The 57,671-nt window shown below is 52.6% G+C and carries 49 protein-coding genes, 1 tRNA gene and 3 pseudogenes (2 of these 53 only partly in view); 18 read left to right on the plus strand and 35 right to left on the minus strand.

All coding sequences use genetic code 11. The annotated features are described in order from the left end of the window. The 5 genes in view from ABGB15_RS00560 to ABGB15_RS00580 are tightly spaced (at most 53 nt apart) and all read right to left on the minus strand, a layout consistent with a single transcriptional unit that may run on beyond the window. Positions 1-134, minus strand: the 5' end (the start) of a protein-coding gene (locus tag ABGB15_RS00560; protein WP_152082743.1) for a fimbrial protein. Its footprint begins 385 nt before the window's first position; only the first 134 of its 519 coding nucleotides appear in the window; the start codon lies at positions 132-134; its stop codon lies off the left edge, out of view. After that, positions 125-2,650, minus strand: a complete 2,526-nt coding sequence (locus tag ABGB15_RS00565) for a fimbria/pilus outer membrane usher protein (protein ID WP_215723095.1) — start codon at positions 2,648-2,650, stop codon at positions 125-127. Before ABGB15_RS00565 ends, ABGB15_RS00560 begins: the two co-directional genes overlap by 10 nt. A gap of 20 nt (positions 2,651-2,670) precedes the next feature. After that, on the minus strand, positions 2,671-3,351 hold the full coding sequence (locus ABGB15_RS00570) for a molecular chaperone (RefSeq protein WP_152082741.1): 681 nt from the start codon (positions 3,349-3,351) through the stop codon (positions 2,671-2,673). Positions 3,352-3,404: 53 nt separating this feature from the next. Then, positions 3,405-3,989 (minus strand): fimbrial protein, encoded by a 585-nt coding sequence (locus tag ABGB15_RS00575; RefSeq protein ID WP_152082740.1) that lies wholly within the window; start codon positions 3,987-3,989, stop codon positions 3,405-3,407. Between the two features lie 52 nt (positions 3,990-4,041). Then, entirely contained in the window at positions 4,042-4,644 is a 603-nt protein-coding gene (locus ABGB15_RS00580; protein WP_215723094.1) for a LuxR C-terminal-related transcriptional regulator, read from the minus strand. Between the two features lie 797 nt (positions 4,645-5,441). On the opposite strand from ABGB15_RS00580, the gene ABGB15_RS00585 reads away from it, so the two are divergent. From ABGB15_RS00585 to ABGB15_RS00595, 3 genes are all read left to right on the plus strand, one after another. After that, positions 5,442-6,290 carry a winged helix-turn-helix domain-containing protein gene (locus ABGB15_RS00585; RefSeq protein ID WP_225903510.1) on the plus strand — a complete coding sequence of 283 codons (849 nt, stop codon included), beginning with the start codon at positions 5,442-5,444 and terminating at the stop codon, positions 6,288-6,290. Position 6,291: 1 nt separating this feature from the next. Beyond that, a complete protein-coding gene (locus ABGB15_RS00590) occupies positions 6,292-6,771 on the plus strand; it encodes a hypothetical protein (RefSeq protein WP_215723093.1) in 480 nt (159 codons plus the stop codon). A 241-nt stretch (positions 6,772-7,012) separates the two neighbouring features. Beyond that, a complete protein-coding gene (locus tag ABGB15_RS00595) occupies positions 7,013-7,894 on the plus strand; it encodes a GlxA family transcriptional regulator (protein ID WP_215723117.1) in 882 nt (293 codons plus the stop codon). Here ABGB15_RS00595 and ABGB15_RS00600 read toward each other — a convergent pair. Beyond that, positions 7,891-8,328 (minus strand): hypothetical protein, encoded by a 438-nt coding sequence (locus tag ABGB15_RS00600; protein WP_152082737.1) that lies wholly within the window; start codon positions 8,326-8,328, stop codon positions 7,891-7,893. The genes ABGB15_RS00595 and ABGB15_RS00600 overlap by 4 nt on opposite strands. A 137-nt stretch (positions 8,329-8,465) precedes the next feature. Between ABGB15_RS00600 and ABGB15_RS00605 the strand changes: the two genes are divergently transcribed. Then, complete coding sequence (locus ABGB15_RS00605; protein ID WP_215723092.1) at positions 8,466-9,464, plus strand: class I SAM-dependent methyltransferase; 999 nt, start codon at positions 8,466-8,468, stop codon at positions 9,462-9,464. Between the two features lie 101 nt (positions 9,465-9,565). Here ABGB15_RS00605 and ABGB15_RS00610 read toward each other — a convergent pair. The 3 genes and pseudogenes from ABGB15_RS00610 to ABGB15_RS00620 form a co-directional block, all read right to left on the minus strand. Next, positions 9,566-9,861, minus strand: a pseudogene (locus tag ABGB15_RS00610) (helix-turn-helix domain-containing protein). After that, positions 9,858-10,152 (minus strand): annotated as a pseudogene (locus tag ABGB15_RS00615) (type II toxin-antitoxin system RelE/ParE family toxin). The pseudogenes ABGB15_RS00610 and ABGB15_RS00615 overlap by 4 nt, the downstream one beginning before the upstream one ends. A 185-nt stretch (positions 10,153-10,337) precedes the next feature. After that, positions 10,338-10,640, minus strand: coding sequence for a SymE family type I addiction module toxin (locus ABGB15_RS00620; RefSeq protein WP_152082734.1), 303 nt, complete (start codon positions 10,638-10,640; stop codon positions 10,338-10,340). A 128-nt stretch (positions 10,641-10,768) separates the two neighbouring features. On the opposite strand from ABGB15_RS00620, the gene ABGB15_RS00625 reads away from it, so the two are divergent. Genes ABGB15_RS00625 through ABGB15_RS00640 form a run of 4 tightly spaced genes read left to right on the plus strand, consistent with a single transcriptional unit; the run spans position 10,769 to position 13,417 of the window. After that, a complete protein-coding gene (locus tag ABGB15_RS00625; protein WP_215723091.1) occupies positions 10,769-10,951 on the plus strand; it encodes a YlcI/YnfO family protein in 183 nt (60 codons plus the stop codon). Then, positions 10,948-11,214: a hypothetical protein gene (locus ABGB15_RS00630; protein WP_215723090.1), complete on the plus strand. Its 267-nt coding sequence runs from the start codon at positions 10,948-10,950 to the stop codon at positions 11,212-11,214. Before ABGB15_RS00625 ends, ABGB15_RS00630 begins: the two co-directional genes overlap by 4 nt. A gap of 8 nt (positions 11,215-11,222) precedes the next feature. Further along, a complete protein-coding gene (locus tag ABGB15_RS00635) occupies positions 11,223-12,464 on the plus strand; it encodes a PIN domain-containing protein (protein WP_215723089.1) in 1,242 nt (413 codons plus the stop codon). Continuing rightward, positions 12,461-13,417, plus strand: a complete 957-nt coding sequence (locus ABGB15_RS00640) for a hypothetical protein (RefSeq protein WP_215723088.1) — start codon at positions 12,461-12,463, stop codon at positions 13,415-13,417. The genes ABGB15_RS00635 and ABGB15_RS00640 overlap by 4 nt, the downstream gene beginning before the upstream one ends. 5 nt (positions 13,418-13,422) lie before the next feature. Here ABGB15_RS00640 and ABGB15_RS00645 read toward each other — a convergent pair. Further along, positions 13,423-13,517 (minus strand) — tRNA-Sec (locus tag ABGB15_RS00645). Positions 13,518-13,805: 288 nt separating this feature from the next. Between ABGB15_RS00645 and ABGB15_RS00650 the strand changes: the two genes are divergently transcribed. Then, entirely contained in the window at positions 13,806-15,197 is a 1,392-nt protein-coding gene (locus ABGB15_RS00650; RefSeq protein ID WP_152082731.1) for a glycoside-pentoside-hexuronide family transporter, read from the plus strand. A gap of 12 nt (positions 15,198-15,209) precedes the next feature. Beyond that, positions 15,210-17,528 carry an alpha-xylosidase gene (gene yicI, locus ABGB15_RS00655; RefSeq protein ID WP_215723087.1) on the plus strand — a complete coding sequence of 773 codons (2,319 nt, stop codon included), beginning with the start codon at positions 15,210-15,212 and terminating at the stop codon, positions 17,526-17,528. A 50-nt stretch (positions 17,529-17,578) separates the two neighbouring features. Here the strand turns inward: yicI and ABGB15_RS00660 are convergent, their stop codons facing one another. From ABGB15_RS00660 to gmk, 8 genes are all read right to left on the minus strand, one after another. Next, positions 17,579-23,011, minus strand: a complete 5,433-nt coding sequence (locus tag ABGB15_RS00660; RefSeq protein ID WP_215723086.1) for an Ig-like domain-containing protein — start codon at positions 23,009-23,011, stop codon at positions 17,579-17,581. A 256-nt stretch (positions 23,012-23,267) separates the two neighbouring features. Continuing rightward, the gene (locus ABGB15_RS00665) at positions 23,268-24,962 is read right to left on the minus strand and encodes an AsmA family protein (RefSeq protein ID WP_215723085.1); all 1,695 of its coding nucleotides are present in this window, start codon (positions 24,960-24,962) and stop codon (positions 23,268-23,270) included. A 119-nt stretch (positions 24,963-25,081) separates the two neighbouring features. Further along, positions 25,082-26,473, minus strand: coding sequence for an NCS2 family protein (locus tag ABGB15_RS00670; protein WP_215723084.1), 1,392 nt, complete (start codon positions 26,471-26,473; stop codon positions 25,082-25,084). Between the two features lie 112 nt (positions 26,474-26,585). After that, the gene (gene recG, locus ABGB15_RS00675) at positions 26,586-28,667 is read right to left on the minus strand and encodes an ATP-dependent DNA helicase RecG (protein WP_215723083.1); all 2,082 of its coding nucleotides are present in this window, start codon (positions 28,665-28,667) and stop codon (positions 26,586-26,588) included. Between the two features lie 3 nt (positions 28,668-28,670). Next, on the minus strand, positions 28,671-29,360 hold the full coding sequence (trmH, locus tag ABGB15_RS00680; protein ID WP_152082725.1) for a tRNA (guanosine(18)-2'-O)-methyltransferase TrmH: 690 nt from the start codon (positions 29,358-29,360) through the stop codon (positions 28,671-28,673). A gap of 4 nt (positions 29,361-29,364) precedes the next feature. Further along, positions 29,365-31,479 (minus strand): bifunctional GTP diphosphokinase/guanosine-3',5'-bis pyrophosphate 3'-pyrophosphohydrolase, encoded by a 2,115-nt coding sequence (spoT, locus tag ABGB15_RS00685; RefSeq protein ID WP_152082724.1) that lies wholly within the window; start codon positions 31,477-31,479, stop codon positions 29,365-29,367. A gap of 19 nt (positions 31,480-31,498) precedes the next feature. Next, positions 31,499-31,774 carry a DNA-directed RNA polymerase subunit omega gene (gene rpoZ / locus ABGB15_RS00690; protein WP_000135058.1) on the minus strand — a complete coding sequence of 92 codons (276 nt, stop codon included), beginning with the start codon at positions 31,772-31,774 and terminating at the stop codon, positions 31,499-31,501. Between the two features lie 54 nt (positions 31,775-31,828). Further along, positions 31,829-32,452: a guanylate kinase gene (gene gmk / locus ABGB15_RS00695; protein ID WP_152082723.1), complete on the minus strand. Its 624-nt coding sequence runs from the start codon at positions 32,450-32,452 to the stop codon at positions 31,829-31,831. A 251-nt stretch (positions 32,453-32,703) separates the two neighbouring features. On the opposite strand from gmk, the gene ligB reads away from it, so the two are divergent. Beyond that, entirely contained in the window at positions 32,704-34,374 is a 1,671-nt protein-coding gene (gene ligB, locus ABGB15_RS00700; protein WP_215723082.1) for an NAD-dependent DNA ligase LigB, read from the plus strand. On the opposite strand, the gene ABGB15_RS00705 is transcribed toward ligB, so the two are convergent. From ABGB15_RS00705 to ABGB15_RS00720, 4 genes are all read right to left on the minus strand, one after another. Further along, positions 34,371-36,023: a phosphoethanolamine transferase gene (locus ABGB15_RS00705; RefSeq protein ID WP_215723081.1), complete on the minus strand. Its 1,653-nt coding sequence runs from the start codon at positions 36,021-36,023 to the stop codon at positions 34,371-34,373. The genes ligB and ABGB15_RS00705 overlap by 4 nt on opposite strands. Positions 36,024-36,139: 116 nt before the next feature. Beyond that, the gene (locus ABGB15_RS00710) at positions 36,140-36,757 is read right to left on the minus strand and encodes a trimeric intracellular cation channel family protein (protein WP_152082720.1); all 618 of its coding nucleotides are present in this window, start codon (positions 36,755-36,757) and stop codon (positions 36,140-36,142) included. Between the two features lie 165 nt (positions 36,758-36,922). Continuing rightward, complete coding sequence (locus ABGB15_RS00715) at positions 36,923-38,860, minus strand: acyltransferase family protein (RefSeq protein WP_215723080.1); 1,938 nt, start codon at positions 38,858-38,860, stop codon at positions 36,923-36,925. Positions 38,861-39,034: 174 nt separating this feature from the next. Next, on the minus strand, positions 39,035-39,898 hold the full coding sequence (locus ABGB15_RS00720; RefSeq protein WP_215723074.1) for a YicC/YloC family endoribonuclease: 864 nt from the start codon (positions 39,896-39,898) through the stop codon (positions 39,035-39,037). A 125-nt stretch (positions 39,899-40,023) separates the two neighbouring features. Between ABGB15_RS00720 and rph the strand changes: the two genes are divergently transcribed. Continuing rightward, positions 40,024-40,740 carry a ribonuclease PH gene (rph, locus tag ABGB15_RS00725; RefSeq protein ID WP_013094888.1) on the plus strand — a complete coding sequence of 239 codons (717 nt, stop codon included), beginning with the start codon at positions 40,024-40,026 and terminating at the stop codon, positions 40,738-40,740. A gap of 68 nt (positions 40,741-40,808) precedes the next feature. Next, complete coding sequence (gene pyrE / locus ABGB15_RS00730; RefSeq protein WP_369064092.1) at positions 40,809-41,450, plus strand: orotate phosphoribosyltransferase; 642 nt, start codon at positions 40,809-40,811, stop codon at positions 41,448-41,450. Between the two features lie 71 nt (positions 41,451-41,521). Here pyrE and slmA read toward each other — a convergent pair whose 3' ends face one another. From slmA to coaBC, 3 genes are all read right to left on the minus strand, one after another. Further along, positions 41,522-42,118, minus strand: a complete 597-nt coding sequence (slmA, locus tag ABGB15_RS00735) for a nucleoid occlusion factor SlmA (RefSeq protein ID WP_152082716.1) — start codon at positions 42,116-42,118, stop codon at positions 41,522-41,524. A gap of 120 nt (positions 42,119-42,238) precedes the next feature. Next, positions 42,239-42,697 (minus strand): dUTP diphosphatase, encoded by a 459-nt coding sequence (gene dut, locus ABGB15_RS00740; RefSeq protein WP_015570042.1) that lies wholly within the window; start codon positions 42,695-42,697, stop codon positions 42,239-42,241. Continuing rightward, positions 42,675-43,886: a bifunctional phosphopantothenoylcysteine decarboxylase/phosphopantothenate--cysteine ligase CoaBC gene (coaBC, locus tag ABGB15_RS00745; protein WP_215723116.1), complete on the minus strand. Its 1,212-nt coding sequence runs from the start codon at positions 43,884-43,886 to the stop codon at positions 42,675-42,677. The genes dut and coaBC overlap by 23 nt, the downstream gene beginning before the upstream one ends. 175 nt (positions 43,887-44,061) lie before the next feature. Between coaBC and radC the strand changes: the two genes are divergently transcribed. The 4 genes from radC (at position 44,062) to mutM (ending at position 46,252) form a co-directional block, all read left to right on the plus strand. Then, a complete protein-coding gene (radC, locus tag ABGB15_RS00750) occupies positions 44,062-44,727 on the plus strand; it encodes a DNA repair protein RadC (RefSeq protein WP_215723073.1) in 666 nt (221 codons plus the stop codon). A 216-nt stretch (positions 44,728-44,943) separates the two neighbouring features. Further along, on the plus strand, positions 44,944-45,180 hold the full coding sequence (gene rpmB, locus ABGB15_RS00755; protein ID WP_002436699.1) for a 50S ribosomal protein L28: 237 nt from the start codon (positions 44,944-44,946) through the stop codon (positions 45,178-45,180). Between the two features lie 22 nt (positions 45,181-45,202). Then, positions 45,203-45,370: a 50S ribosomal protein L33 gene (gene rpmG / locus ABGB15_RS00760; protein ID WP_003024094.1), complete on the plus strand. Its 168-nt coding sequence runs from the start codon at positions 45,203-45,205 to the stop codon at positions 45,368-45,370. Positions 45,371-45,442: 72 nt separating this feature from the next. Beyond that, positions 45,443-46,252: a bifunctional DNA-formamidopyrimidine glycosylase/DNA-(apurinic or apyrimidinic site) lyase gene (gene mutM, locus ABGB15_RS00765; RefSeq protein ID WP_152082714.1), complete on the plus strand. Its 810-nt coding sequence runs from the start codon at positions 45,443-45,445 to the stop codon at positions 46,250-46,252. A 2-nt stretch (positions 46,253-46,254) separates the two neighbouring features. On the opposite strand, the gene coaD is transcribed toward mutM, so the two are convergent. The 7 genes and pseudogenes from coaD to ABGB15_RS00800 form a co-directional block, all read right to left on the minus strand. Continuing rightward, on the minus strand, positions 46,255-46,734 hold the full coding sequence (gene coaD, locus ABGB15_RS00770; protein WP_215723072.1) for a pantetheine-phosphate adenylyltransferase: 480 nt from the start codon (positions 46,732-46,734) through the stop codon (positions 46,255-46,257). Positions 46,735-46,737: 3 nt separating this feature from the next. Further along, on the minus strand, positions 46,738-47,508 hold the full coding sequence (locus tag ABGB15_RS00775; RefSeq protein ID WP_215723071.1) for a glycosyltransferase family 2 protein: 771 nt from the start codon (positions 47,506-47,508) through the stop codon (positions 46,738-46,740). Then, positions 47,508-48,782 (minus strand): lipid IV(A) 3-deoxy-D-manno-octulosonic acid transferase, encoded by a 1,275-nt coding sequence (gene waaA, locus ABGB15_RS00780; RefSeq protein WP_215723070.1) that lies wholly within the window; start codon positions 48,780-48,782, stop codon positions 47,508-47,510. Before waaA ends, ABGB15_RS00775 begins: the two co-directional genes overlap by 1 nt. 156 nt (positions 48,783-48,938) lie before the next feature. Next, positions 48,939-50,562: pseudogene (locus ABGB15_RS00785) on the minus strand (sulfatase-like hydrolase/transferase). 18 nt (positions 50,563-50,580) lie between these two features. Continuing rightward, the gene (locus ABGB15_RS00790; RefSeq protein ID WP_215723069.1) at positions 50,581-51,552 is read right to left on the minus strand and encodes a glycosyltransferase family 1 protein; all 972 of its coding nucleotides are present in this window, start codon (positions 51,550-51,552) and stop codon (positions 50,581-50,583) included. A gap of 8 nt (positions 51,553-51,560) precedes the next feature. Continuing rightward, positions 51,561-52,544 carry a glycosyltransferase gene (locus tag ABGB15_RS00795; RefSeq protein WP_215723068.1) on the minus strand — a complete coding sequence of 328 codons (984 nt, stop codon included), beginning with the start codon at positions 52,542-52,544 and terminating at the stop codon, positions 51,561-51,563. A 145-nt stretch (positions 52,545-52,689) separates the two neighbouring features. Continuing rightward, positions 52,690-54,060, minus strand: coding sequence for an O-antigen ligase (locus ABGB15_RS00800; RefSeq protein ID WP_215723067.1), 1,371 nt, complete (start codon positions 54,058-54,060; stop codon positions 52,690-52,692). Between the two features lie 230 nt (positions 54,061-54,290). Between ABGB15_RS00800 and ABGB15_RS00805 the strand changes: the two genes are divergently transcribed. Further along, positions 54,291-55,394 carry a glycosyltransferase family 4 protein gene (locus ABGB15_RS00805; protein ID WP_215723066.1) on the plus strand — a complete coding sequence of 368 codons (1,104 nt, stop codon included), beginning with the start codon at positions 54,291-54,293 and terminating at the stop codon, positions 55,392-55,394. Here the strand turns inward: ABGB15_RS00805 and ABGB15_RS00810 are convergent. The 3 genes in view from ABGB15_RS00810 to rfaC are tightly spaced (each overlapping or abutting the next) and all read right to left on the minus strand, a layout consistent with a single transcriptional unit that may run on beyond the window. Then, complete coding sequence (locus tag ABGB15_RS00810; RefSeq protein WP_215723065.1) at positions 55,373-56,482, minus strand: glycosyltransferase family 4 protein; 1,110 nt, start codon at positions 56,480-56,482, stop codon at positions 55,373-55,375. The two genes, ABGB15_RS00805 and ABGB15_RS00810, sit on opposite strands and share 22 nt — an antisense overlap. Next, positions 56,479-57,582 (minus strand): putative lipopolysaccharide heptosyltransferase III, encoded by a 1,104-nt coding sequence (gene rfaQ / locus ABGB15_RS00815; RefSeq protein ID WP_215723064.1) that lies wholly within the window; start codon positions 57,580-57,582, stop codon positions 56,479-56,481. Before rfaQ ends, ABGB15_RS00810 begins: the two co-directional genes overlap by 4 nt. Beyond that, positions 57,575-57,671, minus strand: partial view of a lipopolysaccharide heptosyltransferase RfaC gene (rfaC, locus tag ABGB15_RS00820; RefSeq protein ID WP_215723063.1) — the 3' portion only. It continues 890 nt past the right edge of the window; the window shows 97 of its 987 coding nt (coding positions 891-987); its start codon lies off the right edge, out of view; it ends in the stop codon at positions 57,575-57,577. The genes rfaQ and rfaC overlap by 8 nt, the downstream gene beginning before the upstream one ends.

Raw genomic sequence — 57,671 nt, forward strand, 5'->3', positions numbered from 1 at the left:
TGCGAATCCGCTGCGACGATGCAGGTATTGCCGATCAAATTCCCGGTCACGGAAACCAGCACGTCGTAACCGCGAACCGGAACGGTAAACACCATCAGCAGGGCGATGCCGATGATACGAAGCGTTACTGGCATACCACCTCCTGGGAATAAAGGCCGGTGCGAGGGTTGTAATCCTGCTTGTTCAGACGGTAATCAATGGTGCAGCTTTGGTTGCTGCCACGTCCCCATACCGCCTGCAGCGTGCCCTGCGGTGCCAGCCCGGACAGATAAAGGCTCCCGCCATCGCCGACGATACCGCTGGCGGCGTCATCGGCCTGCGAGACCAGCGTGCCAAACGGCAGCACGTCATGACGGTGGCGCACGATAAACATCGCTTTTGCTCCCTGACGGGTGGTGAGCGTGGCGCGAACCAGCGCACCGTCCGTTGGCGTTTTATGAACGATGGCGTTTTCCAGCTCCACGTCGTTACCTACGGTGGTGACATCCAGCGCAACCTGATTCACCCGATACGGCGTGGCGTAAGGGATCACCGCGTAGCCCCGGCTGTCGGTTTTGATGCCTTTATGGTTGAGCACGGCGACGTCGCTGGCACCCGGCGCTTTCACCAGAATGTTGGTGTTGCCCAGCGGCTGGCTCAGCGTCAGGCCGTCTTCATGCAGCACCGCGCCGCCGCTCATGCCGTAGCTGAGGTTGCGTGAATCTCTCGTGTAGCTGTAGCCCAGGTTGTAATTACCTCTCTGGCCTTCGTACTGCAGTGCGGTGTCGCCGCCGTAGTGCTGTTGGGCGCTGTAGCGCTGGTTCACGCTATAAAACAAATTCTCCTCACCTGGCATATAGCCGCTGACGCCTGCGCTGGTGGTGTTGCCGGTAGAATTCGCCTGCGTGGTGGTGAACCGGGCGCGGGTCGCCAGTTTCGGGTTGCCAAACGGCACTGAAAGCGACATCGCCAGGATGTTGTCTTTCTGGTTGTCGTACAAACTGGTGCTGCGCTGCAGGCTTACGCCGAGAGACACATTGCGAAACGTGGCGTTCCACGCGAACTGCAGGCTCTGTGTGGTTTTCGGTGTGTTCCAGTAAGTTTGCTGATCCCAGGACAGCGACAGCGAACCGTATTCGCCCATCGGCTGCGATAGCAGCAGCTGATTCTTTGCTTTGCGCGACATATGCAGGTTATAGACGGTGTCGTAGTGGGTGGTCACGGTGCCATCATTTTCCACGACCTGCTTTGGCGATCCGCCCGCCATGCCCTTATAGGTGGTATCGCTCAGGGTATAGAATCCCTGTGTCGAGTAGCGCAGAGAGAAGAAATTCACGCGCGTGCCGATATCGTTCAGCAGCTTGCTGTAACGCAGGCGCACCGAATCGCCAGTGTAGTATTTATCGTCAGCCAGTTGACTCCGTGCGTGGGTCAGGTCGACAGAGTATGCGCCAAAGCGGCCGAGGTTTTGCCCGATGCCCAGGGCCAGACCGGTGTACCGATCGGACAATTGCGCTCCGCCGTAAAAGGTGAGGCCGTATCGCCAGCCGTAGAACAGCTCGCCCTGAGCGAACGAAGGCGCGTCCTGATTGCCTGTTGGACGGTATTTACCGGCTCCGAGGGCATATTTCATCTGTCCGTTACGCACCAGATTAGGCACGCTGGCAAAGGGCAGTGTGTACTGCGTTTGGCTGCCATCGCTTTCCTGAATGGTGACTGCCAGATCGCCACCGGAAGAGGTCGGATAGAGATCTTTCAGCACAAACGCCCCTGGCGGAACGGCGGTCTGATAAATGATGTTGCCGTTCTGGCGAACCGTTACGGTGGCATTGCTGCGGGCGATACCGCGAACTTCCGGGGCGTAACCGCTCAGGCTGGCAGGCAGCATATTGTCATCGGTTTTCAGGGCGATGCCGCGCAGCCCAACGGAATCAAAAACCTGTGCAGAGGTGTACGTTTCCCCTGCATAAAACTGGGCGCGCAGGGCTGAAATGTCCCGCTGCAGCCAGGTTTGCACGTGGGTCAGTTCGTTGGTGTCTTTGGTCCACGTGGTGAAATCACGCAACCGCCACGCGCCCAGATTAACGCCGCTGTTAAGGCTCACGAAAAGCTGCTGTTCGCGCGTGCGTGTCTCGCCCTGAAAGTCATTGTTCGAGCCATTGACCACATAGTTCAGCCACGCGGCAGGGATACCTGACTCCCAGCTTGCCGGGCTGACGTAGCCGCGCGGAAGGTTGCGCATCGCGCTTTGTGGCACCGTGAAGCTGAGGGTCAACGTTTTCTGGTCGAAATCAAAACTGGCTCCCGGAAAGGTCTGCGGTAAAAAGAGACAGCGCTGAGCAGGCGGCAGCGCACCGCCCTTTGCCTGGTGGCTATCGATACCGAGCGCGGCGATCTGCTCCGGCGTGACGCAGGGCTGGGCTTCACCGGCGGTATTTTCATCGACGCGGAATACCACGTTACCTGTGAATGCGTAGGTGTTATTGATGTACACGTTGAGGTTGTACTCACCTGGCGGCAACGCACTTCCCGCGTTGACCCAGGCAAGATCGGCGCTGTTCGCGCTCTCACCGTTGAGGAACGCGGGATTAAAGTGCAGCTCACTTTCGGCAGCCATGGCTTGCCGAATGACCAGGGATATCACCATGGCGCACAGGATGTTTATTTTCACGCACTCACGCCTTTATGCTTTTATTTTGGGGACAACGACGAGCGGGTGACTGGCGTCCATGCACCGTAATCGTTAATGGTCTGGTAGCTCATGTCACTCGCATGGCTGAATGTTTCTGCCAGCGTCACGCTTGCTTTTGGTGGCACCATCACTGGCTGAACCGGCATACCGTCGATTTTTACGTTAATGGTGGTGAGGTAGTACGGTGTCGGATTGGTGAGCGTGACTTTACCTGCGCGGTACTCACCGCTGAGGTGTTTCCAGGCATCACCAGCGCCTTCCCCGAGTCCCTCCGGGCGATAAAAGACCTTGATGCGGTTCGCTGAGGCAAACTGCAGTGAATTGCCGGAACCGTTTTTCATCTGCTGCGGGATGGCTTTAACCGTCATCCAGTAGAGTGTTTCGCGGTCCTGTGGCAGGGCTTTGCCGTTAAACATGATCTTCACCACGCTCTCGCTGGCCGGTTTTAAGACGTACAGCGGCGGCGTAATGACGAAGTCGTTGGTGCGTTCCCCTTTTTCACTTTCCATCCAGGACTGGATCAGGAATGTGGCATCGGGATGGGTGTTTCTGACCTGCAGCATGGATTGCGTGGTGGAACTGGAGTAAACCATTCGCGTTGCGCCCAATCCCACGCCGCCTGCGTAAACGACGGATGAACATAACGAGGCCGCCAGACAGATCCCTGTTGTTGCGCGCATAGTGCTTCTCCTGAAAGCTGAGTCAGGCCCGGCCGACAGACCGGGCCTGAAAATTACGAATAGGTGACGGTATAAGTCGCAACTGCGCTGGCATCACCCGCAGTGGCATTGCCTTCCGGGGAGTAATATTTCGCGCTGAAGTTCAGGGTGTTGGAGCCGCTGCGCAGCGGGATCGCGGCGGCAGGTTCACCCAGTTTCACGACGTTGCCTTGCTCGTCGTAAAGGCGGATCGCGACGTGCTGTGCTGACGTGGCGCTGCCGTTAGAGCCTACTGCCAGGCTGTTGGCGTCCGAGTTATCTGGCGTACCGGTAAAGGTCACAGCCACGGTTGTTGCAGCGATCGGGTTCTCTTCCGTAGAGCCGGAGGTGTCTGCGATTTCGCAATCTTCCAGGGTAATCGCGAACGCTTTCGCGGTGCTGGCCTCGCTTCCCGCAGCGGCTAGCGTAGCGGTACGAACTTCGCCCATATCGACATCAATGTTGGCACTGCCGGCACTGATGGCACAGGCAGACGTGACGACGCTTCCGTGAAAATTCACCGTACCGCCGCTGGTGCTCGCCGCCAGTGCGGAGCCAGCTGGCAGCAGGGCTGCAATGCTTAACGCCAGCAGGGTGTTGTGTTTTACGCGTGCTTTCATTTTCTTAATTCCTTATTTTTTTATTACGAGATTTGCTCTGAAAGCGGCAGGTCTAACTGGTTAAAAAGACCAGCAAATCTGTCTTATTCCTGAGCCCAAGTTTTCTTATCGCTGAGCTTTTTAATGCGCTAACCCGGCGATAAGACAGCTTTTCTAGTTCTGCGATGTAACGTATATCCAGTCCGTTCCTGATCTCCTTTAATACCCTCCATTCTCCCGGCGTCAGCGATAACGCTGCGGGTTTCTTTTTAGGCCGATGTCGGCTATCGACCATTTTTAATAACTTCGCTCGCCACTGATATATGGGGTCCTGCAAGGAGATATAGGCGTCAATATCTCCCCTGACCCACAGCAGAGAATTGGCCGGAGCGGAGTACATACAAATAATCACTTCAGGATAATTCGCTTTGATGTTTTTTATATATTTCAGGCAGTCATATCCCGTGTGGTATTTCTCAGCGCCAGATACCAGTAAAATATCAATGCGGTTAGATAACAACGCCGTATCCAGTTGCTGATAGTCGCCCACGGAAATTTTTATTTGCGAATCCGGGTTAACGCTCCTTAATAAGGTTGTAATACCATGGCGTGCATAATGATCGCCGCCCATCAATGCAATATTTATAGGTTGTGTTGTTTCGGAGTTACTCGCCATGTTATTCCCTCGATTTATAATAGTATCAGGCGGATCATTACTGTTGATGTCAGCCCGTTTTCTCGAAGCAATCACGCATTGCATGGTGTAGGCCTACTATACGCTGGCCAATAAAGAGGTAATCTGAATTAATCTTAATTTGTATTAATCGCTGTTATCGACACCGGTGACGACGTTATCCTCTTATTGGATTGCTCCCGCTTCGTTGTCTGCAAATAATCATACCTGCAATTTTTAATGAAAATTTAGCTTTGATAAATGTTTTGTAAGGAGAGTGTCTGCTGGTGTCAATCGGAGGGGCAAGATACTGACGATGGATAACAATTTCCGAGTGTTATCATCGATTTATACTGATGATAAGGTGTGCGCATTTTATACAGAGTGGCGGCGTAAATATTGATATTGCTGGAGATTCACAAAAGTTAAGTCTTAACCGTTCTGAATATTTCAGACATCCATGTCCATTGCGTTCAATTTGAGCTTTTGTCTGGTTTTGTCAATGTCAAGAGGTGGGTTAACCCTCTTTTCAGGTTTATATCATTAATCAGGAGTAGGGGCGGTTCAGATGTTTCAGAATGATAAAAGGGAGCTTCACAAAAGATGAGAAATGCGTTGTTTAGTTTATAAAGTAGTGCTCCAGGCCGCATTATGCCAGGGTTTCAGGATGTCTTTCACTTCAGTGAAGCTGCAGGAATGTGAGATAAAATAAGATTTTTCGCCAATTGCTGAGATATACAGCATAAACTTTATCAGTCACATTAATCCTTGCGAGCGGTTATCACGCAAATACTCCATCCATGTTCAGACATGGCGGCTTCAGGATTAACAGGAGAATTCATACTGACCCTATGCATAAGCATTATATTATTAACAACATTGTTGAATTTCACCCTGCGGCAAGCACGTTACGCGATCTCAACAATCCCGACCGCGTCGTGGTGTTAAATTCACCCGCAGGTCGTTGCCTGTTGTTATTAATCGAGAGAGCGGGATCGATTGTGACACAGCAAGAGTTTCTTGATGTTGTCTGGCAAAGCCGCGGCATGCTTGTCTCTTCGAATACCTATTATCAGAACATCTCTATTCTGCGCAAAGGGCTCAAAAAGATTGGTTTTGACGTTGACCCTATTGTGACCATTCCCCGCATTGGATTGACGCTGGCAAGCGATACACAAATAACGATTAAAGGTGCTTGCGCGCGCCCGTCTGAAACAGTGGACGAGCCGCTCGTGGAGACGCAGCCAATAACCGAGCCTTTACCGCCACCTGAACAGGTAGCGGAACCCACAATATCACCTGTGAGGCATTCGCGCTGGCTGGGCGGTATGCTGTTTGTTTTCTTCATACTGGCGGGGGTGGGGATGATTGGCCACAGCAACGCCCGTGAAAACCGTTTTGTCGATGATTATCGTTTTGCGGCATCGGTGGGAAGCTGCCGTGTCTACCTGGCAAACGATATTCAGACCCAAAACGAACGCGCGAAGGCGCTGGCGTATGTGGACCAATTTAAGGCTGAGTGCGCAAATTATCCCTGGATTTATATCAGCTGGTACGCCCGCCTTCCGCGTGCGTCTGTTATTCGCTGTGACAGAGCAATGAAAGAACCGAACCGCTGTATCTCTGATTATTTCATTGAGGATCGCTAGCATGAGCCGTTATCGTCAGATGCTGTATATTCTCGCGACGTGCCTGGTCACTGGCGGGGCGCTGATGGGTTACTACCTGTGGCACCGATACTATGTTCAGCCGTTTTCCTGCCAGGCAAACCTGGTGCAGCACCATCCGTCAGAGACGTTATCGCTCTGGCTGAATTACACGTTTGATGGAAAAAGTGGCACGCTGAGCATGAATGGCAGCACTCTGAGCGGTTCAAATAAAACAATCGACCGGAAAATATCCTTCCAGATTGAGCGGAAGGACAATTTCTATTTATTGACCTCTGAAAAAAACATGAAATTTCCGGACGATAATGTGGAAGATAGCTGGCTGGCAAAATATGAACCGCAATTTTATGTTTATCCAGAGAAAAGTATTTATATACGTATAAATAAACAACAGAATGGTAACTATCTCTTCACGTTAGGCACATTGCCAACATATGTGTGTCGCAGTTCAAAAAAAGAATGACCCGGCCAAAAAAACGTTATAAAGACTTCAAATTTCATTTATGCTTGATTTAAGGTTTGAGAATTACCTTAGAAATATAAAAAGCAACCAGCGTGTTGCAATAATGTAATTGTTATTTAACTTTGGCAAGTTGATGAAAACTGTATTTGAACCTTCCGGTCACGGTTTACCTGCGCCGGAAATGCGGCTGCATATTGGGTTGCTTTTATGGCCCCACTATTCACTGCTGGCGGTATCCGGATTGATGGAAGCGCTGCGCTATGCAGCGAAAGCACAAAAGAAAATTTCATTCAAAATCAGGTTGATAAGCGAATTCCCTGATATCCCGATCGCCAGCAATGCGGGTATCAGTATCAGACCCGATTCCGCTCACGCTCCCCCTGATTCCTTTAACTATATTGCTGTCATTGGCGGCGGTTTGCAGTATCTGAATCGCGGCTACCAGGGAGACAGAGAGTATCTGGCGCACGCCCATCACGCCAGAGTTCCGCTGATTGGGATAGGCACCGGCAGTTTTGTGCTCGCCCAGGAAGGCTTACTGAATGAGCGACGTGCTTCGATTCATCCCTTCCACCTGGAGACGTTTCGACAGGCTTTTCCTCAGGTATACGCTGAGCAAGGCTATGATTTTATTGATGAAGGTGATGTGCTGACCTGTCCGGGTGGTATTTCGACCATCACGCTGGCAACCGAGTTGATTCGTTTACATGCCGGCAGTGATACCGCCAGTACCGCCTGCCAGCGTTTGTCTCTTGTTCCCCATGAACTCGCCACCCCCCGTCCGGCCAATATTGCGCTGATCCCCGACTCGCGTTTGCGTCGCGCAGTGATGCTCATTGAACAGTTCCTCACCCGCCCGCTGACGACCGCCGGGCTGGCCAGCGAAGTGGCACTGAGCGAGCGGCAGCTTAACCGTCTTTTCCATGCTGAATTTGGTAAAACCACCCGTGAGTTTATCCGCAGTGCCAGGCTACGCTATGCCTGTTGGTTATTAAAAAATTCCCAACAAAGCGTTACGGATATTGCCCTGCGGATGGGTTTTAGCGACTGTGCGCACTTTATTCGTCATTTTCAGACGGAATACGGCTGCACGCCAGGCGTCTGGCGCACGTCGCAGAGTTAAGTACACATGTAGTTAAACGGTCCCGAGGGGCATGGACGGAGCACGGCGTTAAGGGTATCGGTTTTGAAGGTGTACATGCCGCCGAAGAACGGATCGACAATCAACCAGCCCGGCACGCCCAGGAAGATAACATTGCCCAGTGTGTACCAGTGGCTAAAGCGCGTCTCCAGCGGCATTATCAATGAGTAATACCCGTCCTGTTTCACCGTGAGCGTGTACTCGCGCTTGCCGAAATAACTCCCGTCCGCTTTCTTCAGCGTGACGGTTTTTGGCGTGTTACCTGTTGTGATGATCCTGCCGCTCTGGTCCGCGATGATAAAGAATGCGTTAGCGGGTTGGCTGTTGATCGTGATTGTCTCTTCATTATTGCCAACGATAGCGGCACAGCCGCTCAGCAGCAGCGGCAGTAACAGCAGGAAGGTGAGTTTTTTCATTCATATCGCTCCGGTCTCTTACCAGACCAAAGCGACACCCTGCGGGTGAAAATTAAGCGCGTTATCTCGTGCTTTCTTCTTAGGGTAAAAAACGGTCGGGTAAGTAGACTTCCGTTAATGGCCAAAGGGGGAACGAGATGAACTGGCAACCGTATCGCGGTACTGCACCTGAAAACATGACCATTTATAGCGCGGCGTTTCCCGATGTCAGCGACCAGTGGCCGATGAAAGATGAGGTGACCCGTGAGATCAACGCGATTGATCAGGCCCTGAAAGCGGACCCGGATCTGGAGCCGCCTCTCCGTGAATACGAAGAGGGAGGACTGCCGGTTTTGATCCCTCAACATCACTTTTCAGAACAGGCTTTTCGCCACCGTCCCGCACTGGCCGCCTGGCGCGCCCGGCTTGTACCAGGCGCGCTGGCGCTCTTTGTGGTGCAAAACCCGCTCGAAGAACGGCTCCCTGAAGGCACAAAAATGGACAGCGAAAGCCGCCAGTGGTTTATCCATGCCAACGACGCCATCGGTGTACGTTCCCGCGCGAAGGTGCTCAGTATGTTGGTTGAAAAATACATCCACAACGACAGCGAAAACAACTGGGTGAGCCTGGCGAGCGGGGCGGCGATCCCCGTGCTGGAGGCGCTGCGTAACGCAACGCTTGACGGGCAGAAGGTGTTTTTATCGCTGGTAGATAAAGATCCTGTTGCGCTGGATTGGGCCGAAACCATGGCGGCTCAGGAGGGGCTTACCGTGGGTGAACAACTGACGTTGCTCAGGCGTGATTTGGTCCATACCCTGGTGCGCAATGAAGATTTATTACTCGAACTGGGTGAGCATCAGGCCGAGCTGGTGGACGCGCTGGGGATTTTCGAATATTTCAACGACACCGATGCGGTGATTTTCCTGCAACGCGCCCTGAAGCTGGTGAAGCCCGGAGGAGCGGTGGTTGTGTCCAATATGTTGACCAGCAGCCCGCAAATAGACTTTGTTTTGCGTTGTATTGGCTGGGAACCTATCTTCCCGCGCACTTTGCAGCAACTGCAGGATATCCACATCGCGGCGGGCGTACCGGTGGAGAATGTCACCGTGGTAGTGCCGAAAGATGGGGTGTATGCGGTGATGGAGGTGAGAGCGTAGTTCGGTTTGACCGGGTGCCGGAAACGGTAGCCGTTTCCGTTGCTGGGTATGAGATTGCATGGTTAATCACGGGTCTCGCAATATAATACTTTTCAATCTTTCTAGATATGAAATGCCACACGTTTTCCGGTGGGAAGTTCAACATCAATGCTGAGTTTTCCTCCCATGGCTTCAATATAACGCTTGAGCGTGGCAATTTTCAGTTCATTACCCCGTTGCTCCAGTTGAGTGATGGCTGGCTAATACCCATTGCCTGAGCCACATATTTTTGCGATAGCCTCAACTCTTCACGCATCATTTGAAGCCCGGTTTCCAGAATCATTTCATCGCCCATTTCCTTGATGCGCTTCTGGCTTTCCGGTGTGCGGGATGCAATCACTTCATTTAAGGTTTTCACTTTGTTGCCTCCAGAGTTGCCAGATGAAGAGAAAATTCGCCATCAGCGATACGGATAAGTCGTTCATAAAAAGTGTTGCCGTGACTTTTGCCTCCTGCGCACAGCACAATGGCCTGACGTACAGGATCAAAGGCGAAGAACGCTCGAACTAAATACGTAACTCCTTCATATTCTTATACCGTGAACCTTTAACGGTATCCGCATACGGGCGAGGAAGACGAGGTCCATAGTTTTGCAGATTCAACAGGTCTGCCAACACTTTTCCTGTAATCCCTCTTCCTGTTCATGCAACTATTGCTCGAACACCTTACTGAACAGTGCCGTCCACATACTCTCGTCCATGATAAGCTGTAGCTTATAAATGCAATGGCTGCCATGGGCAGCCAGCTCTTTGGGGAACGGAGTATGACAAAAATGGGATATTAATTTGATAGCGCAATTAAGAAACTGCGAGGCGCTTTCCGGCATTTTACCATTCAGGCTGGAGAGGAAAGGAGCAGCGACAGCGTACCCTCGATTTCGGTTAGCTTTGCCTTCGCTTGTTTATAATCGTCCAGCAACCTTTGTTCGTGCTCGTTATACGCCACCAGAACGATGCACCCTTTCATGACCTTTACCGTGACCTGATGCCCGGTATCAAACCCCGCCGCACGCAGCCATTTGCCGGAAAGGATGATTTTCGGCGTAGATTTGTCGAAAACATTCGGGCGGTATCCCACAATTAACGAACGCTCGGTTCCGGATTGGTCGGTGTCTGGGGTAGAATGCGAATCAGCCATAATCAACTCCTTGATAGTTGGTGAGGTTAGACGCCCTTTAGTGCTCCAACACTGCTGGGCGTTGTCAGAATTCCAAATCCATGTGGTAGGTACCACATGCGGATAAACTAACCGAAGTGGTACCTACCATGCAAGAGAAAAAGAAACCAAATTTTGACCGCACCAAAAGCACGATGAAGAACATCCGTTTCGAGGATGAGCTTTTAGAACAGATTGAGAAAGCAGCGGGGAAAGGGAATTTTAGTAAGTGGGTGAAAGAGGCATGCAAAATGCACTTGTTAAGAAATAAAAATCTCGGAGGTTGTAAATGACAACATATGTAGTGATGTATGATCTGATAAAACATAAAGATTATAATAGGTTAATAGAGCAAATAAAAAAATATCCACAATGGGCTCGCCCTTTAGAGTCGGTATGGCTAATTGTTTGCGATGAAACCTCAGCGGAAATTAGAGATCATCTTATGAAATACATGGATTCAGATGATAAGTTGTTAGTCGTCAAATCAGGTAATTATGGAGCGTGGAAAGGTATAACTACAACGGTTAGTGATTGGATGAAAAATCATCTTTGAGGTGTGGTATGAGAAAGTTATTTAAAGGTTTCTACACACCAAATACATCTGAAGCAAGAGATATTTGGGATGATGCATGTACAATTTTTGTTTTTGATACAAACGTCCTTCTTAACTTCTATAGTTATGAAGAGGAAACTAGGAATGAATTATTTGAGTTGTTAAATGTTATTAAAGATAGATTATGGTTACCACATCAAGTAGCTTTAGAATATCAGATGAGACGTCTTGAAATTATTGCAAGAGAAAGAGATACATTTCATAAAATTGATAGATTTTTTGAAAGGATTAATGAGGATATTTCGGTTAAGATTATTGATGATTTAAAAATAAAAAGTCGGTTACCGGTATTAGCAAAGGAGTTGGATTCTTTTTCAAAAAAAATAAATTCTTTGATCATGAAATTTCGTAGTGAAGTTTTGGAGCGTCAACAAGAACTCAAACCTGATGTTATTTCCCATGATTCTATACGGGAAAAATTTGATTCTCTATTCCAAAGCAATATTGGAAACCCTTATAACAATGAGGAACTATTAAGTATATATTCTGAAGGCTTAGTTCGTTATCAGGATAAAATCCCACCTGGTTTCAAAGACAGACCTAAAGATGAGTTAGAAGAATACATTTATTCTGGGTGCTCGTACAAGAAAGAATTTGGTGATCTGATTATATGGAAGCAAATCCTAAGTATGGCAAAAAAACCAGAGGTCAAAAATGTTGTATTTATAACGGATGAGAAAAAAGAAGATTGGTGGTACCAAATTAGAAAAAAAATGGTTGGTCCATTACAAGCGCTCCAGACAGAAATATATAATGAAACTGCTATTGAACATTTTAAAATGTATGATACATCTTCATTTTTACAAGCGGCAAAAGAATATGTTAATGCTGATATTAAAGAGTCTTCTTTAGAAGATATCTCAAGTGTAATCAAAGTTAATCGTGAGGAGATTATCTATGATTATAGAAAAAATGAGTTAAAGAATGGCATGCATAGGTCAGATGTATCGGAAGCTGAAAATATTTTTTCAAGTTTCCTTAATCTTTATAAGAGCGAATTAAATACAGCGAAAAATGAAAAGGAAACGATAGATCTTGATATCTTGAAACAAGTCAATGCTGTTAAAGATGTTGGCGTTTTAGACAGCATTGATGACGTAGGGGGCACAGTGATAGGAGGAAAAAATATTGGTGTAGTAGATGAAAAAAATGATAAGCCCTCTGATGTATCTAGGGAAGATGAGCAATGATTAAAAAGTTGAAATTAATTTCGCCTTTGTTAATTAAATATTCATTATTCATAATGCCATTTGCTTTAGTTTGTTTTTTCTATATTACATTTTTTGTATATATAATATCACAAGTAAAGGAAGACAATGTTTTAAGTGAGTTAGGAAGTTTTGGTGACACCTTTGGGGTGATCAACGCTTTTTTCTCAGGTCTAGGTTTTGCTGGGTTAATAATTACACTTGTAATGCAACAGAAACAAATATCAAGGCAAAATAAAGAATATCTTAAGCAGGATGACTATACTAAAAATCAAGAGTACATTAGTATTTTATTTAAATTGTTAGATATGTACAAAAATGTTTTGAATGAGATTGTCATAAATTATGAACAAGAGAGCTTTATAGGTCGAGATGCTCTAAAAAAATCATTGTTTATTTTGTTGTCGAAAGTTAAGCAAGAAAAAGTAAATGAAATTCCTGCCGAGATAAGGAGGAGAATGAAATCGAAATCTTTAACTGAAGATGATATTGAAGTTTTAAATTTTATTTTTTATAAAAACTTAAAGCTTCTGAATTACTCTTTTAAACGACAAGGCAGGTTTGTTTCTACATTGCATTCGTTGCTACATCATCTTTATTTTAATAAACCGAATTCGTTTGATAATGAAGAGTTAGTTAGACTAGTGGCTTCTCAATTAACATATATAGAATATAACTATTTGTTTTACATATTAATATCAGATGAATCACAGCACCAACTTAGAAATTTAGTTGTAAAGTTAGGTTATGTAAAATATATAGCCCAAAGCCATATCCATGAAGTCCATAAAATAATGTGCAAAGAGATTTGGCGGATCGATATTGATAAAGAAAAAAAGGTTGTCGACTTTCCGATGGATAAAAATCTCATAAAGAAAATAGAAACTAATAAGGAAAAAATAATGGAGAGATTGAATATGTTACTTAATGCTTGAATTTTTGGCGGAAGATCACAGGAGTCGAACCTGCCCAGGACCGCTGGCGGCCCCAACTGGATTTGAAGTCCAGCCACCTCACCGGAGATGACGATCTTCCGCGCCTGCATTGCTACATGGAGGCGGGGCGCATTATAGCTACTTTCAGGCATTTACCACATCCCCCGACACACTTTTTTCACCTCTCTTTTGACCTGCACACCCCTGTTTCGGTTAATTCTTAAGAAAATCCTCAGGTTAGCCTTTCGTGCTCCCAACATTTACCGCGATCACAAAAAACAAGAAACGTAATCTGCTAACCAGAAAACGCAATACCCGCCTTTGAAACAATGGTTTAAAACCACTGTAACCGGTCTCAGCGCCCCCTACAGCGTGAAGGATAAAAAAGATGAGCGAAGTATTGTCAGTAAAAGAGAAGATTGGCTACGGCATGGGTGATGCCGCCAGCCATATCATTTTTGATAACGTAATGTTGTACATGATGTTTTTCTATACCGATATTTTCGGCATTCCCGCCGGGTTTGTCGGCACCATGTTCCTGCTGGCGCGCGCGCTGGATGCGATCTCCGACCCATGCATGGGCTTGATTGCCGACCGTACCCGCAGCCGCTGGGGTAAGTTCCGTCCGTGGATTTTGTTTGGCGCTATCCCGTTCGGCATCGTCTGTGTGCTGGCGTACACCACGCCAGATCTTAGCCTCAACGGGAAAATGCTTTACGCCGCTATAACTTACACCCTGCTGACCCTGCTCTATACCGTGGTCAACATCCCTTACTGCGCGCTCGGCGGCGTGATCACCAACGACCCGACGCAGCGTATCTCCCTCCAGTCCTGGCGCTTTGTGCTGGCGACAGCGGGCGGCATGCTCTCCACGGTGCTGATGATGCCGCTGGTGAACCTGATCGGCGGTGACGACAAAGCCTTCGGCTTCCAGGGCGGGATCGCCGTGCTGTCGGTGGTCGCATTCCTGATGCTGGCGTTCTGCTTCTTCACCACCAAAGAGCGCATCCAGGTGCCGCCGAGCACCACCTCCATGCGTGAAGACCTGCGCGACATCTGGCACAACGACCAGTGGCGCATCGTCGGTGTGCTCACCATCCTTAACATCCTCGCCGTCTGCGTGCGCGGCGGCGCGATGATGTACTACTGCACCTGGATCATGGGCTCGCCGGAAGTGTTTGTCGCGTTCCTCACCACCTACTGCGTCGGCAACCTGATTGGCTCCGCGCTGGCGAAACCGCTCACCGACTGGAAATGCAAAGTCAGCATCTTCTGGTGGACCAACGCCGCGCTGGCGGTGGTTAGCGTGGCGATGTTCTTCGTGCCGATGCATGCCACCGTACTGATGTTCGCCTTTATCTTCGTCATCGGCGTGCTGCACCAGTTAGTGACGCCCATTCAGTGGGTAATGATGTCCGATACGGTCGACTACGGCGAATGGACCAACGGCAAACGCCTTACCGGCATCAGCTTTGCGGGCACGCTGTTCGTGCTGAAACTCGGCCTGGCGCTGGGCGGAGCGTTGATTGGCTGGATGCTGGCAGGCGGCGGTTATGACGCCGCAGCGAAAACCCAGAACAGTGCGACCATCAGCATCATTATCGGCCTGTTTACGCTGGTGCCAGCGGTTTGCTACGTGCTGAGCGCGGTGATCGCCAAACGCTACTACACGCTGAAAACGCCATTCCTGATCAAAATTATGGGCGAGCTGGCGCAGGGCGCGCGCCGCAATCAGCAGGAATTCGAAAACCTGCCGGTCAGCAAAGAATTACAGAACTAAGAGGACGAGAGTATGAAAATCAGTGACGGAAACTGGCTCATTCAACCGGGCCTGAACGTGACGTATCCGGTTCAGGTGTTCGACGTGGAGCAGCAGGGCAATGACCTGGTGGTGTACGTCGCGCCGCGCGACGTGCGCGAACGCACCTGGCAGCTCGACACGTTGATGTTCACGGTTCGCCTGTTTTCCCCACAGGACGGGATTGTCGGGGTGCGCATTGAGCATTTCCAGGGGGCGCTGAATAACGGCCCGCACTATCCGCTGAACGTTCTGAAGGATGTAAAAGTTGAGATTGAAGACAACGCGGAATTTGCCGAGCTAAAAAGCGGCAGCGTCAGCGTGCGCGTCACTAAAGGTGAAGTCTGGGCGCTGGATTTTCTGCGTAACGGGCAGCGCATCACCGGCAGCCAGTTGAAAAATAACGGCTACGTACAGGATACCAACACCGATCGTAACTATGTGTTTGAACGTCTGGATCTGGGCGTGGGCGAAACGGTCTACGGCCTGGGCGAGCGCTTTACTGCGCTGGTGCGCAATGGCCAGACGGTCGAAACCTGGAACCGCGACGGCGGCACCAGCACCGAGCAGTCGTACAAAAATATCCCGTTTTATCTGACCAACCGCGGCTACGGCGTGCTGGTGAACCATCCGGAAAACGTCTCCTTTGAAATCGGCTCTGAGAAAGTCTCCAAAGTGCAGTTCAGCGTGGAAGGCGAGTATCTGGAGTATTTCGTCATCGACGGCCCAACGCCGAAAGAGGTGCTGAACCGCTATACCCGCTTCACTGGCCGTCCGGCGCTGCCGCCAGCGTGGTCGTTCGGCCTGTGGCTCACTACCTCGTTCACTACCAACTATGACGAAGCGACGGTCAACAGCTTTATCGACGGCATGGCCGGGCGCGACCTGCCGCTGCACGTGTTCCACTTCGACTGCTTCTGGATGAAGGCCTTCCAGTGGTGTGATTTTGAGTGGGACCCGGTGACATTCCCCGATCCGGAAGGGATGATCCGCCGCCTGAAAGAGAAAGGGCTGAAAGTCTGCGTGTGGATCAACCCGTATATCGGGCAGAAATCACCGGTATTCAATGAGTTAAAAGAGAAAGGCTACCTGCTCAAACGTCCGGACGGCTCCCTGTGGCAGTGGGACAAATGGCAGCCGGGGCTGGCGATATACGACTTCACGAATCCGGACGCGTGCCGATGGTATGCGGACAAACTGAAAGGCCTGGTGGATATCGGCGTGGACTGCTTCAAGACCGATTTCGGGGAGCGCATCCCGACCGACGTACAGTGGTTCGACGGAGCTGACCCGCAGAAAATGCACAACCACTACGCCTATATCTATAACGAGCTGGTGTGGAACGTGCTGAAAGAGACGGTCGGTGAAGAAGAGGCGGTGCTGTTTGCCCGCTCTGCGTCCGTGGGGGCGCAACAGTTTCCGGTGCACTGGGGCGGCGACTGCTACGCTAACTACGAGTCGATGGCGGAAAGCCTCCGCGGCGGGCTGTCGATTGGTTTGTCCGGCTTCGGGTTCTGGAGCCACGATATCGGCGGGTTCGAAAATACCGCCCCGGCGCACGTCTACAAACGCTGGTGCGCGTTCGGGCTGTTCTCCAGCCACAGCCGCCTGCACGGCAGCAAATCCTACCGGGTGCCGTGGGCCTATGATGACGAATCCTGCGATGTGGTGCGCCACTTCACGCAGCTTAAATGCCGGATGATGCCGTACCTTTATCGTCAGGCCGCGCTGGCTCGCGAGTTCGGCACGCCGATGCTGCGCGCGATGATGCTGGAGTTCCCGGACGATCCGGCGTGCGATTACCTTGACCGTCAGTACATGCTGGGGGATTCGGTGATGGTTGCGCCGGTGTTCTCCGAAGCGGGCGACGTGCAGTTTTACCTGCCGGAAGGACGCTGGACACACCTGTGGCACAACGATGAAATCCAGGGTAGCCGCTGGCATAAACAGCAGCATGATTTCCTGAGTCTGCCGGTCTACGTGCGCGGCAACACGCTGCTGGCGCTGGGCAACAACAACCAGAAACCGGACTACGCGTGGAACGAGGGCACGGCCTTCCAGCTGTTTAACCTGGATGATGGCGCAACGGCGGTGAGCGAAGTGCCTGCGGCGGACGGCTCTGTGGCGTTTACGCTGAAGGCGTCACGTCAGGGCGATACAGTGACTATTACGGGGGCAGGCGAGGCGCGGAACTGGTCAGTCTGCTTGCGCAACGTGCAGAAGGTCGGCGGCGTGAAAGGTGGTTCACATGCGGGCAGCGAGTGGGGCGTGGTGGTGAACGCACAAGGGAATGAGGTGGTGGTTCACCTGTAACCGCGGCGAAATCAAAAAGCGAGCCAAACGGCTCGCTTTTTTTATGTCGATTAATTGATGGTTAAATCCATCGTTAAGCGATATTCAAATGCCCAGTCGGTGTGCCAGTCTTTACCGGCGAAATGGATAAGACCAGTGTAATGCCCCGGTGGAATATCAGGGTTGTCACTTATGTTCCAGGTAAACTTCGCACGGTAGCCACCTTGACCGCTACACCCGACGGCTGCATTGAGCGGACGCTGCGAGCAATCGGACAAACGGTAACCTTTCAGTTGAACCTCATACTGCTGGCCGCTGTCATCCACCAGAGTGACGGGTGTGGAAACTTGCGAGGCACCGGAGGGAGCCCAGTCCAGCGACGTCGGGCCGGTGGTTGGTGACGATGTTATAAAGCCCAGGTCTGAATACCCTTTGATAGGCGCTGAGGTATAACTTGATGAATCCGTTGTGATGACCCAGGTATCCTCTATGGTATTGATAAATTTCACGCTGTTCTCTTCCAGCGTTGAGGTATTGATGGTTGCTGTCACCGTCACAATGCCCTGATCGCTGCCGCTTAGCTTGACAGTGGCCACTCCTGAACTGTTGGTTTTGGTTGTCGCCGCTGACAGATGGTTCATCGTTGTTTGCCAGGCGACTACGGCATCAGGCACCGTATTGTGGTTAACATCTTCAACATCCACGGTATAGGTGACGGAATCTGAACCGTTAGAGAGCGCAGTCGTTTTGTCCGGCGTCAGTGAAAGCAGTGAGGCTGTTTTGATATCACCAATAAAGGTGACTTTTGTCGCTTTCAGTGTTTGACCATTCCCTGGAATGGTGGCCGAGACTATGACATCACGCGCTTTCATGGTACGGCCTGTGATGGTCGCAATACCTTGTTCATTGGTCGTACTGCTGCTGGCGGCAAGCGTCAGATCCGGGTCATCGCTGCTCCAGTTGATTACGGTTCCAGGCAGAATATTGCCATTTGCATCTTTCGCCGTGACGGACCAGGTAACCAGCTCGGTATTATCGGCTACCGCTTTTGTTTTATCCGCTTTGATGTTCGACAGCGCTGCGGTTTCAACGTTACCAATAATGTTCACTATCACCGTTTGTTGAGAATGGTTAATACCTGCGCCTATAACCGTCGGGCCCGCTTTGGTTGCGGTGTAGGACACGCTGGCTACACCGTTAGTGTCGGTGTTGCTGCTATCGGATGGCTGGAACGTACCGCCCGGATTATCAGTACCCCAGTGCACCGTCTCATTGTTCACCGGATTACCGGACGCATCTTTTACGGTTGCCTGAAGCGTAATCACGTCTTTACCTGCGACAATATCCGTCGTTTTACTCGCAGTGAGATCCGTGACTGTCTCCGTCGTGACATCGGCGATAAAGCGCATCGTGCCGGAAGTCAGGCTGACGTTGTTAAAGGTGGCAACCGCTTTGCAGGCCACCACGTCCTCAGAGGCAATGGTCACCGTCGATTTCCCCTGCGCATTAGTCGCCTGGGTGTTCGCTGAGAGATGGTAATTACCTGCAGGTATCACCTTCCAGTTAACGTCGCCCTGATTGATGGCGTTACCATAATCATCCTTCACCGTAGCCGTTAAAGCGATGACATCTTTTCCGTCGGCGATGGCGTCGTAATCATATCCCGGTGAAGTGATCGTGACAGGTTTTGCACTGAGCATATCCGGCACAAGGGTGAGCTGAACCGTTTTCTGGCTGTTATTGACACTGCTTGCCGTGACGGTTGTGGCTTGCGCGAGTGTGCCACTGAACGTCGCGATCGCTTTACCTTCTGCGTCTGTGGTGACGCTGGTTTCGCTGAAGAGGCCGGTGGTGTTATCGGATGACCAGGTCACGGTAGCATTCGGGATCGGATGCCCGGCAGCATCCTGTACCGTTGCCGTCAGGGTGACGTTGTCTCTGCCCGCGGCAATGTTGTCGGTTTTATCCGCTGTAAGCGAATGAATGCCAGCCGTACTCTCATCAACAGTGAAGTTCACCGTTTCTGAGGTTTCATCCGTGCCGTTTACCTTCACGGTGACGGCGTAGCTTTCCACCTGGGTTGACGTTAAAGATACGGACACTTTCCCTGCATCATTTGATGTGCTTTTTGATGCTGACAGCGCGCCTGTCGTCGGGTTTACCGTCCATGCTGCCTCTACGCCTGTAAGGATATTATTATTCGCATCGATAACCGTTCCGGTGAAGGTAATGCTATCCGTGCCATTTGCGACAGCAGTGTTTTTGCTCGCTTTGATGTTTTCTATTTGTGCGGTGGTGACATCGCCTGTGAAGCGCGTTGCGGGTGCATTCCACGCCGCACCCGACCCCGCCTGAGCCGTGACGTTGACCTCGCCAGCTTTCACGGTGGTGACGGTAACGGAGGCCGTTCCGTTAACGTCCGTTTTCGTTGTGGCGGTAGAGAGTTTTGCCGTAGAGGGTGAGGCCGTCCAGTTTACGTTCTGGTCTTTCACCGGGTTGCCTTTGGCGTCCGTGACAGTAGCCGTGTAGGTAATCTTATCCTTACCGTTAGCAATGGCCGCCGATTTATCCACAGCAACGTTTGTCACTTTTGCCGTCGCTGTATCTGCGGTAAAGGTGAGTTTCTGCGAGTTTACTGCCGCGCCTGCCGCGGCACTGGCAGATACAACAACCTTACCCTGCATGGATGAAACCAGCGTTACGGTGGCATCACCCTGAGCGTTGGTGTTGTTTTGCGCAGCGCTTAACGTGCCTTGTCCCTCAACAATTTTCCACTGTACTGCGCTATCAGATACCGGATGATCGTTCGCATCAATGACTTGTGCGGTCAGCGAGATGCGATCGTTTTGGTTTGCGACAGCCTGTGTTTTATCTGTATCGAGCGTTTGCACGAATGCCGTTGCATTATCGGCGATGAAGTTAATGGCCGGTGATGTCTGCGATTGCTCCCCTAACGTTGCGGTCACTGACGTGTTTTCGACGGTTGTGGAGGTTAGATCGACGGTTGCTTCACCTTTCGCATCCGTGCTGGTGGATGTGCCGGACAGGCTGGCTTGAGCGCTGGCCGTGCTCCAGTTAATTTTCACGCCTTTCAGCGGATTTTTATTGGCATCTTCGACCTTCACTTTAAAGGTGACCGGATCATGACCATTCGCCAGCGCCGATGTTTTAGTGGCTGACACGCTGCCGAGCGTAGCGGTTTTAACATCCGGCAGGAAGGTCAACACGTCTGTTTTTAACGCGTCGCTGCTTCCTGTTGAGGCACTGACAATACCTTGTCCGGATTTTGTCGATTTCAGCGTCACCGTCGCAATACCGTTCTCATCGGTATTGCTCTGTTTGTCAGCCAGACGTGCCGTACCGCTTGCGGTGTCTATTGCCCAGTCAACAGGCTGATTGACCAGTGGGTGCTGGCTGGCATCCGTTACCATGGCGCTGACGGTAATCTGATCCTGGTTATCCGCCTGCGCGATTTTTTTATCGGCGTTAATCTGGGTGACGTGCGCACTGCGGGTGTCAGCCGTGAATTGCAGCGCTTTACTCTGGATAGCTTCGCCGTTATCAAGCTGCGCGCTAACCGTGGTGGTGATGACTTTGCTGCTGGTCAGTGAGTTGACGGCATAACCTTGTGCGTCAGTGGTGCTTGTTGTTGCGGCCAGAAGTGCATCCCCGTTTTCGCTGCTCCAGTGCACGGCCATACCCTGAACAGGGTTATTCATTGCATCAACAACATGCGCTTTGAGTGGAATCGCATCCTGGGCGTTTGCCAGCGCCGACGTTTTGGAAGCATCAAGCGTGGCAAAATGAGATGTATCACTCACCGCCGTGAGGATAACGGTTGTATTACTGAGCTTCGTCGTCTGGTTATAGAGAGGCTGGACTACTACCGCACCCGGTAGTGTCCCGGCCGTGAAGGTGCTGACGTAAACGCCAGGGGTTTGTTCTTTAAATGAACTGATTTTTTCCTGAACGGGGGAGGCGCTTACCTTCTGGCTTTGCGCACTACGACTCAACTGCGCGCTGAGGCTGCCAGCAAGACCGGTGATCTTTTCGCCGCTGCCGGAGGTGACCGTAACGGTTATCTGAGTCGTACTCGTGCCATCCGCCGGAAGCGAAGCACTCGCCGCTGACGTCGTTGTCGTAACATCGGCAAGGTTGAACCCGCTAACGGCTACCGTCATGTGGCTGACATCGGATTTATTCCCCTGGTTGTCATACGCCGTGGCTGAGACGACGTACATATTTTTCTCCGCGCCATTTTGCTGATAGCGAGGAAGGGTAACGGTCCACGTACCGTTTTTTTCATCGATTTTCCCCCCGCTCTGAACGAGGCTATCGTCCTGCCAGGTAATGTGATCCACCGGATACTTGCTTTTCACATTAACGTTAAAAGGTACGGTTTCTGCTTCAATGCCGGATATTTTTGCTGGTAATTTCAGCGAGATAAGCTCTTTTTTACGGTATTCCAGCACAATGGTGTTATTACGATTCACCAAATCAAGACGGCTACCCAGTAGCGTGCGGCGATCTTTCACTTTATCGGCATCAAGTTGCGCACTGAGCGGCGAACCCAGCATCCAGTTCAGCGCCAATTCAACCTGGGTATCGTTGTGATCGCCTTTACCCATTTTTTGGTTTAACCCGACAGAGAACAGCGGAACGGGGGTATAGTTGATACCCGCAGTCACAGCATAAGGGTCGCGTTGGCGGTCGTCGTCGTTGTCACCAAACAGGGCTACGTCATCGCCATAATATTGTTCCCAGATCAGCTGAGCGCCGAGCTGTGGATAAGCCGGAAGATAGCCTTCAGCCCGCACGTCGTAACCATTGGCTACGCGTTCTTCATAATCTTTGTGATCTTTTGAATCTTTCCAGCCTGAAAGGCGCTGATAACCGTTAGCACTTAGCCTGAAATAGTCCCAGCCGAGTTCAGCCCCAAGACCCAAACGCTGGTGGGTGTTATCAGACAGTTGTTGATCGTAAAATGCGTTTACGCCCCACATCCATGTGTCGGCGAAATAGCGGTAACCCAGGCCTGCATTAATGATGTTGCGATCGTCATCACGTCGTGTGCCTAATTGGGTGAAGATAAGGTTTTGTTTTTTGTCATCGTAAAGCGGTAACAGCATGTCCAGATTTGCACTTTCCAGCGACAGATTGTTGTCGAATCCCAGGTTTATTCGCGCAGTACCAAACTGCTCAAGCCAGGACTGAATTTCATTAGTGGCGTATGCAGAGCTGTTATTAATCGCTGAATTAATAAGGGCATCCGTTTTATTATCCTGGCTCAGCATTGAACCGGTACTGGAAAGCACATTGGCGAGGTTTTTACCTGCATCGTCTTCTTTTGCTGTGCTGGTTGACGCTGCTGCCGTAGTTTGTGAAGATGGCGTTTGACGACTGCTGGCAATAGCAGGAATTGAAAAAACAAATGAATTGATGAAGATAATTATTAATTGCAGAAATATTTGCAAACAGGCGGTAATTTTTGCGTAAAATCGCATCACAGGAGTCCTTTCCGGAATAATGAATCAAGAAAATAGGAATGGGTGTGATGGGATTATATTAAGAACTATCTGAGTATAGTCTTTATAATTTCTAATATTGTTTTTTATTTATACTAAAGCAATAAATTACAAAAATGTGTTCTCGATTATCTCATTGATATATTGCTTGTTTATGCCTCCAATGTATCCGGCTTCTGGATGGGTTCAGAAAGCCGGATGCCATTTGTACTTAATCAGATTAATAATATTACACTTACTGAGAAGTCGTGTTTTTTATTTCTTCTCCATTAAGTAACGTCTGATTAACGTGTTGTTTATCCATGTTCTCTGCCCGCAGATTGCCATTCACTGTGGATTTTAATGGCACTTTATCCTGTATGCTGCCGCTGGCAGTGAGCTGAAGGTTCCCGTCTCCTGCAATCGGCAATTCAGGCCAGCCCCACTGTTGCAGGATATTCAGAGGCACGCCGCGCCCGTTCAGGCTAACGGTCGTTTGTCGCTGTGGCAGCTGCGAAACGGTGGCGGTGGCCTCCAGGATGCCTTTTTCGGTGAACGCGCTCAGTTCGGAGATATTAACCGTTGCCGCATTAGCATTGAGCGCCAGTGAAGGACGACGCACGTCCACGCGGTTAAAGGTCGCCGCTGCACCGTTAAGTGTTGCGCTACCGCCCCATACGCCCCACTGGTGATCTTTTACCAGTTGCAGGTTGGCACCGTAACCATCCAGGGAGGTGATCTGCCACGGGAAAGTCGGATCGATGTCGATCACCAGGTTGCGGCTCAGGCCAAATTTCTTCAGCGTCATGCCGTTCAGCCATTCTGGCAGGGGGGCCATCCACAGCGATTTCCAGTTTTCGGGCAGGGTGTATTCCAGCCCGGCGATGGCGACATCATCCAGTACCAGTACCTTTCCATCGCGCAGCCAGTTGCCGGAGGTGCGCACCATCCCGCCTTCCCAGCGGGAGGTGAACTGACGCAGCGCCACGCCCTGAGGAGAAAACTCCGCATTCAGGATCGGGTCGAACAGGTGCAATGAGCCGTAGATAAACTCGCTGGCATTCATCGATAAGCGCCCCTCCTGGCTCTGCCAGTCTCCTCTGCTGAGCGTCAGATTACGCAGGCTTAAATCAAGATCGGTAACGGCCCAGTCCGGTCCCTGCAGACGGGCATCCGTCACTTCCAGCCGGCCAATCTGCAAAGAAGGGATTGTGTTCAGCGGCGCGAAGAAATCCATCAGTGATTTATCGCTTTGCAGGCGGATGTCATTCAGGCGCAGGGTATCGATTACCCAACTGCCATCAGCATTGCGCAGGGCGGAGCCGGTAAGCGAACCGCGTGCCATATCGGCACCTATGGTGCTCAGCACCACCTCTTTACCGTTGAGTTGCCCCTGTATCAGCACGTTAGTCGCCGGAACGCCGTTCAGGGTGAGTGAACCGGCACTCATCTGGATCTGCGCATTTTTACCCAGCACGTTGCCTGCTTCAGGCTCCCAGGGATTGACGCCGCCCGTCACCTTTTGCGCACTCAGGTCCCACTCTGTATTTGGGCTGTTGAAGGCCATATTGTTCAGCTGCAAACGGTCCGCCCGGAAGGGCAGCGGCGCGGTCTGAGGCGAGAGATTCAGCGTGCCATCAAACAGGGTGATGGTATCCATATGCAGCGGATCGGTGACCTGGCGGCTGCTTAAACCAATGTCGACTTTTTTAGCCACCAGCGTGGCGGGTTTGCCATCGCGACCAAAGGTGACGTTTTCCAGAATGATGTGGGAAGGCGATGAAAAGCGGTGATCCATCAGGTCGAAACTGAGTTCGTAATCGGTATTAGCCGTTACCCAACTGCTGAGCTGCGACGCGCCCCAGCGGGTCTGGAGCAGAATATAGAACGCCAGCACCACAATAAGCAGGGCAACCAGAAGATAGACGAGCAGCTTTCCAATAAATTTCATGGTCTTCCATCCCGTGAAACGCACATAAAGGAGTTATGCACGATTTATGCGCAATGCTCAAGGCGGGAATGGTGTAAAGAGATGTCACGGCAGGCATTGACAGCCTGCCGTGATGACGATCAATTTTTTTCAGGCGGGAAAACAAGGTTCAGGACGATCGCGGTGATACCACCAGCCGCAATACCGGAAGAGAGCAGGTTTTTCACCCAGTCCGGCGCAAACTGCAGGATCAGCGGCTGCTGAGACACGCCCAGCCCAACGGCCAGCGACAGCGCGATAATCATGATCGCCCGGCGGTTCAGCGGCTCGCGGGAGACAATACGCACGCCAGAGGCCGCGATAGTGCCGAACATCACCAGCGTCGCGCCGCCCAGCACCGGCTCAGGGATGTGCTGCACAAAGCCGCTTACCGCCGGGAACAGACCGAGGACGATCAGCATCAGCGCGACGACGAAACCAACGTAACGGCTGGCAACCCCGGTCAGCTGGATCACGCCGTTGTTCTGGCCGAAGCAGGAGTTCGGGAAGGTGTTAAACACAGCTGAAACAAACGAGTTCAGGCCGTTCGCCAGCACGCCCCCCTTCAGACGCTTCATGTACAGCGGGCCGGAGACTGGCTGTTCAGAGACATCAGACGTTGCGGTGATATCACCGATGGTTTCCAGCGAGGTGATCATAAAGACCAGCATCAGTGGCAGCAGCAGACCCCAGTCAATGCCCAGGCCGTAGTAGAGCGGTGTCGGAATTGTGATCAGCGCGGCGTTCGTTGGCGCGGTGTTCTCCGGCAGCATGTCCAGCGCCCATGCCATCAGGTAACCGGCCGCCATGGCGATCACCAGTGATGCCACGCGCAGGTAAGGGTTACGCTGACGGTTAAGCAGAATAATGATCGCCAGCACCACGCCTGCCAGCAGCAGGTTTTTCGGCGCGCCGAAGGTGTGGTCGGCCATGGCTGCATAGCCACCGCCGATAGAGGTCAGACCCACCTGAATCAGCGACAGGCCGATAATCATCACCACCACGCCGGAGACCAGCGGAGTGATCACGCGACGCGCCAGGTGCAGAACGCGGGAGATTACCATCTCCGTGCAGCTTGCCAGCATCAGCGTGCCGAAAAGCGCTGCCATCATGGTCGGAACATCTGCACCGCCGGTTTTTAGCGCCGTACCGCCCATGATCAGCGGTGCCACAAAATTAAAACTGGTGCCCTGAATCGACAACAGCCCAGAGCCCACCGGACCCCACGCTTTAATTTGAATAATGGACGCCACGCCGGAGGCAAACAGGGACATGCTGATAATGTGTTGTGTGTCCTGCGCCGGTAAACCAAGAGCCTGGCAGATCAGCAGCGCAGGGGTGATCACCGCAACGAACATCGCCAGCAGGTGCTGACAGGCGGCGAACAACGTTTGAGGCAATGGCGGGCGGTCTTCAAGGCGGTAAATCAGTTCGCTGTTCTGCTTCTGCGCAATCGGTTGCGCATCTGGCGACTCTAAGGTGTTAACGGACATCGGCGGCAATCCCACGGTGGAAAAGCGGGCATTTTAGCTGAGCAGTGGGTAAAAGCAAACGATTGCCAGCAAAAAAAGACAAGAAAATCTGCTGCCGATCTTCGGCTAATCGTCAGGCGTTGGAATACCGTTCGGTTTCCGGCATCCAGCGCTCAATTAACGCCGCCGCCTGCTCGGGGTAGCGTTCATGAATATGGCGGGCGAGGCGCTGAACTTCGGGGATCATCGCCTGATCGCGCAGTAAGTCAGCGACTTTGAATTCTGCATTCCCCGTCTGACGCGTACCCAGCAGTTCACCGGGGCCACGAATTTCCAGGTCTTTTTGCGCAATCACGAATCCGTCGTTGCTGTCGCGCAACACCTGCAAACGCATCTGCGCCGTTTTTGAAAGCGGCGCTTTGTAGAGCAATACGCAATGGGAGGCCACAGCGCCACGGCCAACGCGACCGCGCAGCTGGTGGAGTTGCGCAAGACCCAGACGCTCCGGGTTCTCAATAATCATCAGGCTGGAGTTCGGGACGTCCACACCCACTTCAATCACGGTGGTCGCGACCAGCAAATGCAGCTCACCCTGTTTAAACGACTGCATCACCGCCTGTTTCTCTGCAGGCTTCATGCGCCCGTGAACCAGGCCAACGTTCAGCTCCGGCAGCGCCAGTTTTAGCTCTTCCCACGTCGCTTCTGCGGCCTGCGCTTCAAGCAGTTCTGACTCTTCAATCAACGTACAGACCCAGTACGCCTGTCGCCCCTCATGAGTACAGGCGTTGCGCACGCGGTCGATAATTTCACTGCGACGCGTGTCCGGAATGGCGACGGTGGTGACCGGCGTGCGGCCCGGCGGCAGCTCGTCAATGGTCGAGGTATCGAGGTCGGCGTAAGCGGTCATCGCCAGAGTGCGCGGAATAGGCGTCGCGGTCATGATTAACTGATGCGGGTGGAAGCCCTGCTGCAGCCCTTTCTCCCATAGCGCCAGACGCTGATGTACGCCAAAACGGTGCTGTTCGTCGATGATCACCAGTGCGAGGCCGTTAAACTGCACCTGTTCCTGGAAGATGGCGTGCGTGCCGACAATCATCTGCACCTGCCCGCTGGCAATGGCCTCCTGTTGCGCAAGGCGCGCTTTGCCCTTTTGCTTGCCAGCCAGCCAGCCCACCTCAACGCCAAGCGGCGCGAACCAGGTGCGGAAGTTGTTCGCGTGTTGTTCAGCCAGCAATTCGGTCGGTGCCATTAGCGCCACTTGTTTACCGTGAGCAATTGCTCTCAGTGCGGCCAGTGCTGCAACCAGCGTTTTACCGGAACCGACGTCGCCCTGAACCAGACGCATCATCGGCACATCCAGCGCCATATCACGTTCAATCTCGGCGGTGACACGTGCCTGTGCGCCTGTAGGTTTAAACGGCAGCGAGGCCAGCAGCTTATCTTTGAGTTCATCGCGCTGGCTTAATGGCTGCGCATGGAAACGCTGCGCGCCTGCACGAAGTGCCAGCATGCTCAGGTTGTGTGCCAGTAACTCTTCAAGGATAAGCCGCCGTTGGGCTGGGTGTTTACCGCTTTCTAAATCGATGAGCTGCAGCGATGGCGGCGGGCGGTGCAACGTGCGTATAGCTTCCGGCAGGCTCATCATCCCTTGCGCCAGTTCAGGCGGTAGCAGCTCGGCAATGGCGCAGGTATCGAGCAACTCCAGTGCCTGGTCGGTGAGCTTACGCAGCGTCGCCTGCTTGATGCCTTCAGTCGTCGGATAGACAGGCGTGAGCGTCTCCTGCAGTTCCGGCGAGCTGAGATCGCCCTGCACGCGGTATTCCGGGTGGATCATTTCCGCGCCGTATTTACCGCGTTTGGCTTCACCATACGCGAGTACGCGTCGGCCAGTGGCAAGGCTGTTTTTCATTGCCGCACTGAAGTTGAAAAAGCGCATGGTGAGAATGCCGGTGCCGTCGCTGATCTGACAGGTCATCATCCGGCGTCCGCCAAAGGTGATGTTGCAGTTCAGCACTTCGCCTTCAACGGTGGCGTAAATCGCGGGCAGCAGATCGCCAATCTTGTACAACTGGGTGCGGTCTTCGTAACGCAGGGGGAGGTGAAGCAGGAGATCCTGCACGGTGTGAAGGCCGATTTTTGCCAGTTTACTGCTTTGCGCCGCACCCACGCCCGTCAGGCTACTGAGCGGTATGGCATCCAGCAGGCGGCCTTTCATGGTTTACCCTGCGTACTGCATGGTGGACCACCACTCGGCATCGGCTTCAATTTCGCCCTGCGCGTTGACGTGGGGATAAGGCAATTTTTTCTGCTTCGCGACGCGAGCCAGCACCGGATAGCCACCTTCAAACAGCAGGCGCTGCTGTTCTTCTTCCGGCAACATGCTATTGCTGCGTTTGTACATTCCGGCGTTCTGACGCTGACGCTGTGCTTCGTACAGGATAAGTGCAGAGGCCACAGACACATTCAGCGACTGTACCATGCCGATCATCGGGATAATGATGTCCCGATCCGCCAGATCCAGCGCTTCCTGAGTGATCCCGGTTTTCTCCTGCCCCATCAAGATGCAGGTCGGACGGGTGTAGTCGATCTCGCGGAAATCCACGGCGTTGTCTGAGAGATTGGTCGCAAGCACCTGCATACCGCGACCTTTAAGGTGCGATACGGCGTCGCCAATCGTTTGATGCGTTTTGACAGAAACCCAGCTGTTGCTGCCTGCGGCTGTTGAGGCCATGGTACGCATGCGGCTACCGGGCCAGACGGCATGCACTTCGTGCACGCCTACGGCGTCTGCGGTACGGACAATAGCAGAGACGTTATGAGGTTTATGGACCTGCTCCATGCAGACCGTCAGGTCAGGCTGACGCCTGGCGAGCATCTCACAGATACGCTCGTAACGTTTTGAATTCATAAGTCTAGTTTCGGTTTCGGGTGACTTTAATCACGTCTGGCATGACGCGGATCTTGCGCATGATATTCGCCAGATGCACACGGTCACGGGCCGTCAGACGGATAAAGGCGCTATAGACGCGACCATCTTTTTCTTCTGTGTTCAGGCTCTGAATATTGGAAGAGGCGGTGTTGATCGCTGCCGTCAGGTTTGCCAGTGCACCCTGGTGGTTGAACATGTCCACCTTAATTTCGGTGATAAACTCTTGCGCCGTCTCTTTATCCCACTCGACTGCCATGAACTTCTCGGGCTCTTTCTGGTAGCCACGGATGTTACGGCAGGATTCATGGTGGATCACCAGGCCTTTGCCCGGACTGACGTGCGCAATAATCGGGTCGCCCGGTATTGGTCGGCAGCATTTGGCGAAGGTGATAAGCACGCCGTCCGCGCCTTTGATCGGCAGGTGACCGTGACTTTGCGTGGTCGCAGGTACTGCTGTCGTGTCACCTTGCTGGAGGTTCTTCGCCACAACGACGCTCATGGCATTGCCGAGGCCGATCTCTGCCAGCAGGTCATCCAGTGACGCGAGCTTCATGCGCTCCAGCTCATGCTGGATGTTTTCTTGTGGGATCTCTGCCAGCTTACGGCTGCCACCCAACGCATGGTTAAGCAGACGACGGCCCAGGCTCACAGAGTCATCACGTTTGAGGTTTTTCAGCAACTGGCGGATTTTGGCGCGCGCTTTAGAGCTTACGACAAAGTTCAGCCAGGCTGCGTTCGGACGTGCGCCCGGCGCGGTAATAATTTCCACCGTCTGGCCGCTGGAGAGTGGCTGAGACAGCGGATAAGGCTGTCTGTCGACGCGCGCGCCCACGCAAGCGTGACCGATATCGGTATGCACGGCATACGCGAAGTCGACCGGCGTTGCGCCCGCAGGTAGTTCGACAATGCGCCCTTCTGGTGTGAAAACGTAAATCTCATCCGGGAAGAGATCGGATTTAACGCTCTCAATAAATTCAAATGAGCTTCCCGCACTTTGCTGCAGTTCCAGCAGGCTTTGCATCCAGCGCTGGGCGCGGATTTGTGCGGTGGTGCTGCTTTCGCCGCCGTGCTCTTTATAAGCCCAGTGTGCTGCGACACCCATTTCCGCCATCTGGTCCATGTCTTCGGTACGGATTTGTACCTCAACAGGAACGCCGTGAGGGCCGATCATGGAGGTGTGCAAAGATTGATAGCCGTTCGCTTTTGGAATGGCGATGTAGTCTTTGACGCGCCCCGGACGTGGCTTATACAGGCTATGCATCTGCCCCAACACGCGATAGCACGTATCGGAGTCATGAACGATCACGCGGAACGCGTAGATATCCATGATCGAGTGAAAACGCTGCTCCTTGAGCACCATTTTGCAGTAGATGGAGTACAGATGCTTTTCGCGACCACTCACGCGGCACGGAATTCCCGCTTCCTGTAAACGCCCTTCGATTTCAGAGAGGATCTTTTGAATCATCTCTTTACGGTTGCCGCGCGCGGCTTTCACCACCTCTTTAATCACACGGTAGCGGTTCGGATACAACGCTTCAAAACCCAGCTCTTCCAGCTCGGTTTTAATGTGATGGATACCTAAACGGTGCGCCAGTGGGCTGTAGATTTCGAGAGTTTCACGGGCAATGCGGCGACGTTTGTCCGGGCGAAGTGAGCCCAGCGTGCGCATGTTGTGGGTGCGGTCAGCGAGTTTGATGAGAATGACGCGGATATCCTGCACCATCGCCATAATCATCTTGCGGAAGTTTTCGGCTTGCGCCTCTTTCTTGTCGCGGAAATTCAGCTTATCGAGCTTAGACACCCCTTCCACCAGTTCGGCAACGCTTTTACCAAACAGCTGTTCCATGTCCTGGTAAGTGGCAGGGGTATCTTCAATCACGTCATGCAGCAGGGCAGCCATCAGCGTTTCATAGTCGAGTTTCATCTCGGCCAGAATGCAGGCCACCGCTACCGGGTGCGTGATATAGGGTTCACCGCTTGAACGTGTCTGGCCCTCGTGAGCGTCACGTGCAACGAGATACGCCTGCTGGAGACGCTTAATCTGGTCTTCCGGCAGGTAGTTTTGAATCAGCTGATTCAGGCTTTCAAACAGATACAAGGGCGACCCGCAGGTTTAATTAACGACGACCTTCAGCAATAGCGGTTACGGCCTGCAGTTCTGCGGCTTCCTGCTCTTGCTGCTCCTGGCGCTCGCGCACGTCGAGGATCTGGTTGTTGATCAGACCTTCTTCGATTTCGCGAAGTGCAATAACGGTGGTTTTATCGTTTTCTTCCGGAACCAGCGGATCTTTACCGCCTACCTGCATCTGACGAGCGCGACGCGCGGCGACCAGCACCAGGTCAAAACGGTTACCAATTTTCTCTACAGCGTCCTGAACAGTTACGCGTGCCATACTTAAAATGCTCCACAGGTGAAGAAATGACTGGGCATGATACTGAAAGTGGGTTCAGTCTGCCAACAGTTTGGTGATTAATGCGTCATGTCGCTGCTTCTGGCGGCTCATACGCAAACGTTCTGCACGAAGAATGGTTTTGAGATCGCTCAGCGCGGCATCAAAATCATCATTCACAATAAGGTAATCATATTCCGCGTAATGGCTCATTTCTGCAACTGCCTGCGCCATACGTTTTGCGATCACCTCTTCGCTATCCTGACCCCGGCCACGCAGGCGGCGATCCAGTTCCTCTTTCGAGGGCGGTAAAATAAAGATACTGCGCGAATCCGGCATTTTCTTGCGAATTTGCTGTGCGCCCTGCCAGTCGATATCCAGGAACACATTCACGCCGGTTGCCAGGATCTGCTCGATGGTCTCACGCGAGGTTCCGTAGTAGTTACCGAAAACTTCGGCGTGTTCAAGAAACGCGTCTCTGCCAATCATCGCCCTGAATTCGTCGTGATCCACAAAGAAATAGTGTTCACCGTGTACTTCTCCCGGACGCGGCTGGCGCGTGGTATGAGAAACAGAAACCTGTGTGTCGTACAACGGTTGGGTCTTTAACAGTGCCTGAATAAGGCTGGATTTACCCGCGCCACTAGGGGCAGAAACAATATAAAGCGTGCCTTGAGCCATGAGAGTCTTTTGTATGTGTTAGCGAAGAAGTCCTACATACGGGCTTATTATACACGTCACCGCTGTGTGACGTAGCCTTTGTCACACTTTTTCCCCTGGATTATTAAATTTTGCGTACTGTTTTCAGGTTTTACTTGCGGTTTGCAGCAATCTAAATAAACGCTGGATAGCGCCTCGCAAGATGAAATGTTGCCATTCGCATTGTTTTGCGCCTCGGGTTATACCTCCATCAACGCAAAGGAGGAGTAACGATGTGGCGATGGATAAGCGGGTTAATGCTGTTGTGGTGTGGCTCAGGCGTGGCGGTGTGTCCGGTGTGGTCGCAGGATAAGGCTGAGAAAGAGATTGCAACCTTAAGCGCACAGATCAAACGCTGGGATGACGCGTACTGGAAACGGGGCACGAGCGAAGTGAGTGACGACGTGTACGATCGGCTCAGTGCGAGGTTAAAGCAGTGGCAGCATTGTGTTGGACAGGGGACTTCTGAGGATGTTATTCCTGCGCTGGCGGGCAACATAAAACATCCTGTTCCCCATACTGGCGTGCATAAAGTGACCAGTAAAGAGGAGCTGCGCAACTGGATGCAGACCCGCCGCGACCTCTGGGTACAACCCAAGGTCGATGGTGTCGCGGTGACATTGGTCTACCGCAACGGAAAGTTAAGCCAGGCAATCAGCCGTGGCGACGGTATCAAAGGCGAAGACTGGACCGCGCAGGTGCGTTCGATACCATCGGTTCCCGGTAGCCTGCAAGGTGCGCTTGCCAATAGCGTGTTACAAGGCGAGCTCTTTCTGCTACGTGATAACCATATCCAGCAGCAGATGGGCGGAATGAACGCACGAGCAAAAGTTGCAGGTGCCATGATGCGGCAAACGGATAAATCGCTTCTGAGCAGGATAGGCGTGTTTATCTGGGCCTGGCCGGATGGTCCGAAAACCATGCGTCAGCATCTTACTGAACTCTCTGCTGCGGGGTTTGGTTTGACGGCGCGTTTTACCTTGCCTGTTCGTTCTGTTGAGGAAATTGAAGCACAGCGTGCCCGGTGGCTGACATCTCCCTTACCCTTTGTGACAGACGGTATTGTGGTGCGCTCGGCGAATGAACCTTCCGGCGAAAGCTGGCTGCCGGGGCAGGGAAACTGGGTTGTTGCGTGGAAATACACACCCGTTTCGCAGGTTGCTGAGGTGCGGGAGATTCAGTTTGCGGTGGGGCGCACGGGAAGGACATCTGTCGTGGCGGTACTTGAGCCTGTACTGCTGGATGATAAGCGCGTGCAGCGTGTCAGCCTGGGGTCTGTTGGGCGCTGGCAGCGGCTTGATATAGCGCAAGGCGATCAGGTGCTGGTAAGTCTGGCAGGCCAGGGGATTCCCCGGCTCGATAAGGTCGTCTGGCGGGGAGCCAATCGGCAAAAACCGCAACCTCCGGCATCTCAATTTCATTCGCTGACGTGTTTTTATGCCTCTCCTGAGTGTCGCGAACAATTTATCGCAAGGTTGGTATGGCTTGGATCAATGCAGGTGCTGGATATAAACGGTCTTGGTGAGTCAGGCTGGCACATGCTTCATCAGGCGCACCACTTTACGCATCTTTTTTCGTGGCTTGCCTTAACAAAAGAGCAGCTTCAGCACACTCCCGGTTTGAGCGCATCGAAAGGATTACAGTTGTGGCACCGTTTTGAGCTTGCCCGTCGCCAACCTTTTCTTCGCTGGGTTGCTGCCATCGGGCTGCCTGTTCTGCAGTCGGCGGTAAAGGTTATGGATGAACAATCATGGCAGCAGTTGGCTGAAAAGGATGTCATGAGCTGGCATCAGCTTCCTGGTATAGGGAAAGAAAGGGCGCGCAGCCTGGTTGATTTTATTCACGATCCGGCGTTAAAAGCCCTGACAGCCTGGTTAGGCGAGCAGGGCATTCAGGGCTTTTAAAGTGAATTTTTCTTTGCGACTCGCCAGGGCGTTTTTCTGTCAGGTGAGATGAACGTATCGCGTAGCTGATCGTAGTCGAAGATATGGCGGCCACCATCCATCACTGAGAAAAGCGTTTGTTCCTGGTGACAGGTTTCCAGCAATGAACTGCAGTTTTCGATTCCGGTGGAGATCCCAAGCCAGCTTAGCATGAGCGAATAGTTGTTGGCGGTGCTCCAGTAGTCTTGCACCCAACCCAGCTCTCTTTTCTGGCTGGCGAGGGCCGATGGGCTGTACCAGATAAATTGCGGGACATCGTAGGCTTCTTTGCTCGGATTGCGAGATCCGTGCATATAAAGCGACTCCAGCTTCGGGTTTTTTTCCAGCCCATGATCTGAAAAATAGAGGAGGGAAGACGCACTGCCCTGCAGCCGTTTTGCAACTTCACCAATAAAATAGTCGGTGAAACGGATCGCGTTGTTATAACAATCTTCATATTTATTGCCAGTATGAAGAATTTCAGCAGAGGCTGGATACCGATCGCAGGCCATTTCATGGCTGCCGTTAATATGCAGGACGATGAATTTTTTACCGGGAGTTTTTAATGCATCATCCAGGGCCGGTAAAAGCTCAGTATCATATTTTGTATCGATCCAGTGTGTTTTTTGGCTCGTTGAAGCAATGGCAACAATGTAGTTATTGCTTTTACCAGAGTTGCCCTGAGCGCTGATCCATTCGGTGTGATACCCCGTCTTTCTGGCAATGCTAACGATATTGTCAGCAAGTTTATCGGCCGTGAAGTGGTCGGGATCGGCTTTGCTTAAAATCATCGGAACAGCCAGCACGGTGGCGGATGCAGGGGCGATAGCATGGCTAAAAATCAGCGCGCTTTTTGCCAGTGCAGACTCGACCGGGGTGGTGTCCTGGTTAAATCCATACAGTTGCATATTACTGCGGCGAGCTGATTCACCCACAATGACCACATAGTTTTCTATGCCCGTTTCATGGTACTGCAGGGCGGGATAATGCACATTTTGTTGCGCGATGCTTGCCGCCAGCGCGTTGTCGCGCTGGGCGATAATAAATTCTGAGCCGGTATAGAACGGTGTATTGGTCAGAATGCGTGAGCTCAGGGGATAGTAAACTTCGAGGTCTTTGCGCTTTTTCAGCCAATTTGCGGTGGAGTACCAGGCGACAAAGATAACCAGCAGCACAACCCCGGCCACTTTTATTCTGCCTGAGCAATGTTCACTAAGTGATTTAATGGCGTACCAGGTGACAAAAAAATAAGCAATGGTGACCGGGAGGCTATGCAGGTATAACCCTGACATGCTTTTCGCTTCGGCCAGATGGGTCGCCAGAATACTCATTGCAAACACAGTGTTAAATTCACTCTGATAAACATCCCACGTGTTGAACGCAATCGCGAAATTAAGCGTCAGCAGAGAGAGCAGAACGAACGTAATGATTTTTCCAGGAAGGCAGCGATAGATAGCTGCTGCGCTCAGCAACAGCAGACCGTTGCAAATTGCAATACGTACCGCAAAACGCGCGGGTTGCATAAAGAAAACCGGCCACAGTTGGATCAGCACGGAGATAAGCAGCAGAATTAAAAAATGGCTGCTGAGCTTTTTATTAATAATAAGTGCTGAGGTTTTTGCAAAGGTCATTGTTTCTTAACGCAAATTCTATTCTGACAAAGAACCGATAGTTTATCGCGTTTTCATGAGCAGTTTGAGACTACAAAAAGTGCTTTTTACTACTTTGTTGTAGCTTCGTTAAGAAATTAATGTGCGTCGTGAGTGTAATGAAAAACGGGTAGACCCAGTTTTAAGCGCAACGCCAGCAGGCGGGTGGTGAAACCAAACAGCAGAGTACCAATCACCACAACGTCCTGACTGGAGACATAATGCTGTAACGCGATATACAACACAGCGGATGCGAATGAAATTCCGGCGTAAAGTTCTTTCTGAAAAACAAGGGGAATACGTTTGCAGAACAGATCGCGTAATACGCCGCCAAATACACCCGTCACGACCGCAGCAATACTGGCGATAATAGGACCTTCACCCATATCCAGCGCGATTTGTGCACCGATAATCGAAAATACAACCAGACCGAGGGCGTCAAGCACCAAAAAAAGACGACGCAAGTGAGGCATTACAGGTGCGGCAATGGTGGTTAGCACTGCTGCAATAGCAACGATTACAACGTATTCGGGGTGCTTCACCCAGCCAAGAGGGTAATGTCCCAGCAGAATATCGCGTACCGAGCCGCCGCCCAGCGCGGTGGCTGTGGCGATGATAATCACCCCAAAAGTATCCATACGACGGCGTCCGGCGGCAAGCGCACCGGTCATGGCTTCAGCAGTGATCCCGATCAGGTAAAGGACATGTAGCAGCATTTTTCCCCCAACGTTGAGGGCAACAGAGTAGCGTTTTGTGCAGAGGCTCACGATTTAGATTTTTTTGTGTGAGCGTGTTATCCATACTTTTTCTAATAATAAAATGCTGTGATGGCAATGTTAGCGTGAAAATGCAGATTATTTTTCATTAGATTTATTCATGCATTAGCGCATTTCGCCTGCAAAAATCTGTTTAAACATTGGCACGAGTGATTTGTTACCCGTTTCGCTGAGATGGTTGTCATCAAAGTATCGAGGTTCCAGATTCCTGCTCCCCATGCAACGGCCCATACTGCAAAGATAAGGCGTTGGGTCCAGAACTCTGACGCCGCATTGCTCTGCCGCCTGTTGCTGAGCCTGCAAAATGGCGCTGTTTCGCTTCTGATAATCAGCCAGAGAGATTGAGATATCCTGCGTCTTTTGATTCGTCATTAAGCGGTGGGACAAGGTGCGTGGAACATCGACACCCATTTCAGGAATCGGGTTAACAAGCCAGACGGGATGATTTCGGTTGAGCGTGCAGGCCATCTTAACGATGGAATCTGCGTACTGGTGTAAATAGTTTTTCTTGTCCTGCGGACCGGTTTTGAACTTCACCAGCTTATTTTCAGCGTAGTGAGTCAGGCGATTAACGATCACCACGGGAACATCACCCGGATAGGCTTGTAGTTTTTTACTCAGGGAACGGTTGAATTTCCCACATCGATTGCTTTCTAACAGATCGGCATTCGCCAGCGTCGGGCAGCCGGAATAGGTAATGCCGACAACCGACCCCAGATCTTTTGCCGCTTCGGCAAGTGCTGTGGCTGTTGCCTCCGCATGGCTGTCTCCAATGATAATGGCTGCGGCCGCCCCTGTTCCGTAATAGCTCATGTGCGTTTTTGGGTCAGCAGCATAATTTTTATTGTTTGCCTGAGCCGCAATTTGGTCGACCTGCGGATCGGGACGGCTGGTGATGATATCGCTTTTCACCAGGTGACTATAACCCCAGGTTATTCCGACGCAGGCGAACACAATGGCCCAGAAGGCGGCTACAGAGCGCTGATTCAGGACGTTTTTTGCCGGTTGTTCGATCAATATCCAAGAGAGCCATCCCAGTAAAAAAGAGAGTGAGATCGCACTGACGACCCAAAGCCCGTTATGTTGTTTTCCTGCATAAATTAAAAATACGGCAATTGGCCAGTGCCATAAATACACAGAATAGGAACTTAACCCGACCCAGCGTAGATTGCGGTCGATCATGTTAATCAGGGATGGGCTATTACTGTAAATAACCAGCATTGTGCCGACAACGGGCAGGAGAGTGAATCCGCCAGGCCAGGCATGCTCAGGAGTAATAAAAAGAATGGACGCAAGAATAAAGGCATAACCCAGCAGTGCGATTATTATGCGCCACGTATGGAGTGGCGCATATCGTTTTGCTGCATACCAGACAAGACCGCCACACAGCATTTCCCAGGCGCGATACGGCATCAGGTAAAATCGCGTGGCGGCGTCGAGAGACGTGCTGGTCACGCTTACCAAAAACGAGCACAGCGCCAGTAGCAGCAGACACAATCCGGTATCCACTCTTTTTCGGAGTGGATATAACGCCATCATAATAAAGGGTAATACCAGGTAAAACTGCCATTCAACGGAGAGAGACCACGTATGCAGGAACCAGTTTTCATGAGAGTCGGTAGCAAAATAATCACCGGACTCTTTTTTTAATTTGAGATTAGAAATAAAGAGCGCGGCATAGCCAATATAATTACCCAGCTTTCTGTATTCATTTGTCGGGAGCCAGAAAAAAGTTACAAGGGCTAATACTACGCAGAGCATTAATAATGCCGGGATGATGCGCTTAGAGCGCGCCGCATAAAATTGAAATAAGTTAAACGTTTGCCGTTCAAGACTGGTGGCAATGATTTTTGTCATCAGAAAACCGGAGATAACAAAAAAGATATCTACGCCTGTGAAACCGCCTGGAAGCAAGGTGGGAGCGAAGTGGTAAAATACGACGGACAGTATGGCAATTCCACGCAGGAGGTTGATGTCCTGGCGGAAATCGCGGTCAACAGCGAGGCTTTTTGTTTCCTCTAATGTTAAGTTGATGTTTGCCATTACCTTTTCCGATCGTGAGTATTCTTAATAGTCAAAACGACAGGAAGTGTATCAAAAATAAAAAGCGAATTCTTATGTTCTGATGCGACAGAAGACAGATTACATTCCTGCCATAATCCGATAAAAAATGGTCCCTGAAGGGACCATTTATTCGTAAACTTATCTTGCTAATTGTTACTCAATATTCTGAATCTGCTCACGCATCTGCTCGATAAGTACCTTCAACTCAATGGCGGAATTGGTCACTTCAGCATTAATCGATTTAGACGCCAGGGTGTTTGACTCGCGATTGAACTCCTGCATCATAAAGTCGAGGCGACGGCCTACGGCTTCTTTCTTCTTCAGGATGTTATAGGTCTCTTTGACGTGCGCTTCCAGACGATCCAACTCTTCGGCCACGTCGACACGCTGCGCCATCAGCACCAGCTCTTGTTCCAGACGGTTATTTTCCAGCTGAACTTCCGCTTCTTCCAGTTTGGCGACCAGACGCTCGCGCTGCCATTGCAGCACTTCTGGCATATGGGCGCGAACTTTCGCGACTTCGGTGCTTACACCTTCAAGGCGCTGTTCAATCATAGCCTTCAGCGCCTGGCCCTCTGTTTCGCGGGCAATGATAAAATCATCCAGCGTGCTGTCGAGCGCAGCAAGAATTTCAGCAGCAATCGCGTCCAGATCCTGCTCCCCGGCAGCCATTACACCAGGCCAGCGCAGGATATCAACCGGGTTGATTTCACCTTCATCGCTCTGCATTTTGACCCAGTTCGCCGCATTAACCAGCTGTTTCGCCAGCTTTTCGTTGAGGATCAGCTCGCCCTGCGCACTGGCATCAGGCTCAAAGCGCAGGTTACATTCTACTTTTCCGCGCGTCAGGCGAGTACGGATACGCTCACGCACAACCGGCTCCAGGCTGCGGAATTGCTCCGGCATGCGGAAATACGTTTCCAGATAGCGCTGGTTTACCGAGCGCATTTCCCAGGTAGCGCTACCCCAGCTACCTTTGATTTCACGCCGGGCGTAGGCGGTCATACTGCGGATCATAGATATTCCCGTTTTTAAAGGAGAGATGGGGGGATTATAGCTTTCGGGGGCTTCTCAGGATAGGAATAAGCATCCTTTATCCGTATAATGCGCAGCCACATTCGTTTCAAGCCGGAGAATTCATCATGCGTCCAGCAGGTCGTAGCGCCAATCAGGTGCGTCCCGTCACCCTGACCCGTAACTATACAAAACACGCTGAAGGCTCCGTGCTGGTTGAGTTTGGTGACACCAAAGTGCTGTGCACCGCCTCTATTGAAGAAGGCGTTCCACGTTTCCTGAAAGGCCAGGGCCAGGGCTGGATCACTGCCGAATACGGCATGCTCCCACGTGCGACCCATACCCGTAACGCCCGTGAAGCGGCGAAGGGTAAGCAGGGCGGTCGTACCATGGAGATCCAGCGTCTTATCGCGCGTGCGCTGCGCGCCGCTGTTGACCTGAAAACGCTCGGTGAATTCACTATCACTCTCGACTGCGACGTGATCCAGGCCGATGGCGGTACGCGCACGGCATCAATCACCGGCGCTTGCGTTGCGCTGGCGGATGCCCTGAACAAGCTGGTTGCTGCCGGTAAGCTGAAAACCAACCCGATGAAAGGAATGGTTGCCGCGGTCTCCGTGGGTATCGTGAACGGCGAAGCGCTTTGCGACCTGGAATACGTGGAAGACTCCGCCGCCGAAACCGACATGAACGTGGTGATGACCGAAGATGGTCGCATTATCGAAGTGCAGGGCACGGCAGAAGGCGAGCCGTTCACCCATGAAGAGCTTCTTACCTTGCTGGCGTTGGCCCGAGGGGGAATCGAATCCATTGTAACGACGCAGAAGGCGGCGTTAGAAAATTGATTTTACAGGCGACCAATGAGTCGCCTTTTTTTTGCCTGTAAGACAGAAAAAACCAAAGGAGCGAATCCATGAAATCGTATCAGCGCCAGTTTATTGAGTTTGCGCTTAACAAGCAGGTACTTAAGTTTGGCGAGTTTACGCTGAAATCCGGGCGTAAGAGCCCTTATTTCTTCAACGCCGGGCTGTTTAATACCGGGCGCGATCTGGCACTGTTAGGCCGTTTCTATGCCGAAGCGCTGGTGGATTCCGGGATTGATTTCGACCTGCTGTTCGGCCCGGCCTACAAAGGGATTCCGATTGCGACTACCACCGCGGTAGCGCTGGCGGAACACCATGACCGCGATGTACCGTACTGCTTCAATCGTAAAGAGGCTAAAACTCACGGTGAAGGCGGCAACCTGGTGGGCAGCGCACTGCAGGGCCGCGTCATGCTGGTGGATGATGTGATTACCGCAGGTACGGCGATTCGCGAATCGATGGAGATTATCCAGGCTAATGGCGCTACGCTCGCTGGCGTGCTGATTTCTCTGGATCGTCAGGAACTTGGACGCGGCGAAATCTCCGCCATTCAGGAAGTGGAGCGCGATTACGGCTGTAAAGTGACGTCAATTATCACTCTGAAAGACCTGATTGCGTATCTGGAAGAGAAGCCTGAAATGGCGGACCATCTCGCTGCGGTGCGTAAGTATCGCGAAGAGTTTGGCGTGTAAGATTACTGCCCGGTGGCGCTGCGCTTACCGGGCCTACGTCACCCGTAGGCCGGATAAGGCGGGTAACCGTATTACTGCAACTGAGCAGCCACTAACGGCCAGCGGGCGTCAAAATCGTCCGTTGGACGGTATTTGAATTCGCTACGCACAAAGCGGGAAAGCATCCCTTCGCAAAACGCCAGGATCTGGCTTGCCAGCAGCGTTTCGTCAGTGACATAACCTTCGCCTTCACGCATTTTCTTCTCGCGCAGTACCTGGCGCAACTGCGCTTCAATACGCTCAAAAAGCTGGTTAATTCGGCCCTGCAGTCTGTCCTGCTCAAACATCAGCGCGTGACCGGTCAGGATACGGGTTAAACCCGGATTGCGTTCACCAAAACCCAGAATTAACAGCACAATCAGACGCAGACGAGCGGTGGTGTCCTTTTCGTCTTTCAGAATCAGGTTGATGCGTGTGATCAGGCTGTCTTCAATAAACTCAATCAGGCTATCGAACATCCGCGTTTTGCTTGGGAAATGACGATACAACGCCGCCTCGGACACGCCTACGGAGGCCGCCAGTTTTGCGGTAGTGATGCGTTGGCTGCCATCGCTGGATTCAAGCATCAGAGCCAGAGACTGAAGTATTTCTTCGCGACGGTTCCTTTTCGCGGTTTGTTTTTCTGCCATGTTACAAAATACCCCTGAAAATAAGCACTTGCCAGGCTGGCATCCACACAGCGACCGCAAACGGGCGTTTGCGGTTTGTTATTGCATTATGGCGCTGTGAGATGCGTGTCTATCGGGCGATTATTTACGCCCGGAATGGCCGAAGCCGCCTTCGCCACGGTCGGTGGCATCAAAGTCTGCCACCAGGTTAAATTCTGCCTGCACTACGGGTACAAACACCATCTGCGCGATACGTTCGCCCGGTTCGATGGTAAAGCTGTCCTGACCACGGTTCCAGACGGATACCATCAACTGCCCCTGATAGTCGGAGTCGATCAGGCCGACCAGGTTACCCAGCACGACGCCATGCTTATGGCCCAGGCCAGAGCGTGGCAGGATCACTGCCGCCAGTGACGGGTCAGCGATGTGAATTGCCAGGCCAGTCGGGATCAGGGTGGTTGCGCCCGGTGCCAGTTCTACGGCGTCATCGAGACAGGCGCGCAGGTCAAGACCGGCAGAGCCGGAGGTGGCATACGTTGGCAGCGGGAATTGCTCGCCAACGCGCGGGTCCAGAATCTTAACGTCGATTTTTTTCATCATAACGGGTAACGATCTCGTCCAGTAATTGTTGGCCCAGGAGTTCCTTGCGCGCAAGCGGTAAGACTTTATCTCCATCCTGCCAGAAAAGGTGCAGTGCGTTGCTGTCGCTGTTAAATCCTTGCGTGGCCAGCGATACGTCGTTCGCGCAAATCAAATCGAGGTTTTTGCGGGTACGTTTTTGCCGGGCATATTCTTCCACATTATTTGTTTCTGCGGCAAACCCAACAACGTAAGGTCGATGGCTTTTCAGTGCGGCGACACCGGCAACGATATCCGGGTTTTTCAGCATTTTTAGTGTTAATTCATCGCCTTGCTTTTTAATTTTGGCGTCAGAAATCGTCTCTGCACGATAATCAGCCACGGCCGCACAGCCAATAAAAATGTGCTGGCTTTGCGCATGAGCCTGCACAGCGGCTTCCATCTCCAGCGCGGTGGTGACATTAATGCGCTGCACAAACGGTGGCGTAGACAACGAAACCGGGCCGCTCACCAGCGTGACGTTCGCGCCACGTTTTGCCGCAGCAGCAGCAATGGCAAAGCCCATTTTGCCGGAGCTGTGGTTGGTGATGTACCGCACCGGGTCCAGCGGCTCGCGCGTGGGGCCCGCGGTAATCATGATATTGAGATGTTGCAGATCGTTGACAGGCGAAAAATGGGTCGCGGCCATATCAACGATCGTCAACGGGTCAAGCATACGGCCAGGTCCAACATCTCCACACGCCTGGCTGCCGCTGTCCGGCCCCCAGATCAGCAGGCCACGCGAAGCCAGCGTCTCCAGATTATGCTGAGTGGCGGCGTTGCGGTACATCTGCTGGTTCATGGCGGGCACGACGGCAACGGGGGCAGGCGTAGCCAGGCAAATCGTCGAGACCAGATCGTTCGCCATCCCGGCCGCCACGCGGGCAATTAAATCTGCCGTGGCGGGGGCGAGGATAACCAGATCCGCCCATTTCCCAAGCTCAATATGGCCCATCGCGGCTTCAGCGGCCGGGTCAAGCAGGCTGTCAGATACCGGGTATCCCGAAACGGCCTGCAGGCTCAGCGGGGTGATAAAGGCTTTACCGCCTTCGGTTATCGCGACCCGCACGTCGGCCCCACGCTCGCGCAGACGACGCACCAGATCTGGCGTTTTATAGGCAGCAATACCGCCGCTCACGCCAAGAACGATTTTTTTACCGGCCAGGCTCATCATGATTCTTTCCTGTTGGGTTTCACCAGAGAGCGGGCATTTTATCACAATCCAAAAAACGGAGTGATTTTGTCCTGCGGTTACTTTGCGAGGCGTTACGCAAGAATGATACAGGGGCGTCGAGCGTCAGGGGACGGCTATGGCAGCATGGTAGCAAGCATTAAGGAGGTTGAGCATGGAAGAGGCAACACAGATGTTACCGCGCGAAAAATTGCTGCAGTTTGGCATCACATCGTTAAACGACGACGAGCTGCTGGCGCTTTTTTTGCGTACCGGAACAACAGGGAAAACGGTGTTTACGCTGGCGCGTGAGCTGATACAACATTTTGGCTCGCTATATGGTTTGTTGACCGCAGATCTGGCTGAGTTCAAGCACGTAGAGGGCATTGGCGTGGCGAAGTATGCGCAACTGAGGGGCATCGCCGAGCTTGCCCGACGTTTTTATAACGTCCGTATGCTGGAGGGGGACACGTTACTCACACCTGAAATGACGCGAGAATTTCTGCAAAGCCAGCTGGCAGATGCGGAGCGGGAGATCTTTATGGCGATCTTTCTTGATAACAAAAACCGGGTGCTCAAGCATTGCTGCCTGTTTTCGGGGACATTAAGCCATGTGGAGGTCCATCCGCGTGAAATTGTGCGGGAAGCGATAAAAGTGAATGCAGCCGGCGTGATCCTCGCGCATAATCACCCCTCTGGCTGTGCAGAACCGAGCAGAGCTGATAAAGAAATCACCAAACGTATTATCAAATGCTGTCAATTCATGGACATTCGTGTACTGGACCATCTGATAATTGGCCGCGGAGAGTATATTTCTTTTGCAGAACATGGTTGGATTTAGACCATTTCACGCGATCCATCGGGATCTTTGTCTGTTCGGGACTTGAGCACACCGCCGAGTCAGCGTATACTACGCCACCTTTGAGAATCTCGGGTTTGGCATTTGGGCCTGGCAATCGAGAGTTCACTTAGAACTGCGATGACCGGGCTGTAAAGCCTGACGAGGCGCCGATACCCCATACGAAGCTCGAGCTAATTTGATTTTTGGAGAATAGACATGTCCCGAGTCTGCCAAGTTACTGGCAAGCGTCCGGTGACCGGTAACAACCGTTCCCACGCACTGAACGCGACTAAACGCCGTTTCCTGCCGAACCTGCACTCTCACCGTTTTTGGGTTGAGAGCGAGAAGCGTTTTGTCACCCTGCGTGTATCTGCTAAAGGTATGCGTGTAATTGATAAGAAAGGCATCGATACAGTTCTGTCCGAACTGCGTGCCCGTGGCGAAAAGTACTAAGTACTTAAAGAGGAAATAAATCATGGCTAAAGGTATTCGCGAGAAAATCAAGCTGGTTTCTTCTGCTGGTACAGGTCACTTCTACACCACCACGAAGAACAAACGTACTAAGCCGGAAAAACTGGAACTGAAAAAATTCGATCCAGTTGTACGCCAGCACGTACTGTACAAAGAAGCTAAAATCAAATAATTTTAGTCTCCTTGTATTGAAAAACCCCGCAACTGCGGGGTTTTTTGCATTCTGCATCTCAACGGAGGAACCATGCCTGAATTACCTGAGGTAGAAACCAGCCGCCGCGGCATTGAGCCCCATCTGGTCGGCGCGACGATTCTCCACGCTGTCGTTCGTAATGGGCGTCTCCGCTGGCCGGTGTCCGATGAGATCCATGCGCTCAGCGACAAACCGGTGCTCAGCGTGCAGCGCCGTGCTAAATATCTGCTGCTGGAACTGCCCGACGGCTGGATCATCATTCACCTGGGGATGTCCGGGAGCCTGCGCATCCTTACCGAAGAACTGCCTGCTGAAAAGCACGACCACGTTGACCTGGTGATGAGCAATGGCAAAGTGCTGCGCTACACCGATCCACGACGCTTTGGTGCATGGTTGTGGACCAAAGAGCTGGAAGGACACAACGTGCTGGCGCATCTCGGGCCTGAGCCGCTCTCCGATGCTTTTAACGCGGAATACCTGAAAGAGAAGTGCGCGAAGAAGAAAAGCCCGATCAAACCCTGGCTAATGGATAACAAGCTGGTGGTGGGTGTCGGGAACATCTATGCCAGTGAATCGCTGTTTGCTGCCGGGGTCCATCCCGATCGGCTGGCATCGTCATTGTCAGCACAAGAGTGCGCGCTGCTGGTCAGGGTGATTAAAGCGGTACTGCTGCGATCCATTGAGCAGGGCGGCACCACGCTGAAAGATTTCCTGCAAAGCGACGGTAAGCCGGGTTATTTTGCGCAGGAGCTGCAGGTGTATGGTCGCAAAGGTGAGCCGTGCAGAGTGTGTGGTACGCCGATTATTGCAACGAAGCACGCTCAGCGTGCCACATTCTATTGCCGTCAGTGCCAGAAATAGCGCTACTTCAACTTTTCCATCAACGCCTGGTGAACGTTCACCGGCAGGAAATGGGTGACGTCCCCTTGATGACGCGCCACCTCTTTCACCAGCGTTGAGGAGATAAACGACCACTCTTTTGACGGCATCAGGAAAACGCTCTCCAGCTCCGGCATCAGATGGCGGTTCATGTGCGCTAGCTGCATCTCATACTCGAAGTCAGCAACGGCACGCAAACCGCGGATCAGGATATTGGCCTGCTGAGCGCGGGCGAAATTAGCCATCAGGTCGCTGAACCCCATCACCTCAACGTTCGGCAGATGCGCAATGGCGTCGGTGGCAAGCTGAACGCGCTCATTAAGATCGAACATCGGCTTCTTACTGGGGCTGGCGGCAATCGCCAGGATCACCTTGTCGAACATGCACGCCGCCCGCGTGATGATATCAAGATGACCGTTGGTGATCGGATCGAATGTACCCGGATAAATCGCTTTTGTGCTCATGGCTCACGTTTTCTCTGAGTAGCCGCGGCAGAGCGCCCACAGCTCGGTGTATTTGTTGAAAGTATACTGGGCATTCACCACCGCCAGTAACCAGCCCTGTTTACCGTCCAGCACGCCACCACGCAGCAGCAACGTTTTCAGAAACGCCCCCAGTGTGTGGGTGAAAATACCGGCCAGCGTAGCCTTCTTGCCGCGCTGGTGGCGTTCCTGCGCCCATGCGGTGGCATAGCTGAGCTGTTTACGCTGGAAGCTGGCGAAATCGCGGCAGGTCAGGTGCAGCAGATCGCCCGTCAGGGGGAGCACCTGAGCGTTATCGCAGGCCAGCGACTCATGGACCAGATTGTCGTTGTACTGATAGCGCTCGCGCTCATACAGACGCATTACGCGGTCAGGATACCAGCCGCTGTGGCGCATAAAACGGCCGAGGAAGTAATTACGGCGCGCAATGCTGTAGACCGCGCCGGGCTGAGGTGCGGCGAGTACGGTCTGAATGGCGTGCTGGAGTTCCGGCGTGATGCGCTCGTCAGTGTCGATCATCAGCACGTAATCACCGGTGGCATAGCGTTGCGCGCGCTGGCGCTGGACGCCATAACCCTGCCAGTCGGTATCGGTATAAACCTTTGCGCCTGCTGCACGGGCAACGTCCAGGGTGTTGTCCGTACTGCCGGAATCAAGCAGGACAATTTCGTCAGCCCAGGCGACAGAAGCCAGGCAATCCGGAAGCAGGTCGGCGGCGTTTTTGGCGATCATCACGACCGACAGACGCGTTGACATTAGTGGCTCCGCTGAGGCAGATAAGGTTGCAGAAGTTGCAGCAGACGGGTCAGTGCGCCCTGGTTCTGATGCAGCACTTCGACGGCATGGCGACCATACCACAGACGGTAATCTTCGTCGGTCAGGAGGGTTGATACCTCTTTCACCACGGAGTCCGCGTCGGTCACGGTAATTAAACCGTCGGCTTGCTGCAATTTAGCGCAGATATCTTTGAAGTTAAACGTGTGTGGACCCATTAAGACCGGAATGGCATGGGCGGCTGGCTCCAGCGGGTTATGGCCGCCGCGCTCCACCAGGCTACCGCCGACAAAGGCCAGGTCGGCAATCCCGTACAACAGCATTAGCTCGCCCATCGTATCGCCAATCACCACCTGGGTGCTGCCGGAAGGGATCTCACCGCTGCTGCGCAGGGTGAAGCTAAAACCGCCTTTCTGCACCATTTCGCGGGCATCTTTAAAACGCTCCGGATGGCGGGGAACCAGGATCAGCAGTAAATCCGGGAATGTCTCCAGCAGCTTACGGTGAGCCTGCAGGATAATCTCTTCTTCACCGTCATGGGTGCTGGTCGCAATCCAGACCTGACGACGGGGTGCCCACTGGCGACGCAACGTTATCGCGCGGGCGGCGAGTTCAGGCGTAACGGAGATATCAAACTTCAGGCTTCCCGTCACTGCAAGCTGGTTTCGCTTCAGACCCAGCGAGACAAAGCGCGCTGCATCTTCTTCATTCTGCGCGGCAATCAGCGTGATCTGGCTGATCAGACGGCGCATAAATTTACCCAGCTTGCCGTAGCCTTTCGCCGAGCGCTCGGACAGGCGGGCGTTGGCAATCACCAGCGGGATTTTTCGGGCATGCAGGGCGGAAATCATATTCGGCCACAGTTCGGTCTCCATTACGATCACCAGTTTTGGGCGAACGGTATTCAGGAAACGGTTCATGGCGCAGGGAAGATCGTAAGGCAGATAAACGTGATGCACATCTTTACCGAACGCGGACATAACGCGCTCAGAGCCGGTTGGCGTCATGGTGGTGACGGTAATCGGCAGAGATGGATAGCGGTGGCGCAGCGCGCGAACCAGCGGGATCGCCGCCAGCGTTTCACCAACAGAAACGGAATGCAGCAAAATACCGTCTGGAGCGACTTTATTACGGCAGTAGCCATAGCGTTCAGCCCAGCGTTTACGGTACGCAGGCGCTTTACGGCTACGAAGCAACAGTCGCAGCCACACCAGTGGCTGAATGATGTAGAGCAGGGCGGTATACAACAATTCCAAGCGATTATCCGTTTTTTTAGTTTCGGCGGGCAAATTCTAAGCATTTGGGCCGTTTAAAGCTATCTCTTTGGTGTTTTTAGGCGTCCATTTGACTGCGTTACGTTCATTCGTGGATAAAAAAACGGGCAATTGCTTGCCCGTTTATCGCCCTGCTGATTAACGTTCCGCTTCGGGAAGCGCATTCAGATGGTAGGTGACGCGCTCTGAAAGGCCGCGGATATCGCCGCCCGTAATGAAGAAGCTGTCATCTTTCTGGTTAGGATTGCTGACGTCATAGCCCAGCATTTTGTTGATTAGCGTCGCGACCTGATAATGGTTGAGCGGTATCTGCGGGCTAATGGCCTTCATGGTGTACGCCGGGTCGTTACTGAAGTACAGGAACGGCACCTGGGCAATCGGCATTTCCACCACGGAGTGACCGAACAGGCCATTATCACCTACGCGTTCGCCGTGGTCTGAAGTGATAAACACCAGCACCGGCAGTCTGGATTTTGCCATCGCCGTGCGGATAGCGGATGCCAGTTCTTTGTCGTACAGGCGGACCGCATCGTCATACTCATTCTTCTTCTGCGCTACGTCATCGCTCAGGCGCGGCGTAGAGAATTTGGCAAAGCCCTGCGGGATATTACGCTCGTATGGGATATGTGGCGCGCGGCTGTTCAGCACCATCAGGAACGGTTTGTTCCAGTCCAGCGTGGCTTTTTCTACGGATGGCGTCAGCACCCACTTCTGGTGCCGGACGGATCTGCGTATCTTCCCACAGATCGATGTCATGGATACCAATCCAGTTGCTCAGCCCCTCCAGCCCCTGAGCGGAGATAAAGGCGGTCTGATAACCCTGCTTCTTCGCATTGGCGAAGATATTGGTGGATTTTGATTTGTAAGCACCGTAGTTATCCGGCTCGCGCAGATTATTCACCAGCATCGGAATCGCCACGCGGGTAGACACTGCGTTGGAGACGATCAGGCGGCCAGTGCCCTGATACTCCTGCAGCAACGCGTTCAGTTCAGGTGTGGTATCACGTTCGTAACCCAGTGCGCTGACGTGGTGCGGGTTAAGGCTCTCACCAATCGCCAGAATAATGGAATATTTGCCCGCCTGAGTTCCCTCGATCGGTTTGACCTGATAAGGCTCGTAGTGGGTCAGATTCTGGTTCTCACCGGATATCGCCTCCGGGATGAGGCGAATGGCGCTGAAACTCATCGCGGACAGACCATTACGCAGCAGCGAGTGGCGCAGATCCGGGTTGAATTTGTACATTTGCCCGTCGATGGCTTTATAAAACTGGCCGACAAACATCACCACGATGGCCAGCAGGCACGGTATCGCCAGCCATTTATGCCATTGCGGTGCCAGACGACGGGTAAAGACCAGTGCAAACACGACAGCCACAATCATAATGGCGAAATAGATGCCCAGCGATCCCAGGCTATCGGTGATGCCGCTGGCAATGTCTTTCGTTTCGACAAATGCCAGCCAGACTTCACTCGGGCCATAAAACTGACCGTAAAACTGGTAGTAGACCGCTTCAGAAATCTGAACGATGAACGTCACGGCCAGGAGCAAACGGGTCAGGAAGAAGCGGGCGCTGGCCGCAGCCAGCAGGGAGATGATCAGATACAGCGAGATATCCCCGGCTTTCGGCTGGTAGACGTGGTCTTTCAGCAGAATGATGATTTCGGATAGCGAAAACAGCAGCAGGAACGCCAGCGTCAGCCCCACGGTACGCAGTAAATTGCGACGTGGGGAAAATGAGAATGGTGCAGATGTCTTGAACATGGAAGGACTCAATTCCGATCAGAACTTTTTAGTCAGCGGACGAATGGCTTTACCAAAGCCAAAGCGCAGTGCGCGAACTACCGTAGGGCGATTGTGCAATCCTTTACGCCAGATGTCCTCAAACAGGCGATACCACCGGGCGGCAACCGCTTCGCGGGAATAGACCTGTAAACGTTTGTCACCCTGCTCACGCATCTGGCGATACAGTTCAGGGTTATTTTTCAGACGCATGATGGCCTCGAAGGCTTCGTCCGGATTTTTGGCGATCAGGTAATCCAGTTCGCTTTCGCGGATCGCGCGGTAAGAAGGTTCATCGTCGCAAACCATCACCGTCTTACCCAGCCAGTTATTAATGAGCTTACTGGCTGGTTTACGGGCCAGTTTGTGATCGTGCGATTTACGGAAACTGATACACACGTCCACATCCTGGTAATGGGTCCAGTTATCAAACGAAATGCGCAGTTCGATGCCTTGCTCGGCGAGGCGCTGCCTGAAGTTGCCTTCGCGATACTCGTCCGGGAAACTGTCCACACGGCCAAAGAAGGCGACGGTTTTGATCGTCTCATCGGTGCGTTCGCGCGGCTTCACACCCGGCTGTGGCCAGTTAGGAATAAAAATACGACCCGGAATAGAAGCGACTTCAGGGTTTTGTTCGACAACGTAATCGGCACCAATAACGGGGGGGCGATCAGCACGGGCAACAACAGTCACACCGACCCATGGTTTCACTCGTGAACCGTAATGATCATTATGTATAAGGTTGATGGCGTCCGGGCGACATTCTGTACCCCAGGAACATTCAATCTGACCGTTATAGTAATAATTCAGACTGAGCATCGTCTGAAATGTCCAGACCCCTCTGCCACCGCAATAAAAGCGATGAGGAATATCATCCGGGTTGATCTTCTGGTCAACTAATTCCTGACAATCGGCAAAATTCGTCGCGATAAACTCAGGGCGAGAGACAACATGCAGTTTAAACTTGTTCATAATTACACTTATTTGACGAGATTTTTAAGACGGAAGTAGCGACGTCCCAGACGCCACCGCTGGCGCAAACCGCGCGCGTTTTGCCAAATCATGGTCCAGATACCGCGATCAAAAAGCTCACGGGTGATCTCGCGTTTTTTCGCCATATCGTCAATGTTGTTAATGCTGTGCAGTATTCCCAGACCCTCTTTGGCGATTTGCCAGTGGCACGCCGGTACGCGTTTCACCTGCTCCGGATAGCGCTTGTTGATGGCATCCAGCATCTCCAGAATCTTCATGTAATGGCGGGAGGAGCGCATACGCGTGTCGTCCGTGCCGGGGGTATGGGAGACGGACGCGGAGTGGATCAGGTAATCGTAATAGACTTCATCGACATACTGCACGCGCTTAGCCGTCAGCAGCACTTCGGTTGTCCATGGAATATCCTGATGACGCAGGCCGTGCTCAAAGCGAAAGCCCTGCGCTTTGATAAAAGCGTGGCGATAAATATTCAGCCAGGTCACATGCAGAAACTTACGTGATTCCAGCGCCATCTGCAGCCAGGTTGGGCCATCCAGCACGCCGGTTGAGGCGAGTTTGTCAGACGGGAAAATCTTTTTCGATGGGCGTCCATCGTCGTAAATATACGTGCCGTTACAGGTTGCGACGTCCAGTTGCCCCGCAAGCGCAATTTCCAGCAAACGCGGGTACATGCCAGGGTAGATAACATCATCAATATCGGGAAACGCAACATACTCGCCCGTGGCTACGGCAAGGCCGGTATTACGGGCTGCTGAGACACCGCCATTTGCCTGATCGATGATTTTAAAATCACTGAATTCACTGGCGTAGCGGGAGATAATTTCTGCGGAGCCGTCGGTAGAACCGTCATTGACAATAATCAGTTCCAGGCTCGGCAGATTCTGTTTCTTAATGCTGTCAAAAAAAGCGCTCAGGAAACTTTCACCATTATATACGGCGACAACGAGGCTTAATTGAGGCGTTCCAGACATGCTTACTCCGTAATATAACGCGGTGAGGCGTGGTCAACGTTCTCTACAGTAACGTGCAATGGCATTTCGACAGCCGACAGGCAAAAGAGTTCTGACGGATAACGATGCGCCGATGCTTATTATCATCGGCGCAATGGTTACGCAATCAGGCGGTTGCTTCTTTACGTTGAGCGGGGCGTAACGCGCACATTCCAACAAGTAACCCGGTCAGGAGCATATATTGCTCCAGGTAGTGATCTTTCAGGTTGTGGTCGACCATGGTTCGGGAGAAGAAACCGATGGTAAACAGCAGCAGGAACATGCCCACCATCGTATTGCCATGGCGGAACTCGCGCCAGCCGATATACCAGCAACCCGCCAGCAGAATTAGCCAGCCTGCAATGCCCGCGATCCCGTTCTGAATACCAAACTCAATCAGACCATAGTGGCTATGCGGGATGTTAATACGTTTATCCTGCGTATCACGGCGCAGCACGTAGCGGAAGGCTTCTTTACGCGGCCCCATTCCCGCCGGGTGTTCACCGACCAGCTTCCAGCCCTGGTGGAAGAAACTGGCGCGACAGCCATTGGAGTGGTTCATCGGACGACCCAGGTCGTTACGCGGGACGATACCGTGAGGTTTGATGTAACAAAAACTGTTAAACGGCGCGTTCCAGCCCGTGACCGCATCATCTTCCAGACTTTGCCAGCGGGGATCGGTTTTCCAGGAGGCATATCCCAGCAGCGCAGACGCGATAATAATCCCCAGCAGGATACCCCCGGTCAGCACCACGCGGCTGCGGCGCATATTATGCATGCTGAGCAGAATAAAAGTAGAGAAGAGGCTGCCAACAAGACCGATGGTGCCCCAGCGGGTATCCACTAAGGCCGTGCAGACAAGGTTGCACAGAAGCATAAACGCGAGGAACGGTGTGTTCAGGCGTAAGAAACGCTGATGAAGCAGGCCGCGAGCCAACAGTTCAGCGAGCAGGAAGCCGGTAATCATGTTGATCTGGAAGCTCATGCGCGTGCGGTTATAGACAATCCGCGTTTCACCCCAGTGGATCACGCCGTCGCGCCAGTAAAGCCAGGCGCTGTCGAGCAAATGGATGCAGACGACGCCCCAGAAAAAGAGAACGATTAACGTAAAGAAGCGGGCGGCGGATATAGACGGATAGCGATCCTGAATGGCCGGTAATAACACCAGACCTGTACAGAAAAGTAATACCGGACGTAGCCACTGACCATCCCAGGTCGACACCATTTCTTTTATATCAGGGGCAACAAAAAAGCCGTTAATCAGGATAAAGAAAGTTAATACCCACAGCACAATGAGAACGAACTTAATTTTGTTTAAGTTCAGCGCCTTTTTCGCCGCCGGAGAGCTAAAAAAAAGACCGAGTGCGACCACAATATTCGGGTAAATCAGTCCATTGCGGTGAAAGGGAAGCTGGTCATTAGGGATTGGCCAGATAAAACATAAAGCCAGTACAGACAGTACTAAAAGGCCTGTCAGGATGTTACGAGTATTTGTCATAGTTTTGGTACTGGTTAAGAATTTCGGCGTCTATACCGGTTAGTTAACAATGCTGTGCGTAAATTCCACTGGTTTTCGACGGAATAAAAGCCTGAGAAAATTACCACAGATGCCATAACTACAGAAGGGTAATGTTTGTAAGCAAGATTAATCCGTTTGTGCATTACCTCGGTTGCAACGTATATAATCGGCCAATCGGGCAGATATCCCGGTTCAACGACAGGAAATGTATGCATATTGTTCACACCGAAGCAGACGGTGGCAAAGGCGGGCAGCCTCTGCGCATTATTAACGAATCATCAGGGATGATTCAGCGTGGTCATCAGGTCACCATTCTTTGCCCGGAAACCGCACCGTTGCACGCGCTGGCGCGTGCCGCGGGATTAACTGTCATCACGATGCCGCTTAAGCGGAAGAATCTAAAAAATCTGAAAATGCTGCGTCACTGGTTGAGCGATAACCGTCAATCGATTGATGTTATCAATAGCCACAACTCCGCCGATACCTGGCTGGTGGCACTGGCGAATCTGACGCTTTCTGACCCCGTTCCACTGGTACGCACCCGTCATGCGTCGGGCGTGCCGCGTAATAACTGGACCACACGCTGGCTGTTCCGTAAGGCTTGCTCACATATCGTGACCACCGGCGAAGCGCTGCGCCATCAGGTGGCGAACATTGGCGTGCCGATGTCCCAGAGTACCTCCGTGCCAAGCGGTGTGGATACGCAGCGTTTCCACACAGGCGACAAGCACGAAGCGCGTGAGCATTGCGGGTTATCGCAGGAAGATTTCTGGCTTGGCGTGGTGTCGCATCTTCGCCCCAACAAGGGCCACAGCGTATTGCTGCGCGCCCTGGCGGCGATAGATAACCCGCAGATCAAGCTGGCGATTGTGGGTGAAGGCCCGCATAAAGCGACGCTGGAGCAGGAAATTGTGGCGCTGGGTTTACAGCAGCGCGTGGTAATGGCGGGACACCAGAGCGATCCGGAGCGCTGGTTCCCGGCGTTTGATATTGCGCTCAGCCCGTCTCACGATATGGAAGGCGTGCCGCAGGGGGTGTTGCAATCATTAGCTTCACGTATCGCCACCATTGCCACCGATGCCGGTGGGACGGGTGATGCCATCATTGACGGTCAGACGGGTATTTTGATCGCGCAGCGCGATGAAAACGCACTGCGCGATGCGATTGTGAAACTCTACAACGATGCCGCCCTTCGTGAGACGCTGGCGCAGCAGGGTTATGACTACCTGAGCACCCACTTTACCCGCGAATGTATGCTGGACGCGATGGAGAAGGTCTTTTCCGACGCGGCTCAGCGTAACAGGTCGCGATAAAGCGCCTGCAACTCTTTGGCCATTCGGTCCAGGGTGTAAGGCTCGGCCGTCGCACGTGCGGCGGCTGAATAATTAACGCCCTCGTCACGGCCTTTCAGCCAGTGCGCGATGGCCTGCTGATAGCCCACGCTATCCAGCGCATCGCACACCCAGCCGTTTTGACCTTCGGTGATCCACTCTGCCGCACCGCAGCCGTGGCTGGTGAGCAGAGGCAAACCGCAGGCCAGCGCTTCCACGCAGACGTTCGGGAAGGGATCGTAAAGCGTGGGGAGAATCAGTGCATCCGCGGTGCCGTATACCTCACGCACGTTGGCAACCGGTCCCAGGAAGCGCACGCGTGATGCCACACCCAGCGTTTGGGCCAGTTTTTCGAACTTACGCGCATGTTTATCGCGCCCGGCCACCAGCAGCCAGACGTCAGGATGCGGCACGATGGCGCGTAGCGCGGTGGCGACACCTTTACGGCTGAAACCCGATCCGACATACGCCAGCACCGGAGCCGTGGCCGGAATACCAAAAACATCACGCTGAGAAAGCGCACGTACATCCGGGCTAAACTGCGCCGTATCCACACCGTTGTAGATCACCGTCAACTTGTCATCCGACAGGGCAAAACGACGGGCGATATCATCGCGCACCATCTTCGAATTGCAGATCACCTTGCGCAACTGCGGATGGGTAAACATCTGCGCCTCGGCCTGCAAAATATAGCGATGATAGCGGCTCAGCGACTGCGCCCAGCGCGCCAGCGGCGACAGAATACGACCATACTGCTCAAGCCAGGTGGCGTGCACGCCATCGCCTGCGCGGAAGATGGTCGCACCCGGAATGCGTTCGTGGCTTTGTACAATGTCGAACTGCGGGAAATGCGAGGCTGCTTCCACCGCAAACCCGGATTCACGGGCGATGCGGTTACGAAATGGCGGGTTCACCGTCAGCGTTTTCCAGCCGGAAGCGTCTTCCCACTGGCGGGCAATTAGCGTTACATCCAGTGACGTATCCTGCGCCAGTACGTTCAGCGCACGGGAGACGAAACGCTCCGCGCCGCCGTTAGGGTTGTAGGTCTGTCGGACTATCGCCAGCTTCATGCAGAGGTTTCCAGGAGCATCGTATCGATGGCGCTCAGCACCTGCTGCGGTGTGATTGCGGTGATACAGTCGGAAACACCGCTATCGCCGCAGCCCGCTTTACCGCAAGGCTGGCAGGTGAATCCGGCAACGATCACGCGATAGTTCACCCCCCACGGTGCCCACTTGATGGCTCCCGTTGGGCCAAAGATGGCGACGGTCGGCGTACCGACGGCGCTCGCGAGGTGCATCGGCATGGAATCCACGCCAAAGTAAACACGCGCATGTTTCATCAGCGCACCAAGTTCTTTCAGGTTCAGCTGCCCGCTTAAATCAAACACGGGCTGGGTGAGCGCGGCGCGCAGCTCATCCATGTACGCCTTCTCTTCTTTTGACGGTGCAGCAGAGAGAATAATCGGCAGGCCGCGAGCCGCCAGGTTATCAATAGTTGCCGCCAGTTTGTTGATATCCCAGGCTTTAAACATCCAGCGCGAGGTCGGATGCACCAGAATATAGGATTTACTCTGCAGCCCAAACCCGGCCAGTTTCTTCGCGACAGAGGCTTCTGCCGCATCGCCTGGCACGAACAGGGTGTGTTTATCTTCATCGGACTGCGGGTGAATACCGATCCGGCGCAGGGCGTCCAGGTTCACCTCTACCATATGGCGGCTGTTATCCTGAATCGCCGGGTAGAGCGTAGTGAACGATTTCACCCAGCGACGACGCGCCAGGCCGCCGCGTTTATCCGGCTTAAAGCCGACGGAGACGCGCGGTTTCAGGCGACGCGCCAGGCGTGCACCGTGCCAGTGTTCAGTCAGGTTAATCAGTACATCGTAATGGCGGCCTTTCAGCGTATTCAGCAGCGCACGGTAGAGGCGGAATTGCGCGAACCAGCCCTTTTTGCGCCAGTTGCGACCAATGGTATGCACCTGGTCGATATGCGGGTGGTTGGTCAGCATCGCCTGCGTGTCGTCATAGACCAGCGCGTCGACTTCAACGTTCGGCCAGTTCTTTTTCAGCACGGTAAACACCGGCGAGGTCAGCAGGACATCTCCGTGGTGACGCAGTTTAATAATCAGCACGCGCTTTGGTGGGCGCTCCGCTGAGAAAAAATCAGACATAGGCTCTCTCTGCTGCCAGCAAAGGCTCTAATTGCGCAAATACCGTAGTGGCGTTGAGATCGCTCAACTGCGGTGAATGTTTCGGGCGG

The organism is Enterobacter sp. MALB-1 (assembly GCF_041021625.1).
Taxonomy (GTDB): Bacteria; Pseudomonadota; Gammaproteobacteria; order Enterobacterales; family Enterobacteriaceae; genus Enterobacter; species Enterobacter oligotrophicus.

Bases quoted from the DNA above. Each gene is read 5' to 3' on its own strand.
- ABGB15_RS00570 (WP_152082741.1), bottom strand. From the start codon at position 3,351: ATGCGCGCAACAACAGGGATCTGTCTGGCGGCCTCGTTATGTTCATCC.
- ABGB15_RS00575 (WP_152082740.1), bottom strand. From the start codon at position 3,989: ATGAAAGCACGCGTAAAACACAACACCCTGCTGGCGTTAAGCATTGCA.
- ABGB15_RS00580 (WP_215723094.1), bottom strand. From the start codon at position 4,644: ATGGCGAGTAACTCCGAAACAACACAACCTATAAATATTGCATTGATG.
- ABGB15_RS00585 (WP_225903510.1), top strand. From the start codon at position 5,442: ATGTTCAGACATGGCGGCTTCAGGATTAACAGGAGAATTCATACTGAC.
- ABGB15_RS00590 (WP_215723093.1), top strand. From the start codon at position 6,292: ATGAGCCGTTATCGTCAGATGCTGTATATTCTCGCGACGTGCCTGGTC.
- ABGB15_RS00600 (WP_152082737.1), bottom strand. From the start codon at position 8,328: ATGAAAAAACTCACCTTCCTGCTGTTACTGCCGCTGCTGCTGAGCGGC.
- ABGB15_RS00605 (WP_215723092.1), top strand. From the start codon at position 8,466: ATGAACTGGCAACCGTATCGCGGTACTGCACCTGAAAACATGACCATT.
- ABGB15_RS00620 (WP_152082734.1), bottom strand. From the start codon at position 10,640: ATGGCTGATTCGCATTCTACCCCAGACACCGACCAATCCGGAACCGAG.
- ABGB15_RS00625 (WP_215723091.1), top strand. From the start codon at position 10,769: ATGCAAGAGAAAAAGAAACCAAATTTTGACCGCACCAAAAGCACGATG.
- ABGB15_RS00630 (WP_215723090.1), top strand. From the start codon at position 10,948: ATGACAACATATGTAGTGATGTATGATCTGATAAAACATAAAGATTAT.
- ABGB15_RS00635 (WP_215723089.1), top strand. From the start codon at position 11,223: ATGAGAAAGTTATTTAAAGGTTTCTACACACCAAATACATCTGAAGCA.
- ABGB15_RS00640 (WP_215723088.1), top strand. From the start codon at position 12,461: ATGATTAAAAAGTTGAAATTAATTTCGCCTTTGTTAATTAAATATTCA.
- ABGB15_RS00650 (WP_152082731.1), top strand. From the start codon at position 13,806: ATGAGCGAAGTATTGTCAGTAAAAGAGAAGATTGGCTACGGCATGGGT.
- yicI (WP_215723087.1), top strand. From the start codon at position 15,210: ATGAAAATCAGTGACGGAAACTGGCTCATTCAACCGGGCCTGAACGTG.
- ABGB15_RS00660 (WP_215723086.1), bottom strand. From the start codon at position 23,011: ATGCGATTTTACGCAAAAATTACCGCCTGTTTGCAAATATTTCTGCAA.
- ABGB15_RS00665 (WP_215723085.1), bottom strand. From the start codon at position 24,962: ATGAAATTTATTGGAAAGCTGCTCGTCTATCTTCTGGTTGCCCTGCTT.
- ABGB15_RS00670 (WP_215723084.1), bottom strand. From the start codon at position 26,473: ATGTCCGTTAACACCTTAGAGTCGCCAGATGCGCAACCGATTGCGCAG.
- recG (WP_215723083.1), bottom strand. From the start codon at position 28,667: ATGAAAGGCCGCCTGCTGGATGCCATACCGCTCAGTAGCCTGACGGGC.
- trmH (WP_152082725.1), bottom strand. From the start codon at position 29,360: ATGAATTCAAAACGTTACGAGCGTATCTGTGAGATGCTCGCCAGGCGT.
- rpoZ (WP_000135058.1), bottom strand. From the start codon at position 31,774: ATGGCACGCGTAACTGTTCAGGACGCTGTAGAGAAAATTGGTAACCGT.
- gmk (WP_152082723.1), bottom strand. From the start codon at position 32,452: ATGGCTCAAGGCACGCTTTATATTGTTTCTGCCCCTAGTGGCGCGGGT.
- ligB (WP_215723082.1), top strand. From the start codon at position 32,704: ATGTGGCGATGGATAAGCGGGTTAATGCTGTTGTGGTGTGGCTCAGGC.
- ABGB15_RS00705 (WP_215723081.1), bottom strand. From the start codon at position 36,023: ATGACCTTTGCAAAAACCTCAGCACTTATTATTAATAAAAAGCTCAGC.
- ABGB15_RS00710 (WP_152082720.1), bottom strand. From the start codon at position 36,757: ATGCTGCTACATGTCCTTTACCTGATCGGGATCACTGCTGAAGCCATG.
- ABGB15_RS00715 (WP_215723080.1), bottom strand. From the start codon at position 38,860: ATGGCAAACATCAACTTAACATTAGAGGAAACAAAAAGCCTCGCTGTT.
- ABGB15_RS00720 (WP_215723074.1), bottom strand. From the start codon at position 39,898: ATGATCCGCAGTATGACCGCCTACGCCCGGCGTGAAATCAAAGGTAGC.
- rph (WP_013094888.1), top strand. From the start codon at position 40,024: ATGCGTCCAGCAGGTCGTAGCGCCAATCAGGTGCGTCCCGTCACCCTG.
- pyrE (WP_369064092.1), top strand. From the start codon at position 40,809: ATGAAATCGTATCAGCGCCAGTTTATTGAGTTTGCGCTTAACAAGCAG.
- slmA (WP_152082716.1), bottom strand. From the start codon at position 42,118: ATGGCAGAAAAACAAACCGCGAAAAGGAACCGTCGCGAAGAAATACTT.
- dut (WP_015570042.1), bottom strand. From the start codon at position 42,697: ATGATGAAAAAAATCGACGTTAAGATTCTGGACCCGCGCGTTGGCGAG.
- coaBC (WP_215723116.1), bottom strand. From the start codon at position 43,886: ATGAGCCTGGCCGGTAAAAAAATCGTTCTTGGCGTGAGCGGCGGTATT.
- radC (WP_215723073.1), top strand. From the start codon at position 44,062: ATGGAAGAGGCAACACAGATGTTACCGCGCGAAAAATTGCTGCAGTTT.
- rpmB (WP_002436699.1), top strand. From the start codon at position 44,944: ATGTCCCGAGTCTGCCAAGTTACTGGCAAGCGTCCGGTGACCGGTAAC.
- rpmG (WP_003024094.1), top strand. From the start codon at position 45,203: ATGGCTAAAGGTATTCGCGAGAAAATCAAGCTGGTTTCTTCTGCTGGT.
- mutM (WP_152082714.1), top strand. From the start codon at position 45,443: ATGCCTGAATTACCTGAGGTAGAAACCAGCCGCCGCGGCATTGAGCCC.
- coaD (WP_215723072.1), bottom strand. From the start codon at position 46,734: ATGAGCACAAAAGCGATTTATCCGGGTACATTCGATCCGATCACCAAC.
- ABGB15_RS00775 (WP_215723071.1), bottom strand. From the start codon at position 47,508: ATGTCAACGCGTCTGTCGGTCGTGATGATCGCCAAAAACGCCGCCGAC.
- ABGB15_RS00790 (WP_215723069.1), bottom strand. From the start codon at position 51,552: ATGAACAAGTTTAAACTGCATGTTGTCTCTCGCCCTGAGTTTATCGCG.
- ABGB15_RS00795 (WP_215723068.1), bottom strand. From the start codon at position 52,544: ATGTCTGGAACGCCTCAATTAAGCCTCGTTGTCGCCGTATATAATGGT.
- ABGB15_RS00800 (WP_215723067.1), bottom strand. From the start codon at position 54,060: ATGACAAATACTCGTAACATCCTGACAGGCCTTTTAGTACTGTCTGTA.
- ABGB15_RS00805 (WP_215723066.1), top strand. From the start codon at position 54,291: ATGCATATTGTTCACACCGAAGCAGACGGTGGCAAAGGCGGGCAGCCT.
- ABGB15_RS00810 (WP_215723065.1), bottom strand. From the start codon at position 56,482: ATGAAGCTGGCGATAGTCCGACAGACCTACAACCCTAACGGCGGCGCG.
- rfaQ (WP_215723064.1), bottom strand. From the start codon at position 57,582: ATGTCTGATTTTTTCTCAGCGGAGCGCCCACCAAAGCGCGTGCTGATT.